We start from the raw sequence: 56,186 nt of genomic DNA on the forward strand, positions 1-56,186 counted from the left end.
GTAGGTTGTTCACCCGGGGCGGAAGGGCCTGGCGATGGCTGATGAGACCCGTCAGCAGGGGCGAGTGAGTCCATTCCCGGTTGCGATTCTTCAGTACCATGAATGGGGGACTGATGTGGTTTATCTTTGTTCGACATTGCACGATTCTCCTTGATTCATTGCTAAAAACCCTATTAAGGATAGAACAATGTCGTGAAATGGCTCGCGAACTAAGAGTTTTCACATGCGGTTGTTAACGAAAGGCGCTTTCGCTGCCATTCGGAGCGCGACGTGAGGTAGCAGAATCGGCTATCATACAATTTTCCTGCTTCAAGAATTTGCTTTAGTGAACCCGTCGCTTATGAAACCTCTTCGTCAACAAAACCGCCAGGTTATTAGCTATGTGCCCCGCGTTGAGCCCGCGCCGCCTGACCATGCCCTGAAAGTGGATGGTTTTCGCGACGTCTGGCAGTTACGGGGTAAATACGTGGCCTTTGTGCTGATCGGCGAACATTTCCGCCGCTCTCCCACGTTTACGGTGCCGGAGTCAGCGCAACGGTGGGCGATGCAGATCCGCCAGGATGAAGAGGTTGAAGAATAACAGCCATAAAAAAACCGCCATCAGGCGGTTTTTTTATTTCAACAGTGATTAACGGTGCGCCAGCTCGGCGTCGTCTTCACTGTCCAGAATCGCTTTGTCGGTCTGCTTCAGCCACTGGCTGGTTAGCGTACCGGCGGTCATGGAGCCACTCACGTTCAGCGCGGTACGTCCCATGTCGATCAGCGGTTCAACGGAGATCAGCAACGCAACCAGCGTCACAGGCAGACCCAGCGCGGGCAGCACAATCAGCGCGGCGAAGGTTGCACCACCACCGACACCCGCAACGCCTGCGGAGCTGATGGTCACAATGCCCACCAGGGTGGCAATCCACACCGGATCCAGCGGGTTGATACCCACAGTCGGCGCGACCATTACGGCCAGCATTGCCGGGTACAGACCCGCACAGCCGTTCTGTCCAATGGTGGCACCAAAGGAAGCAGAGAAGCTGGCGATGGACTCAGGAACGCCCAGGCGACGCGTTTGTGCTTCCACGTTCAGCGGAATAGACGCTGCACTGGAACGGCTGGTAAACGCGAAGGTCAGCACTGGCCACACTTTACGGAAGTATTTCAGCGGGCTGACGCCGTTAACGCCCAGCAGGATGCCGTGCACCACAAACATGATGCCCAGACCCAGGTAAGAGGCGACGACAAAGCTGCCCAGCTTGATGATGTCCTGCAGGTTTGATCCCGCAACCACTTTGGTCATCAGTGCCAGCACGCCGTAAGGCGTCAGCTGCATGACCAGACGGACCAGCTTCATTACCCAGCTCTGCAGGGTATCGATAGCGATCAGCACGCGTTCACCTTTTGGCGCATCGTCTTTCAGCAGCTTCAACGCAGCCACACCCAGGAACGCGGCGAAGATCACCACGCTGATGATGGAGGTTGGGCTTGCGCCGGTCAGGTCAGCAAACGGGTTTTTAGGAATAAAGGAGAGCACCATCTGCGGAACCGTCAGGTCGGCCACTTTGCCAACATAGTTGGTTTGAATCGCCGTCAGACGCGCGGTTTCAGCCGTACCCTGGACCAGGCCTTCAGCGGTCAGGCCAAACAGGTTGGTCACCAGCACGCCCACCAGCGCGGCAATCAGCGTGGTGAACAGCAGCGTACCAATAGTCAGGAAGCTGATTTTCCCCAGCTGAGTCGCATTATGCAGACGAGCAACTGCGCTCAGAATAGACGCGAACACCAGCGGCATCACAATCATCTGCAGCAGCTGCACGTAGCCGTTACCGACAATGTTGAACCATTGAATGGAGTCTTTCAGTACCGGGTTATCGGAGCCGTAAACAGCGTGTAATGCCAGACCAAAGGCCACACCCATGACCAGACCGACCAGCACTTTTTTCGCCAGGCTCCACTGTTTGTGGCGCGCCTGCGCGAGAAGCAATAGCAATACAACGAACACAATAATGTTCGCGATGAGTGGAAAATTCATCCCCGTTCTCCTGATTTATTATACGGCCGGTTTTTACCGATCCTGATGGCGCAAGGTTAGCAGAAGTGTGATGCAGCGCTTATATCCAAATGGAATGGTTTATGACAAACGGGATTATTTTGTTTGTTTACTGTTCAATCTGGTGATGAATGAAACGATTGAACTGAAATTGCAGCGAATTGATCATCTGCGATGACCAGCGAACTGCACCATTTTCGGGCAACGTCTGCGGCATCCAGACGGCGTACGCGAAGAGTGCCATGCACAAAACGCGCTCCAGCTGATTGCCTTTTTGCGGGGCGAGAATGGGAAAACGGAAACGCCACCGGCAGGGCCACAGGAGGGGGACACCGGCAGGCGTCAGCATATCGGCAAGAATATGACTTAAATAGCCGAGCACCATCCCCTGTATGGCATCTGCCGGCACTATCCAGCTTTCAGGCACTTTTAAATAGAACAGGGTAAGCAGGGCAAATACGGCCAGCAGGCTGTGGGTAAACCCACGATGGCCAAACGCTCTGGCAATGGGTTTGGCGATCCACTTCAACCGTTGTCCAAGAAACGACTTGGGGTGATCGATGTCCGGCAGGAGACAGGTTAATACGGCGGAAGGGACGATATGCCACCAGTCACCCTGTGCCAGCACAGGGGTCAGTTCAGCGTTTTTGGCAAACACTGCGCATGCAATTGAAAAAAGCAGGTGGCCTTCCGCCGTCATGATAAAACCCAACAAACTGTCAATTCATACAGTATAGGGTTTTTATACAGTGTGCGGAAGAGGTGACGGTGTAACTCTTTGTCACAAAGCGGCGTCAGCGCGCCAGCCAGCCACCGTCTACGGCCAGGGTGTGACCGTTGACATAATCCGATGCAGCAGAGGCAAGGAAAACAACCGGACCTTGCAAATCCTCCGGCAATCCCCAGCGCCCGGCCGGGATACGCTCCAGGATCGCCTGGCTACGCTGTTCATCATCGCGCAACTGCTGCGTGTTATTGGTCGCCATATAACCCGGCGCAATGGCGTTCACGTTGATGCCATGCGTAGCCCATTCGTTGGCTAGCAGGCGCGTGATACCCAGAACACCGCTTTTAGACGCGGTGTAAGAAGGCACGCGGATCCCCCCCTGGAATGAAAGCATCGAGGCAATATTGATGATTTTCCCACCCTGACCCTGCTGGATAAACTGTTTGGCCACCGCCTGAGAGAGGAAAAAAACCGATTTGAGATTCAGGTTAACAACATCGTCCCAGTCTTTTTCACTGAATGCCAGGGCATCCTCCCGACGTATGGTCCCGGCGTTATTCACCAGAATATCGACGCGTCCCATCTCGGCGACAGCGCTATCCACTACGCGCTGAATGCTCTCTTGTTGACCGAGATCGGCCCGAATCGCCATAAATCGACGCCCGAGAGCGGTGATGCGCGCGGCCGTTTCGTCGGGAACTTTACGGTTCACGCCAACAATATCGCATCCGGCTTGTGCGAGCGCCACGGCCATGCCCTGTCCCAGCCCGGTATCGCATCCCGTGACGATGGCCACTTTTCCTGAAAGAGTGAAGGACTCCAGTATCATACGCGCCTCAGAAGTAAGGTTATTGTCATTCTGAAGGTAAGAATAGGAGGTGAAAGCAGGAAATGCAATTAAATGAAACGATGTTTTATTTTTATTTCAGGCAGCGAAGGGCTGCCTGAAAGAGAAGGTCACTCGCCGCGCAGATGGGCAACCGTAAGGTCTTCCAGCGAGGCCAGTTTCACATCCGCCAGGGCAAAGCGGGGATCGTGGCGGCCTTCTTCGGCAGGCACAACGATAGAGCGCATGCGTGCGGCTTTGGAGGCCACCATGCCGTTAACGGAATCTTCCAGCGCCACGCAGGTGAGCGGATCCAGACCCAGTTTTGCGGCGCAGTCCATATAGACCTGAGGGTGCGGCTTGCTGTAGGGCAGTTTCTCGGCTGAGGCCAGCGCGTCGAAGCTGTCGCGCAGTTCGAACAGGGACAGCACTTTTTCCAGCATATGCAGCGGCGAAGCGGAGGCCAGCCCGACCTTCAATCCTTGCGCCTTGCACAGGGCGATCGCATCACGCACGCCCGGAAGCAGGGGCTTCTGCTCTTCAACCAGCGTAATGGCGCGGTTAATAATACGCGCGGTGACGTCGTCACGACCGGGGCCAACCCATGGCTGGTGGGCATACCAGAGGTCTACAACCATATCAATGCGAAGTCCCAGCGTATCAGGAAGCTCGTTCCGGCGGCTGATATCGACGCCGAGGCTCGCCATCACATCCAGTTCAGCCCGATCCCACAGCGGTTCGGAGTCAATCAGTAATCCGTCCATGTCAAAAATGGCGGCAAGTATTTGGCGCGGTGTCGACATCACAACGTCTCCTTATCTCAGGTGTTCGACAGACGATACGTGCTAAGCACAATCTGCAATTTAGCATAATGCTTTTAAAGAACGGGCGAAAATGATGGGCAGCAGGTAGACTTAGGCAAAAATAACGCGTCTTTTTGAAGGGGAACGAATGACGTATCAACAAGCTGGACGCATCGCTGTCTTAAAACGTATTGCCGGTTGGGCCATTTTTATTCCGGCTGTGATTTCCACGCTGATTTCCGTACTCAAATTTATGTACGATCACAGTGAAAAGCAGCCGGGTATCAATGCGGTAATGCTGGATTTCGCGCATGTGATGATTGAAATGATGCGTTTTAACACCCCGTTCTTAAACTTTTTCTGGTTTAACTCACCGACACCGAATTTTCATCAACAGGCGAATGTTGGCTTTTGGGTGATTTACGCGCTGATTTTTATCGCGATGGCATTGCAGGCATCAGGCGCGCGCATGAGTCGCCAGACGCGTTTTTTACGCGAAGGTGTGGAAGACCAGCTCATTCTTGAGCAGGCGAAAGGGCCGGACGGAATGAGCCGCGAGCAAATCGAATCCCGCATTGTTGTTCCGCGTCACACGATTTTCCTGCAGATTTTCCCGCTCTATGTATTACCGGTAGTCATCATCGTGGCCGGTTATTTCTTTTTCTCTCTGCTCGGTTTTATCTAGAGCCACAGCGGGTGGTGCATGACCGCCCGCTACGCCGCCAGTACCCGCTCCAGTGCGCGCTGCGCATTCACCAGATGTTGACCGCCAAACAGAATTGCCCGATTCAACAGGGTATAAAGTTGATACACCGGCTGGCGGTCGAGGAAGTCAGGCGGCAACGGCGAGACCGACTGGTATCCGTCATAAATCTGCGGCAGCTGTTCAGGATGCAGTGGTAGCATGGCGAGGTCGCACTCTCTGTCACCCCAGTAACAGGCAGGGTCGAAGATATAAGGGCCGTTCGGACCCAGCGCACAGTTATCTGACCACAAATCCCCGTGCAACAGTGAAGCCTGAGGCTGATGCGCGGCAAGACGCTGCTGCACGTGTTCGACAATCGCATCAATGTTGCCAAATTCCAGCCCTTTCTCTGCCGCCAGTTCCAGCTGCCAGCCAATACGTTGCTCTGCAAAGAAGATCGACCAGCGGCGTTGCCAGGCGTTCGGCTGTGGTGTGGTGGAGAGATCGTTGTCGAAATCGAGTCCAAACTGCGGTTGATCGCTCCACTGGTGCAATCGTGCTAGCTGCTGTCCAAGAATAAACGCGTTATGGGCATCCAGTGGGCGAGCGGGGAGATATTCCATGACCAGAAAACTGTAGTCGCGGTCACTGCCCACGGCCCAGACGTGCGGGACGGTGACCGTTTTGCTACGCGACAGCAGATCCAACTGATCGGCTTCGGCAGTGAAGATGGGGAGAAGTTCACGTTCATCGCATTTAACGAAGAGGTCGCGCCCCGCGTAGCGTAAATGCCACGCGGCGTGGATCTCACCGCCAGGCAGTTCATTACGCAGTTCAATTTCACCTTCACCTAATTGCTCGCTTAAAAGATGACTGATAGCCTGCCACATGATATCTCTCCCATGTTGTCTGCCAGATCATAAAGTTAGCGCAAAACGGCTGTTAAAAAATACGAACTAACGCACACCTGAGCGGTTTAAATTCATACAACGCACTTATTGTTCTTTTTTTCGCCAGCTTTCCCAGGTCTCTACCTTAATATCCGCGTCCTTGTCGGTCACACTCTCGGCCAGACTGCTTGCCAGGGCGTGAACTTCCTCTTCGCTGAGGGCGCTTATCAGGCCAAATGTCAGCGTGCCTAAATCATGAATATTGCCCTCGTCGTCCGTGAGGGTGAGCAGAAAATTTGCCCGTGTAAAAGCGTTGTTGAGTTCATTGAGCTCAGTCAGTGACGCTTCATGAATGTTGACGGTAATGACGTAGCGGGTGATGTCGCCACTGCTCATAGTTCACCTCATTGTTATCATGAAAGTTTTCTTAGCATAGTCGATAGTACGTTTTTGGCGACTATAGCTCGTCTTTCCCTCTCTCCGGAAGAGAGAGGGGGCGGTTAATTTTGGGACAGATAATCAACAATTTTTTCGGTGTCAGGCAGCGAACAAAGCCGCGTTCCCTGATTGATGGTTGCAGCGCTACCTGCTGCAACGCCGTAGCGCGTCATCTCCAGCAGCGACGCACCCTGCGCCAGCTTCAGCGTCATCGCCCCCACCATACTGTCACCTGCGCCAACGGTGCTCTGGCTTTTCATGGGGGGTGGCACAACCTGCACATAGCCCGTTCCATCCACGGCCAGCGCACCCTGAGGGCCAAGAGAAACCACCACGCGCAATGCCTTGCCGCTGCGTATTAGCTCTTGCGCAGCGTTACGGACGTCATCCGGCTGGGTGAGTTCACGATTCACCAGCGCGCTGAGCTCTTTCTGATTAGGTTTGACCAGCTCAAGGTTGCCCGGCTCCATTGCGGCTTTTAGCGCCTCGCCGGAACTGTCGACAATGCACCGGATGCCCCGTTGCTGGGCTGCCCGAATTAATGCTGTGAGTTTCTCTGTGCTCACGCCCGGCGGCAGGCTGCCGCTGATCACCAGCAAAGCGCCCCTTTCAATTGTCAGGACCTTCTCCTCAAGCTGACGAAACTCATCATCACTCAATTTTGCCCCCGGCATAACAAAACGGTACTGCTCGCCGCTGGACTCAACGTGAACGTGCAGGTTCTGACGCGTCCAGTCGCTGGCCTCGACGGTCTGCACGGCAACCTGTTCGTCTGCCAGCAGAGACACCAGATGTTCACCAGTGGCACCACCGGCAGGAAAAATCGCCGTCGCTTTGCCTCCAAGGTGGGTAATTGCGCGTGCGACGTTGATACCGCCACCACCGGGCTCAAACACCGGGGCGCTACAGCGTAGTTTACCTTCCGGGTAAATCTGTGCGGTTAAGGTAGCGGAATCGAGAGAAGGGGAGAGTGTCAGCGTGTAGACAGGAACCATCATAACCTCCTTTTTGCATGGGTTCCTTTAAGCCTGGCACCAATCGGCAGGAAGGCAACGTAAATAACAGTATGATTTTAAATATGAATGCTGACAAAAGGACGGGATTGTTTTTATAAAATAAAAGTCGTTTTGGGATCGTTCTTATTCAAAAAATGAAATAAGAAAACATTGCTATGTTATTTGCGGCTTTTTATAATTTGTTACCTTTCTCTGGACGCCTTGTCATTGATCCTCAAGAAAGTTTCCGAGACCGTGATGGTCTCTTTTTTTGTTGTATGGACTCCTTAATAAAATGAAGCTTTTGAAGACAGTACCCGCTGCAATGATGCTGGTGGGTGGCGTGTTTGCGTCAATGAATGCAATCGCCGATGATACCGTTTTTACTGTCATGGACGATCCCTCCACAGCGCAAAAACCTTTTGAAGGTAACCTGAACGCAGGGTATCTGGCGCAATCCGGCAACACGAAAAGCTCTTCCCTGACCGCAGACAGCACCCTGACGTGGTATGGCAACACCACCGCCTGGTCACTGTGGGGCAATGCCAGCAACACCTCAGCGAATGACGAGCGATCGTCAGAGAAATACGCCGTAGGCGGGCGTAGTCGTTACAATATGACCGATTATGATTACCTGTTCGGTCAGGCAAGCTGGCTAACCGACCGCTATAACGGCTACCGGCAGCGTGATGTCTTCACTGCTGGTTATGGTCGCCAGTTCCTGAACGGACCGGTACATAGCCTGCGTTTTGAATTCGGTCCCGGCGTACGTTATGACGAATACACCGACGGTGATACCAAAACCCAACCGCTGGGCTATGCGTCGGGTACTTACGCCTGGCAGATGACCGACAACACCAAATTCACGCAGGGTGTTTCGGTATTCGGTGCTGATGATACGACGCTGAACTCCGAGACGGCGCTGAATGTGGCCATCAATGAACACTTTGGGTTAAAGGTAGCGTACAACGTGACCTGGAACTCAGCACCGCCTGAAACTGCGCCAGATCATACCGACCGCAGGACGACAATTTCTTTGGGTTATAAAATGTAATCTACATGGGCCGACATTATTTCGGCCCTTTTTTAATTTTTAGAAATCGTGCTGATTTATATTAAACGGCGTTTTAAAATAATTGGTCCGAAAATATCTCCATACTTTCTTCATAATTACACCACTCCCCGAATATTCAGATTATTTGACACGAATTGATAAATAAACTGACTATGCAAAAGTGTGATCCAGATCTACACTGTCACTACAGGCAAAACTCAGCCTTAGGTCTTTATGCTCTAATTAAGTATGAGAAGAATCATGATGAAAAAAATCAAAACTGCTGCAGCAGCAATGGTGCTTTCGGCACTCTCATTTGGCGTATTCGCTGCTGATCGCACGGGTATTAGCACCGCCTCTGATGTTGAAGCGGGTTCAAACATCGCCCCGGCGTCACAGTCTACCGATCAGTCAATGAATGATGCGTTTGACGTGCATACGCTGGTAGCCGGTGAGTGGTCCTGATACGTGTTTCGGTTTTAAACCTCACCATAAAAAACCGGATTGTGATGTACCGGTTTTCATCACATCAATGCTGTAAAGATATTCAAAGATTTTTCAGGGTTTGATGTCTTATTACTTTTTCTTGCAATGCGTTAACACTAACCCCATATCATTGCAGCCCAGCGCAATAACAACATTGCACCGCAAATTGCAATTAATACGACCACCATTTTCCAGTGCTTCGCGGCAAAGCGTTTTGTTGGCATAACCTCTTCCTTGTCAGTTTATTGTTCCAGTCTACCAAAAAAATGCGGTAAAAAGCGCATTATTCGGGACAAAGGATTATGCAACGGCATTGATTCATGTCAGAACCAATGGAATCTGTCGGCAAGAATCAGCACTAAACCGGCAGCGGAAAGAATATTCAATATCACAACGGTTCTACTGGACACATTCATGTGATGCCCCTTGGGTGTGTAAGGACCTGTTCAAGAATAGCTCAGCACTTTTGAATTGCGAGCCATGGTTCGCGAAAGTTCGTTCACTCATACCGATGAGTGAAGGTTCAAACTGGTCGCAGAGGGTGCATTCGCCCTTTCATTAGTGTTACCATTAGGGGGCTTGCCGTAAATCCGCATTTGTCTGAAATCGGCGGGAGCATGATGACGAGCCAATTTGACGATTGTTGGTCAGATGGTTTCGCAATCTATTGTTAAATAATGATTATTTTCTTTGTATATGCTCTTATGTGTGGGGCATCACTGCAAATAAGGATATAAAATGCCTGTAATTACTCTTCCTGATGGCAGCCAACGCCATTACGACCACGCTGTTAGCCCAATGGATGTTGCCCTGGATATCGGCCCTGGACTCGCGAAAGCGACCATCGCTGGCCGTGTAAATGGTGAGCTGGTTGATGCGTCCGATCTGATCGAGAGCGATGCGAAGCTGTCTATCATCACCGCGAAAGACGAAGAAGGTCTTGAGATCATTCGTCACTCCTGCGCGCACCTGTTAGGTCATGCGATTAAACAGCTGTGGCCAAACACCAAAATGGCGATCGGCCCGGTTATCGACAACGGCTTCTACTATGACGTTGACCTCGATCATACCCTGACCCAGGAAGATATCGACGCGCTCGAAAAACGTATGCACGAGCTCGCCGAAACCAACTACGACGTCATCAAGAAGAAAGTCAGCTGGCACGAAGCGCGTGAAACCTTCGTGAAGCGCGGCGAGAACTATAAAGTCTCTATTCTTGACGAAAATATTTCGCATGATGACAAGCCTGGCTTGTACCATCACGAAGAATACGTCGACATGTGCCGTGGACCGCACGTGCCGAACATGCGCTTCTGTCATCACTTCAAGCTGATGAAGATCGCAGGCGCCTACTGGCGTGGCGACAGCAACAACAAGATGTTGCAGCGTATTTATGGTACCGCATGGGCAGATAAGAAAGCCCTGAGCGCGTACCTGCAGCGCCTGGAAGAGGCTGCGAAGCGTGACCACCGTAAAATCGGTAAGCAGCTTGACCTGTATCATATGCAGGAAGAAGCGCCGGGTATGGTGTTCTGGCATAACGACGGCTGGACTATCTTCCGTGAACTGGAAACCTTCGTTCGCTCCAAGCTGAAAGAGTACCAGTACCAGGAAGTGAAAGGCCCGTTCATGATGGACCGTGTGCTGTGGGAAAAAACCGGCCACTGGGACAACTACAAAGATGCGATGTTCACCACCTCGTCTGAGAACCGTGAGTACTGCATCAAGCCAATGAACTGTCCGGGTCACGTTCAGATCTTCAACCAGGGTCTGAAATCCTACCGCGACCTGCCGCTGCGTATGGCGGAGTTCGGTAGCTGCCACCGTAACGAGCCATCAGGTGCGCTGCACGGTCTGATGCGCGTTCGTGGTTTTACTCAGGATGATGCGCATATCTTCTGTACTGAAGATCAGGTACGTGACGAAGTTAACGCCTGTATTCGTATGGTCTACGATATGTACAGCACCTTTGGCTTCGAGAAGATCGTGGTCAAACTCTCAACGCGTCCGGAAAAACGTATCGGTAGCGATGAGACCTGGGATCGCGCAGAAGCGGATCTCGCCGTGGCGCTGGAAGAGAACGGCATTCCGTTCGAATACCAGCTGGGCGAGGGCGCATTCTACGGTCCGAAAATTGAATTTACCCTGTATGACTGCCTCGATCGCGCATGGCAGTGCGGTACTGTACAGCTGGACTTCTCCCTGCCGCAGCGTTTAAGCGCCTCTTATGTTGGCGAAGACAACGAGCGTCAGGTGCCGGTAATGATTCACCGTGCAATTCTCGGTTCTCTGGAGCGCTTCATCGGCATCCTGACCGAAGAGTTCGCGGGCTTCTTCCCAACCTGGCTTGCGCCAGTGCAGGTCGTGGTGATGAACATTACCGATTCTCAGGCAGATTACGTTAAAGAATTGACGCAGAAACTACAAAATGCGGGCATTCGCGTAAAAGCAGACTTGAGAAATGAGAAGATTGGCTTTAAAATCCGCGAGCACACTTTACGTCGTGTCCCGTATATGTTGGTCTGTGGTGATAAAGAGGTGGAAGCAGGCAAAGTTGCCGTTCGCACCCGCCGTGGTAAAGACCTGGGGAGCCTGGACGTAAGTGAAGTGATTGAGAAGCTGCAACAAGAGATTCGCAGCCGCAGTCTTCAACAACTGGAGGAATAAGGTATTAAAGGCGGAAAACGAGTTCAAACGGCACGTCCGAATCGTATCAATGGCGAGATTCGCGCCCAGGAAGTTCGCTTAACAGATCTTGAAGGTGAACCACTGGGGATTGTGAGTCTGAGAGAAGCGATCGAAAAAGCTGAAGAAGCTGGAGTAGATTTAGTTGAAATCAGCCCTAACGCCGAACCGCCAGTTTGTCGTATCATGGACTACGGCAAGTTCCTTTATGAAAAGAGTAAGTCTTCTAAGGAACAGAAGAAGAAGCAAAAAGTTATCCAGGTTAAGGAAATCAAATTCCGTCCTGGTACCGACGATGGCGATTATCAGGTAAAACTCCGCAGCCTGATTCGCTTTCTGGAAGATGGCGATAAGGCCAAGATCACACTGCGTTTCCGCGGTCGTGAGATGGCCCACCAACAGATCGGTATGGAAGTGCTTAACCGCGTCCGTGAAGATCTGAGTGAACTGGCAGTAGTCGAATCCTTCCCTACGAAGATCGAAGGCCGCCAGATGATCATGGTGCTCGCTCCTAAGAAGAAACAGTAAGGCCTTCAAGCAGCAAAATCTGTGGAGCCTTCGGGTTTCATAGGTTTTGTTCGCCTATGTTTCGTTTATTTAACAATGCGAAGTGGAAGTTATTAAGATGCCAAAAATTAAGACCGTACGCGGTGCTGCTAAGCGCTTCAAAAAAACCGGTGGTGGTGGATTTAAGCGTAAGCACGCAAACCTGCGTCATATTCTGACCAAAAAATCTACTAAGCGTAAACGTCACCTGCGTCCAAAAGGCCTTGTTTCTAAAGGCGATCTGGGTCTGGTTATCGCGTGCCTGCCGTACGCATAAGCCGTTAACGTTTAATTTTTTTACTAAGAATATAGATACAGGAGAGCACACATGGCTCGCGTAAAACGTGGTGTAATTGCACGTGCACGTCACAAGAAAATTTTGAAACAAGCTAAAGGCTACTACGGTGCGCGTTCACGCGTTTACCGCGTTGCCTTCCAGGCTGTTATCAAAGCAGGTCAGTACGCTTACCGTGACCGTCGTCAGCGTAAGCGTCAGTTCCGTCAACTGTGGATTGCGCGTATCAACGCAGCAGCACGTCAGAACGGTATTTCTTACAGCAAATTCATCAACGGCCTGAAAAAAGCCTCTGTTGAAATCGACCGTAAGATCCTGGCTGACATCGCAGTATTCGACAAAGTAGCGTTCACCGCTCTGGTCGAAAAAGCGAAAGCAGCACTGGCATAAGCCAGTTGAGAGAGGGAGCTTTGCTCCCTCTTTTGTTTTAACATCATCAGAACATTGACTTTTACCCGTCCAGGCTTTTCAATAAGGTCTTCACGGTTTTTACCACACAAGGTAACGCAAGCATGAATGCTGCTATTTTCCGCTTCTTCTTTTACTTTAGCACCTGAATTCAGGAGGCTAGCGCGTGAAAGATGAAACGAAAAACAGCGCCAGATAAGCCTCCCGATGGAGGCTTTTTTTGTGTCTAAATTCGAGAGAATAAGTCCACCAAATCGGTGTCTGCACCGACATAATGAGGAAAACCATGTCACATCTCGCAGAGCTGGTTGCTAGTGCAACGGCCGCCATTAACCAGGCCTCAGATGTTGCCGCGTTAGACAATGTCCGCGTCGAATATCTGGGCAAGAAAGGGCATTTAACCCTTCAAATGACTACCCTGCGTGAGCTGCCGCCGGAAGAACGCCCGGCAGCGGGTGCGGTGATTAACGAAGCCAAGGAGCAGGTACAGCAGGCGCTGAACGCGCGTAAAGCTGAACTCGAAAGCGCGGTGCTGAATGCGCGTCTGGCGGCGGAAACCATCGACGTTTCTCTGCCCGGTCGCCGTATTGAAAACGGTGGTCTGCACCCGGTAACCCGTACCATCGATCGCATTGAAAGTTTCTTCGGTGAGCTCGGCTTTACCGTGGCGACTGGCCCGGAAATCGAAGATGATTATCACAACTTCGATGCCCTGAACATTCCTGGCCATCATCCGGCACGTGCTGACCACGACACTTTCTGGTTCGACGCTACGCGTCTGCTGCGTACTCAGACCTCCGGCGTTCAAATCCGTACCATGAAGGATCAGGAGCCGCCAATCCGTATTATCGCGCCGGGCCGCGTCTATCGTAACGACTACGATCAGACCCACACCCCAATGTTCCACCAGATGGAAGGTCTGATTGTTGATAAAAACATCAGCTTCACCAACCTGAAGGGTACGCTGCACGATTTCCTGAACAACTTCTTTGAGGAAGATCTGCAGGTTCGTTTCCGTCCGTCCTACTTCCCGTTCACCGAACCGTCTGCGGAAGTTGACGTGATGGGTAAAAACGGCAAATGGCTGGAAGTGCTGGGCTGCGGTATGGTGCATCCAAACGTGCTGCGTAACGTGGGTATCGATCCGGAAGTGTACTCCGGCTTTGCCTTCGGTATGGGCATGGAGCGTCTGACCATGCTGCGCTACGGCGTGACCGACTTACGTGCATTCTTCGAAAACGATCTGCGTTTCCTCAAACAGTTTAAATAAGGGCAGGACAGAACAATGAAATTCAGTGAACTGTGGTTACGCGAATGGGTGAACACGACGCTCGACAGCGAAGCACTTTCTAACCAGATCACCATGGCGGGTCTGGAAGTTGATGGCGTCGATCCTGTCTCGGGTGCTTTTACCGGCGTGGTGGTGGGTGAAGTGGTTGAGTGCGGACAGCACCCTAACGCCGATAAACTGCGCGTGACGAAAGTGAACGTGGGCGGTGACCGTCTGCTGGATATAGTCTGCGGCGCGCCAAACTGCCGTCAGGGGCTGAAAGTGGCCGTGGCAACCGTCGGTGCAGTGTTGCCGGGCGATTTCAAAATTAAAGCGGCTAAGCTGCGCGGCGAGCCGTCTGAAGGCATGCTGTGCTCCTTCTCCGAGCTGGGTATTTCCGACGACCACAACGGCATTATTGAGCTGCCGCTGGATGCGCCAATCGGCACCGATATCCGTGAATACCTGAAGCTTGACGACAACACCATTGAAATCAGCGTCACGCCAAACCGTGCCGACTGCTTAGGTATCATCGGCGTGGCGCGTGACGTTGCCGTGCTGAACCAGACCGAACTGAACGCGCCGGAGATTGCTTCGGTTGAAGCGACCATCAGTGACGTGCTGCCAATCCAGGTTGAGGCTGCGGATGCTTGCCCGCGCTATCTGGGCCGCGTGGTGAAAGGCATTAACGTTAAGGCGCCAACGCCGCTGTGGATGAAAGAGAAGCTGCGTCGCTGCGGTATCCGCTCAATCGATGCGGTTGTTGACGTAACCAACTACGTTCTGCTGGAGCTGGGCCAGCCGATGCACGCGTTCGATAAAGATCGTATCGACGGCGGCATCGTTGTGCGCATGGCGAAAGAGGGCGAAACCCTGGTTCTGCTGGACGGCAGCGAAGCCAAACTGAACGCCGATACTTTGGTGATTGCTGACCACAGCAAAGCGCTGGCAATGGGCGGTATCTTCGGGGGTGAACACTCTGGCGTGAACGAGGAAACGCAAAACGTTCTGCTGGAATGCGCGTTCTTCAGCCCGCTCTCCATCACCGGTCGCGCACGCCGCCACGGTCTGCATACCGATGCTTCTCACCGCTACGAGCGCGGCGTTGACCCGGCTCTGCAGTACAAAGCGATGGAACGCGCGACTCGCCTGCTGATCGACATCTGCGGCGGCGAAGCGGGTCCGGTTATCGACGTGACCAACGAAGCGACGCTGCCTAAGCGTGCCACCATTACCCTGCGCCGCAGCAAGCTGGATCGCCTGATTGGCCACCACGTTGCCGATGCACAGGTTACCGACATTCTGACCCGTCTGGGCTGTGAAGTGACCGAAGGCCAGGACGAATGGAAAGCCGTTGCGCCATCATGGCGTTTCGACATGGAAATTGAAGAAGATCTGGTGGAAGAAGTGGCCCGCGTTTACGGCTACAACAACATCCCTGATGAGCCGGTACAGGCGGGTCTGGTGATGGGCACCCACCGTGAAGCCGACCTGTCCCTGAAGCGTGTGAAAACCATGCTCAACGACAAAGGCTATCAGGAAGTGATCACTTACAGCTTTGTTGATCCTAAGCTGCAGCAGCTGATCCACCCGGGCCAGGAGGCGCTGATCCTGCCAAGCCCGATCTCCAGCGAGATGTCCGCGATGCGTCTGTCCCTGTGGACCGGCCTGCTCGGCACTATCGTCTATAACCAGAATCGTCAGCAAAACCGCGTGCGCATTTTCGAAAGCGGTTTGCGCTTTGTACCGGATACTCAGGCGAATTTAGGCATCCGTCAGGATCTCATGCTGGCGGGGGCTATCAGCGGTAACCGCTATGAAGAGCACTGGGATCTGGCAAAAGGTACGGTTGATTTCTACGATATGAAGGGCGATCTGGAAGCCATTCTCGATCTGACCGGTAAATTGTCTGAAATTGAATTCCGCGCAGAAGCGAATCCAGCCCTGCATCCGGGCCAGAGCGCGGCAATTTATTTAGACGGTAAACGCGTTGGTTTCATTGGAGTTGTTCATCCGGAGCTGGAGCGTAAGCTGGACCTCAATGGCCGTACCATCGTGTTCGAGCTGGAGTGGAACCCGGTCGCAGACCGCGTCATTCCTCAGGCGCAGGACGTATCACGCTTCCCGGCGAACCGCCGTGATATCGCGGTTGTCGTCGCTGAAAACGTGCCCGCAGCAGATATTTTGGCCGAATGTAAGAAAGTTGGCGTAAATCAGGTAGTTGGCGTAAACTTATTTGACGTGTACCGCGGCAAGGGCGTAGCAGAAGGTTTCAAGAGCCTCGCTATTAGCCTTATCCTTCAGGATACCAGCCGTACACTCGAAGAAGAGGAGATTGCCGCTACCGTTGCCAGATGTGTAGAGGCATTAAAAGAGCGATTCCAGGCATCATTGAGGGATTGAACCTATGGCGCTTACAAAAGCTGAAATGTCAGAATATCTGTTTGATAAGCTTGGGCTTAGCAAACGGGATGCCAAAGAGCTGGTAGAGCTGTTTTTCGAAGAGATCCGTCGTGCTCTGGAAAATGGTGAGCAGGTAAAACTCTCCGGTTTTGGCAATTTTGATTTGCGAGACAAAAACCAACGTCCGGGTCGCAACCCGAAGACGGGGGAAGATATTCCCATTACAGCCCGCCGCGTGGTGACCTTCAGACCCGGCCAGAAGTTAAAAAGCCGTGTCGAAAACGCAACGCCTAAAGCAGAGTAATATGAACTAACTAAAAAGGCCGCTATTGCGGCCTTTTTTCTTTGCGCTCTTCTGCAAACCCACCGTAAAATCAATTACATCTCACGTGACTAAAACCATACCCATGCTTGATTTTGCCCATCGCCAGCACCGTTCCGATCGACGTCGCCTGTTTCTGCTTGCGCTGCTGCTCATTGTGGCCGCTGTCGTTAGCCTGTGCGCGGGCGACAGGTGGCTGGGGCCGGAAAGCTGGTTGGGTCCGGATGGACAGCTTTTTGTCTGGCAAATACGCCTGCCGCGCACGCTGGCGGTGATCCTGGTGGGGGCCGCGCTGGCGCTGTGCGGCACCATCATGCAGGCGCTGTTTGAAAATCCGCTGGCGGAGCCCGGGCTGCTTGGCGTGTCGAATGGGGCTGGCGTGGGGCTGATTGCGGCTGTCATGCTGGGGGGCGGGGCACTCTCAGCGTGGAGCATTAGCTTTAGCGCTATTCTCGGCGCCTTGCTGATAACCATCATTCTGCTGCGTTTTGCCAGACGGCATCTGTCGACCAGTCGGTTGCTGCTTGCCGGGGTGGCGCTGGGGATCATCTGCAGCGCGTTAATGACCTGGGCGGTCTATTTTTCAACGTCGTTCGATTTACGTCAGCTCATGTACTGGATGATGGGGGGATTCGGTGGCGTCGACTGGCGGCAGGGCTGGCTGATGGCGCTGTTGATCCCGGTCATACTGTGGACCTCTTTTCAGGCACAGCCGCTGAATATTCTCGCGCTCGGCGAAACGTCGGCTCGCCAGCTCGGCATGCCGATTAGCTTCTGGCGCAATGCGCTGGTGATTGCCATTGGCTGGATGGTGGGGGTGAGCGTGGCGCTGGCGGGGGCGATTGGCTTTATCGGACTGGTTATCCCACATATGTTGCGTCTGTGCGGTATTACCGACCATCGGACGTTACTTCCGGCCTCGGCGGTTGCCGGGGCGGCAACGCTGTTGGTGGCTGACATCATCGCCCGACTCGCCCTGAGCGCAGCCGAACTGCCGATTGGTGTAGTGACCGCTACGCTGGGCGCGCCGGTATTTATCTGGCTACTCTTAAAAGCTGGACGTTAAATCACTACCCGTAAGACAACCTGAGGGAATGCTATGCAGACTGATATTCTGAATACCGAAGTGACCACCATTGACGGCGAGAAAACCACGCTGGAAGGCTACAAGGGCAACGTGTTGCTCATCGTCAACGTGGCATCCAAATGTGGCCTGACGCCGCAGTACGAACAGCTGGAGAACATTCAGAAAGCCTGGGAGAAAGACGGTTTCACCGTACTGGGCTTCCCGTGCAACCAATTCCTGGGCCAGGAGCCGGGCAGCGAAGAGGAGATTAAAACCTTCTGCAGCACCACCTATGGCGTGACGTTCCCGCTATTCAGCAAGATCGACGTCAACGGTGAAGACCGCCACCCGCTCTATGCGAAGCTGGTGGCCGCAGCGCCGACCGCCGTGGCGCCAGAGGACAGCGGTTTCTATGAACGTATGGCAAGCAAAGGGCGTGCGCCGCTCTATCCTGACGATATCCTGTGGAATTTTGAAAAATTCCTGATTGGTCGCGACGGCCAGGTTGTCCAGCGTTTCTCACCGGATATGACCCCTGAAGATCCGATCGTCATGGAGTCTATCAAGCTGGCGCTGGCGAAATAATGACGTTGCTGATGCAGCTCACGGACGTCGCCGATAAGGGACGTCTGGAGCCGGTAACCGGTGCTATCAATGCCGGAGAAATCCTGCATCTTGTTGGGCCAAATGGGGCCGGTAAAAGCACGCTGCTGGCACGTATGGCGGCCTTGACCTCTGGTCCGGGCGAGATCGTGCTGCAGGGGCACGCCCTTGCCGACTGGTCACCGGTATCGCTGGCACATCGGCGTAGCTATTTAGTTCAGCAGCAGGTGCCACCGTTTGCGATGCCGGTCTGGCACTATCTGATGCTGCATCTGCATGATAAAAACAGCGCCACGCTGCTCTCGGATGTCGCGACGGCGTTAGGGTTAGACGATAAACTCACCCGTCACGCCAGCCAGCTCTCCGGTGGGGAGTGGCAGCGCGTGCGTCTGGCCGCGGTTATCCTGCAGATCCATCCGGCAGGAAATCCTCACGGACGCTTGCTGCTTCTGGACGAGCCGATGAGCGGTCTGGATGTCGCCCAGCAGGCGGCGCTGGATACCCTGCTAAGCGGGTTGTCCCGTCAGGGGATCGCCGTCGTCATGAGCAGTCACGATCTTAACCACACGCTGCGTCATGCCCACAGGGTCTGGCTGCTGTCGCGAGGCAAAATGATTGCCAGCGGCGCGCGTGACCAGGTTCTTACGCCCCCAAATCTTGCCCGCGCGTACAATATGTCGTTTCGCAGGCTGGACATAGAAGGGCATAAGATGCTGATTTCTACCGCGCAAGAGTAACCGTTTCTTGCCTGGTAGCCTATTTGCACGCTAAATTACAAAAAGAATAAAAAAGCAGAGGATTCGTCTGGACATGCGATTCTGGTTTCTCTTTGTGGCAGCGCTCTTTCTTGCGGGATGCAGTAGCCATCGTGCGCCACCCCCTAATGCCCGGCTCTCGGATTCAATCACCGTGATTGCCAGCCTGAACGACCAGTTAAGCAACTGGCGCGGCACGCCTTATCGCTACGGCGGTATGAGCCGCGGCGGCGTGGACTGTTCTGGCTTTGTTCTGATGACCTTCCGCGATAAGTTTGATTTGCAGCTTCCACGTGAAACGCGCAAGCAAGCTGAAATAGGCACGGAAATCGACAAAGATGAGTTACTGCCGGGCGACCTGGTCTTTTTCAAAACCGGTTCGGGTGAAAGCGGTCTCCATGTTGGCATTTACGATACGGATAACCAGTTTATTCATGCTTCGACCAGCCGTGGGGTGATGCGCTCTTCGCTCGATAATGTCTACTGGCGTAAAAATTTCTGGCAGGCGCGGCGTATTTAGTCGCGCCTTGACGGCTTAACGCTGGCGGCAGGGTAACTAATAATCTATGCCGCTTTTAATCATATAAGATGATTAAAGTTAAATTTAAGAAGAATTAGTTATGTCCAGATGTATCTGTTTTATCTAAAACTGGCTATTACACAGTAACCAGGATAAGATTAATTTAGATTCAGGGATAAATCTGAAAAATATTACGGAACTGATGAAATTAATCTTATTAAAATCAAGACAGTGGAATTGTGTCGTCAATTGCTCCAGGATGTCCTCTCTCATCTTTAATGCGGGGCGAGTGCAATGATTATTACGCTAGATAATGCCTACAAGTCTGAACTTTTGCTGCAGCCTGCGCGTAATAGCGCCGGGGAGCTTAAAGGTTTAGAGCTTGTTGTTAACTTTGCTGGCGTAGACACGGAAGTGAGGATCCCTACTGAACTGGTTATCCCGCGTCTTTCACCCGCCGAAGAGTTAGCGCTGTTTCAAGAGAAACTGCAATTGCTCGACACCTGTAAACTGTTCTTTATTCAGCATCAGTTAATTGCATGGATCAATATTACACCTGTAATAGTTGAGTTTTTATTAACGAATGGAAATGCTGTTTCATTACTTGAGCGCTATCCTTTTCTTGAGTTTACTGTTAATGAGAACTATCCAGGTTTAAATAATGGAAAAGATGATCTGAACCTGGCGAGAATGGCAATCCATTTTCCTTTAGTGCTGACAAACTTTGGCGCAGGTGCAGCATCTCTCAAAGCGGTTTATGACGGTTTGTTTAAGCGCGTAATACTGGACAAGGGTTTTATCCAGCAGCGGGCTGCAGCGCTTTCTTTTGAGCCCTTTATGCGCGCTATTCTCTGGCAAATCACCCCACACTGCCAGTCGGTTATGGTATCCGGGATTGACGATCACAGCCTGTTGCAGCGCGTGCTGACGTTTAATTTTGGCGCGATGCAGGGAAGTCTCTGGCCTGCTGTACCGGCAGAGCAGGTGACAACACTCGTTCAATGATAACCCTTCTCTTCGCCCGTGTTTAAGACCCGCTAAACCCTCTACACTAAAAGCAGGAGGACCTATGACCCTGTCTTTTACTGCACACTGGCATGACGAGTTGCCTGGCTTTTATACCGCACTCAAACCTACACCGTTACACCATTCCCGTCTTATCTGGCATAACGCGCCGCTGGCTGACGAACTGGCGATCCCGCCTGACCTGTTCCAGCCTACAGAAGGGGCTGGCGTCTGGGGCGGCGAAACGCTTTTGCCGGGCATGCAGCCACTGGCTCAGGTCTACAGCGGCCACCAGTTTGGCGTCTGGGCGGGGCAACTGGGTGACGGCCGGGGGATCCTGCTCGGTGAACAACAGCTTCCCAACGGGGAGACGGTTGACTGGCATCTGAAAGGTGCGGGTCTTACCCCCTATTCGCGAATGGGCGACGGGCGCGCGGTGCTGCGCTCAACGATCCGCGAAAGCCTGGCGTCGGAAGCCATGCATGCGCTGGGGATCCCTACCACGCGCGCGCTGTCCATTGTTACCAGCGATACGCCGGTTGCGCGTGAGACGATGGAGCAGGGGGCAATGCTGGTCCGCATCGCTGAAAGCCATCTGCGCTTTGGTCATTTTGAACACTTTTACTATCGCCGCGAGCCGGAAAAAGTCCGACAGCTTGCAGACTATGCCATTCGCCGCCACTGGCCACAGTTGCAGGGCGAAGCGGAAAAGTATGTTCTCTGGTTCCGCGATATCGTCTCCCGTACCGCCTCAATGATTGCCCGCTGGCAGACCGTCGGGTTTGCACACGGGGTGATGAATACCGATAACATGTCCCTTCTGGGACTCACCTTCGATTACGGTCCGTATGGCTTCCTTGATGATTACCAGCCGGGTTACATCTGTAACCATTCGGACTATCAGGGACGCTACAGTTTTGATAATCAGCCTGCTGTAGGGTTGTGGAATCTACAACGCCTTGCGCAAAGCCTGTCGCCTTTTATTGATGTCGATGCCCTGAACGATGCGCTCGACGGTTATCAGGAGGTTCTGCTGCGGGAGTATGGTGCGCTGATGCGCAACAAGCTGGGCCTGCTGACCCAGGAGAAGGGCGATAACGAATTACTGAACACCTTGTTTGCGCTGATGGCGCGGGAAGGGAGTGACTACACCCGCACCTTCCGGATGCTGAGCCAGACGGAGCAGAACAGCGCGGCGTCACCGCTGCGTGACGAGTTTATCGACAGGCAGGCGTTTGACGACTGGTTCACGCTCTACCGCTCGCGGCTTCAGCAGGAGCAGGTGGATGATGCAACCCGCCAGGAGAAGATGAAGGCCGCGAACCCCGCAATGGTGTTGCGCAACTGGCTGGCGCAGCGGGCGATTGAGCAGGCAGAGCAGGGACAGTACGACGAGCTACACCGCCTGCATGTGGCGTTGCGCACGCCGTTTGCCGACCGGGACGATGACTACGTCAGCCGCCCGCCTGAGTGGGGTAAGCGGCTGGAAGTGAGCTGCTCAAGCTAGGGGGCGAGAAATACCTGCGGCGCGGCGTGAGCCGGATGTTGACCCACGTGCAGCTGTGCGCCATACCAGTGGGCCAGCGCATCGGCCTGCAGGACGGCCTCCGGTGTGCCTCCGGCGACCAGCCTGCCGTTATGCAACAGCAGGATCCTGTCTGCCCACAGCGCCGCCAGATTGAGATCGTGCAGCACCACGCAGACGTGCAGATCCTTTTGACGGGTCAGCGATCTTAACAGCCGCAGCAGATACTGCTGATGGTAGAGATCCAGCGCGGAGGTGGGTTCATCCAGGAACAGCCAGCCGCGCGGAGCATCGTCGCACCAGAGCTGGGCCAGCGCGCGCGCAAGCTGGACACGCTGCTGTTCGCCACCGGAAAGCGCCGCAAATTGCCTTCCGGCAAGCGGTAAACATTCGGTGATCCGCATGATTTCCTGAATCACTGCCGCTTCAGGCGTGCGCGTCCACGGGGCGCGGCCCATGCCGATAACGGCCTCCACCGGCCAGTCAAATCCCAGCTGCGTGTTTTGACGCATTACCGCCCGCTGGCGGGAAAGCGCGTCCGGACGCCATGCGCTGAGGGGTTTCCCCGCCAGAAGACAGTGCCCGCTGGCAGGCTTAAGATAACCCGTTAACAGCCGTAATAACGTCGATTTCCCGGCACCGTTCGGGCCAATTAACGCGATCAGTTCACCCTGCGATAACGACAGCGAAATGTCGTTGATTATCGTGCGTCGTCCCGCCTGAAAAACAATATTTTCCGCGCAATAGCGGTCAGCCATGTTGCCCTCCACGACGGAAGATAAGCCAGAGAAACCAGGGGGCGCCAAGAAGGCTGGTCAGCAAACCGACCGGCATTTCTGCTGGCGCGACCAGCGTTCGCGCGGCCGTATCCGCAATCAACAGCAGTGTAGCGCCGGCGAGGACCGAACCGGGGATCGCGGCCCGGTGATCCGCGCCCAGCCACATACGCATCAGATGCGGTACCACCAGCCCCACAAAGCCGATCACGCCGCTGACCGCCACTGCGGCAGCAACCAGCAGGGCGCTGCACAGCAGCAGGATCCGCTGTACGACGGCGACATCCACACCCAGGTAGTGCGCTTCCTCATCACCGAGTTGCAGCACGTTGAGCGCGTGCGCCAGCCGCCAGATAACCAGAACGGTGGGCACCATCAGCGAGGTGACGGCCAGCAGAGTAGACCACTGCGCCTGGCCGAGGCTGCCCATTCCCCAGAGCGAAAGCTGGCGAAGCTGCGCATCGTTACTCACCCAGGAGAGGACGCCGACCGCCGCGCCACACAAGGCGTTTATCGCAATGCCAACCAGTAACAGACGTGACAGGGAGCTGTTACGCTGCTGGCTGAGCAGGAAGATCGCAACGGTCGCTGCCAGCGCGCCGAGAAAGGCTGCCAGCATCGGGGCGTAGAGCATCATCAGGGCAGGTAACGAGAGCGGAAGAACGATCCACAGCGCGACCGCCAGCGCCGCGCCGCTGCTGATACCGAGCAAACCCGGATCCGCCAGGGGGTTGCGAAACAGTCCTTGCATCACACACCCCGCCAGCGCCAGCGACCCGCCGATGACCAGCGCCAGCAGCACGCGAGGCAGGCGGATCGTCAGCCAGATTTGACGCAGCGCCTCGTCGCTGCCGTTCCACAGCAGGCTGACCGGCAGGCGCAACGCACCAAAGCCGGTGGCCGTGAACGTCAAGAGGGAGAGCAGGGCAGCCAGCAGCCACAGTGAAACCGTCACCCGTCGGGACATCAGGGGAGTTGCTCCGCTTTGGCGCGCAGCTGCTGGATCGCTTTCGGCGTTCGCACGCTAAAGCCCAGCAGCGCCATGTCATCAATCGCCAGCACCTGTCTGTTCCGCCCGGCTGGCGTTTGCGCCAGACCCGGCAGCGTCCACAGATTTTCTTCACCGCCCAGCGCCTGCACGCCGTCCTGCGAAATCACCACCAGGTCGGGCTGGCTGGCAATCACGCCCTCCTGCGACAGCGGCTGATAGCGGGAAAATCCCTGCATAGCGTTCTGTAAACCCGCCGCACGGATGGCGGCATCCGCGGCGGTCTGCTGCCCGGCAGCCATGGCGGTCATCCCGCCGTGGTTAAGAATAAACAGCACCCGCTTGTTCAGCGACGACCCAGGCAGTGCAGCCAGCTCCGCACGCAGCGTTTTGCGCAGGATTTCACCCTGCGGCTGCTGGTGCGTTGCTTCGGCGATCGTCCGGACTTTCTCGTCAATCACGCTCAGGGCGTTACTGGCGGGAACGGTGACCACCCTGACACGGCTTTGCTCAACCTGCTTCAGCGCCAGAGAGGGCTGAGCCTGAGCGCTCGCCAGCACCAGCGTGGGACGCATGGACAAAATCCCCTCTGCATTAAGCTGGCGCAGATAACCCACGTCTGGCAGGTCGTTCGCCGCCTGCGGCCACTGGCTGGTGCTGTCGCGCGCGACCAGAGAAGACTGTGCGCCAAGGGCATAAACGATCTCCGTGACGTCGCCGCCGAGGGTGACAATTTTCTCCTGCGTGGCGGCAAACGCCATCAGAGGCAGGGCGCTCAGCAGGGCAAACCAGCTTTTCATGCGGCCATCCCTTTTGGCGTCAGGGCGTCAATCTGGCTGCGCCACTGGGGCTGCTCCGGCTCGCCTTCGGTACGCTGGCCATACAGCTGGGCGATTTGCGTACCGTCGGCGGCAAACAGTTCCAGGCTGGTGACGTGGCCATCTGCGGTCGGCTTGCGCGTTACCCAGCTCTCCGCGACGGCGTCTTCCAGCAGATGCAGCGTAAAGGTGGGGTTAAAGATATTCAGCCAGCCTTTCATCGGTACGACTTTTTCCACCGCGCCGGTGAAGATCTGCACGCAGCCGCGGTTGCCCACGAAAACCATGATTTCGTTACCGTCCTGACGTGCCGTTTCCAGCAGCTGCCCCAGCGCGCTGTTCTCAACTTTGCAGGCGAGATCGTCGCCCACCAGACGAAACGCCTGCTGGCGGCTGAGGTTATGGCGCTTCAACAGGCTGAAGAACTGATGAACGTCGGTCATGGCGCGCCACTCTGTGTCCACACGCGCGGCATCCGCATTCTCAGCGTGAGCCGGGGCATCGGCGGCCTTCAGCTCAAGCGGCGGGTTGTCGGCAAAGATAAAGCGGGTCAACACGTCGCCCCAGGCAGAGACGTCGGTATTGTCCGTGGTATACACCTTCAGCAGGGCATCGCCCTGACGATCGAAGAACTGAATGCTCTGACGCTCACCGCGTGCGGTGGTTTCGCTGATGTGAAACACGCTCGCCCACTGGTTGAGGAACAGGCGCAGATCCAGCGCGCGCGGGTTCAGCACCAGCCCGGCGTGGCCGTTCAGGTGCTGGTTGGTAAAGCTCCCGACCTGCTCGTGCACGGCGTATTCGTTGCGGCAGATACACTTGGTTTCGCCCACGGCTTCCAGCGCGCCTAAAATCTCGCGGATTTCACCGTGCAGTCGCCAGGCGTCGTGACCTACGCGGGCAAAGGCCAGCTCCGCTTCGCTGATGTTCATTAACCCTGCGATGTCACGCGCGTATTTACCCGGATTGTCTTCTTTTAACTCAAGCCAGCGTGTGTAGTGATTCATTGTCTCTTCCTTCTTAATATGCGTTACCACTGATAACTCACGAAAACCTTACCGTTACGACCGTCCTGCGGGATCCCCTGCGGTGACCAGTACGCTTTGTCGAAGGCGTTGCCCAGCACCAGCGTGGTGGTCACGCCTTTGAGCTGTTCCTGACCTTTATAGCTGATGTAGAAATCATTGACCGCATAGCCCGGCTGTTTACTGTAGCTGCTGCTGATATGCGTTGAGCGATCGACAAAAGTACCGATCCAGCCAACGGAGAACCCGCTTTGCGCCACCGGGATATCCAGCTTGCTGGTGACGGTGTCCGGGTTAATGCTGGAGATATACTCGCCGGTGTTGGTGTCTTTGCCGCGCGTGCGGTTGTAGGCCACGTCGAGGTTGAACAGGTCGGCGGAGTATTTCGCCATTACGTCCCATCCCCAGATTTTGGCGTCGGGGACGTTATAGGACATGGTGGTCGCCGCGGCAAAATCGACGGTGGTGGAGATGTAGTCTTTGGCTTTGGTATCGAAATAGCTGGCCTTAAACTCCAGCGCATCGTTGGCAAGCATTAGATCGTCAAAGCGCAGACCAAAACCGAACTCCTGGGTTTTATTGGTTTCCGGGCGCAGGTTCGGGTTGGGTACCCAGTAGTTGGTGTAGAAGCTGCCGATGGAGAAATGTTTCGCATCGTTATACATCTCGCCCATAGTCGGCGCGCGGAAGGCCTGCGCATAAGAGCCGAACAGCATCAGCCAGTCGGTTGGGCTGACGGTTAACCCGGCACGGGATGACCACTTATCGGCATCCACATCGTCGTAACCCTCGCTGCTGCCGCGATAATTGTCGTAGCGCGTACCGCCCAGCAGGGTCACGGGCAGATCGCGCAGGGTGATCTCATCCTGCAGCCAGCCGGAGCTGAAATCGATTTTGGCATTCGGGAAGCCGGTTGTCGCACCGCCCGGGCGTTGCTCCTGACGATAGTATTCGCCGCCGTAGGTCAGGAGATGAGACGCAAAGGAGTCGCTGAACAGACGGGTGCGGTTTTCCACTTTACCGCCTTTGGTAGTCTGCTTGCGGAACTCGCCGGTGCCGTCGACGTTCTGGGCGTTAATGCGCGCTTCGGACCAGTAGACTTTTGCATCGGCGTTCAGCCAGTCATTACCTTCCGGGGCAAGGTGGTAGCCAAGCTGCGCATCACGCTGGATGGTGGAACGGTCGGTCATGGGGTTGCTGCTGTCGGACGCGTCGGTGGTTTGCGGGTTTTTCGGCTCCTGCGCGTCGTTGTTGTAGTAGCGCAGGGAGCCGCTCAGGGTTTGAGCCGGGTCGATTTTCCAGCTCCCTTTTGCCAGCATGTTATTAATGGATTCGTCGTTAGGCGCCGTTGCACCGTCACTCTGGCGAATATCACCGCGATCCCGGCTCGACCAAGCCACCAGACCGTCCAGCGTCTCGGTACGGCCGTAGGCGCTGGCACCCATTCCGATGCTGTGATCGCCCGTCGCGCCCGTACCAAACACGCGGTAGCCGCTGTTTTTGCCCGGCTCGAGCAGATCGTTGGCGTCGGCGGTGTCATAGGAAATCACGCCGCCCAATGCGCCGCTACCGTACAGAAGAGCGGAAGGACCGCGCACCACTTCGATACGTTTGATCAGCGCCGGGTCGAGGAAGGTGCTGTTGAGGTGGCCGGTATCGGTTCCCTGACGCACGCCGTCGACCAGTACCAGCACGCCGCGACGGTCGTAACCGCGCAGGTTGACGTCCTGACCATTCGTGCGGCCGGTGCCGTCCAGCGTCAGACCGGGGACCTTGCGCAGCAGGTCGGCGGCAGAGCTGGCGGTCTGGTTTTCCGGTGCGGTGGCGTCAATGACGCTGACCATCATCGGCGCCTCAAAGGCGCTGCGGGCGTTGCCGGTGGCGGTTACGGTGATGTCGTCTGTGGCGGCAAACGCAGCCCCCGGCAGGGTGCTGACAATCGCCAGTGCCAGAAGTGACGGACGTAAAGACGTGGAATGCAGGTGTGGCATAGCAACTCTCCATAAGAATTGAAAAGCGCTGGCTGCCTGGGGATAACCTGGGTGGCTGGCGAAATTATCGTGTTGTTTATTTAGTCAGGATCAGTTTTCCGGCATAGGTCTGGCGCAGAAGATAGTGCTGGCCGTCATGCTCGATAATGACCCGCCCCTCATCACCGAGCAGGGTTTTGCTGTCGATACGGCGATCGGTGGAGGTGGGGGAAGGCGCTGTGTGTGTTTTTATTGGCGTTGCCGCGCTGTTATCCGTACGTGACATAATGTTTATAAATAACAATCAATGTAACAATGATAATCATTATCAATAAACTGCAAATTCACGGCAAGCGTTTTTGTGAAAATTGTGTGACGGGATCAAATTTGTGGGCGAGGTGAGGTCTGATGCCCTCACCCCGACCCTCTCCCACAGGGAGAGGGAGAAGGGCTGGATTTTAGAAGCGCGTATCGACCGCAGCTGCCAGCTTATCCAGCAGCAGTTCGCTGTCTTCCCAGCTCAGGCACGGGTCGGTGATCGACTGGCCGTAAACCATCTGCTGCCCGGTAACGATTTTCTGCGTGCCTTCTTTGAGGAAGCTTTCCGCCATAATGCCTGCCACGGCGGTGGAACCGCTGCGGATCTGCTGGCAGATCTCATCGCAGACATCCAACTGGCGACGGTGCTGCTTCTGGCAGTTGCCGTGGCTGAAATCCACCACCAGGTGTTCCGGCAGCTCGAACTCGGCCAGCGTTTCGCAGGCTGCTGCGATATCTTGCGCATGATAATTCGGTTTTTTGCCGCCGCGCATAATGATATGCCCGTACGGATTACCGCTGGTCTGGTAGATGGTCATGTGACCGCTCTTATCCGGCGACAGGAACATATGGCTGGCACGCGAGGCGCGGATCGCGTCGACCGCAATGCGCGTGTTGCCATCGGTCCCGTTTTTAAAGCCGACCGGACAGGAGAGAGCGGAGGCCATCTCACGGTGGATCTGACTTTCGGTGGTCCGTGCGCCAATTGCGCCCCAGCTGATCAGATCGGCGATAAACTGCCCGGTCACCATATCGAGAAACTCGGTCGCCGTCGGAACGCCCAGCTCGTTGACCTGTAAAAGCAGCTTCCGCGCCAGCTCAATACCGTGGTTCACGCGATAGCTGCCGTTGAGGTCAGGATCGGAAATCAGTCCCTTCCAGCCCACCACGGTGCGCGGTTTTTCAAAGTAGGTGCGCATGACGATCTCAAGGCGATGCTGATACTTCTCACGCATCCCCTGAAGACGTTTTGCGTAGTCCATCGCGGCATCCAGGTCGTGAATGGAGCAGGGGCCAATCACCACCAGAAGGCGCTTGTCTTCGCCGTTCAGGATTTTTTCAATGCGGCGGCGGGACGCCGTTACATGTTCCGCAACGCCTGCGGAAACGGGGTGCCGCTGGGCCAGTTCAGCCGGAGTCACCAGGCTATCAATGCGCGCAGTGCGGAGTTCGTCGGTTTTGTTCATGGAATGTCTCAGAATTTTTGTGCTTCATCGGCAGACTACCGGGAAGTGATGGGCATCACCTTAAACCAATCCCTGCTGATTTCAAGTTCGGGGCAAATTCGCCCCGATGATGCCCATTATGATAACTGAAACTGGATTAATGTACTAGCATATTAGTACATGCGGCGATTCAGCCCCATGATGTCGAGGATTTTGGTAGCAATTTCTTCTACAGAATAGTTGGTGCTGTTCAGCCACGGGATCTGGTTTTTGCGGTACAGCGCTTCAACCTCGGAAACTTCCATCCGGCACTGGCGCATGGAGGCGTAGCGGCTGTTCTCGCGGCGCTCTTCGCGGATGGCGGCGAGGCGCTCCGGGTTAATGGTCAGGCCGAACAGCTTGTGCTGCAGCGGCTTAAGGGCGGCGGGCAGCACAAGGTTATCCATGTCATCAGCGATGAACGGGTAGTTTGCGGCGCGAATGCCAAACTGCATGGCCAGATAGAGGCTGGTCGGGGTTTTGCCGCAGCGCGACACGCCCAGCAGGATCACCTGCGCCTGGTCAAGATTACGCAGCGAGATCCCGTCGTCGTGGGCGAGGGTGTAGTCAATGGCGGCGATACGCGCATCGTACTTGGTCAGGTTGCCGGGGTTCAGCCCGTGTGTACGGTGGGCGATGGGCGTCGGGTCGAGCTTGAGCTCGCTCTGCAACGGTGCCACCAGCGCCTGCACGATGTCCTGGCAGAAGCCTTCACTTTGCAGAATGATGCTGCGAATTTCCGGGATAACAATCGAATAGAACACCAGCGGGCGCACGCCGGTCTGCTGGAAAATGGCGTCAATCTGGTCTTTCACCGCTTTGGCGCGGCTCTCATTTTCCACAAAGGGCAGCGTGATGCTGTTAATCGAAACGGGAAACTGCGACATCACCGCGTGCCCCAGCACCTCGGCGGTGATCGCCGTACCATCAGAAATATAAAAAACGTGGCGATCGACAGCACTATCCATTTTATCCACCCTGAATATCAGACCTAATTGCCTGAAAGCATAAATTAAAAAAGTAAATTACACAGCAAAGAACTTATCCTAATTATAAATGAAACGGTGTTTTTGATTTTCCTGAAAAGTGGATTTCATTTTTCAAATAGCGACTTAATTTTTGTGGTTTTAGGCTGAATATATAGGAATCATCGGTTTAGCGAGTGATGGGAAAGTATCCGAAAAGTTGAAAATTTAAATTGCTTACACGATTCACCGTTTTTTTAGCGGAAGTAAATATGCCAGTATAAATACGTAGTCAGGTGTTTCTTACTCCGATCAAATATCACAAAAGGATTGTTTCGATGTCCAACAATGGCTCGTCACCGCTGGTGCTTTGGTATAACCAACTCGGCATGAATGATGTAGACAGAGTTGGGGGCAAAAATGCCTCCCTGGGTGAAATGATTACAAATCTGTCCGGTATGGGTGTTTCCGTACCAAACGGGTTTGCCACCACCGCCGATGCCTTTAACCTGTTTTTAGACCAGAGCGGTGTTAACCAGCGCATTTACGACCTGCTGGATAAAACGGATATTGATGACGTCACCGAGCTTGCCAAAGCCGGGTCACAAATCCGCCAGTGGATCATCGACACACCTTTCCAGCCGGAACTGGAAAAAGCCATTCATGACGCGTACAACCAGCTCTCTGCTGACGATGCGCAGGCCTCCTTTGCTGTGCGTTCTTCTGCAACCGCAGAAGATATGCCCGATGCCTCGTTCGCCGGACAGCAGGAAACCTTCCTGAACGTTCAGGGTTACGATGCGGTGCTGGTGGCGGTGAAGCACGTGTTTGCTTCCCTGTTTAATGATCGCGCCATCTCCTATCGCGTGCACCAGGGCTACGACCATCGCGGCGTCGCGCTTTCCGCCGGCGTGCAGCGCATGGTGCGTTCGGACGTAGGTTCTTCCGGCGTGATGTTCTCCATTGATACCGAATCCGGCTTCGACCAGGTGGTGTTTATCACCTCCGCGTGGGGCCTGGGCGAGATGGTGGTGCAGGGCGCGGTAAACCCTGACGAATTCTACGTCCACAAGCCTACGCTGGCGGCTAACCGACCGGCGGTGGTGCGCCGCACCATGGGCTCGAAAAAAATTCGCATGATCTATGCCCCAACCCAGGAGCATGGCAAGCAGGTTAAGATTGAAGATGTGCCGCAGGAGCAGCGCGACCGCTTCTCCCTGACCGACGCCGAAGTGGAAGAGCTGGCGAAGCAGGCGGTGCAGATCGAAAAACACTACGGCCGTCCGATGGATATCGAATGGGCGAAAGACGGTAACACCGGCAAGCTGTTTATCGTGCAGGCGCGTCCGGAAACCGTCCGCTCTCGTGGTCAGGTGATGGAGCGTTATACGCTGCACGCGCAGGGCAAAATCGTGGCGGAAGGCCGCGCCATCGGTCACCGTATCGGTGCTGGTCCGGTGAAAGTGATCCACGACATCAGCGAGATGAACCGCATTGAGCCAGGCGACGTGCTGGTGACCGACATGACCGACCCGGACTGGGAACCGATCATGAAGAAAGCGGCGGCTATCGTCACCAACCGCGGCGGTCGTACCTGTCACGCGGCGATCATTGCCCGCGAGCTGGGTATTCCTGCGGTTGTCGGCTGCGGTGACGCCACCGAGCGCATGCAGGACGGGCAGAACGTGACCGTCTCCTGTGCCGAAGGCGATACCGGCTACGTGTACGCCGACATCCTCGACTTCAGCGTGAAGAGCTCCAGCGTGGATACCATGCCGGACCTGCCGCTGAAGATCATGATGAACGTCGGTAACCCGGACCGCGCGTTTGACTTCGCCTGCCTGCCGAACGAAGGCGTGGGCCTGGCGCGTCTGGAATTCATCATCAACCGTATGATCGGCGTTCACCCGCGCGCGCTGTTGGAGTTTGACGACCAGGAGCCGAAGCTGCAGAACGAAATCCGCGAGATGATGAAAGGCTACGACTCACCAAGAGAGTTCTACGTCGGCCGTCTGACCGAAGGGATCGCGACGCTGGGCGCGGCGTTCTACCCGAAACGCGTGATTGTGCGTCTGTCAGACTTTAAGTCTAACGAATACGCCAACCTGGTGGGCGGCGAGCGCTACGAGCCGGAAGAAGAGAACCCGATGCTGGGCTTCCGCGGGGCCGGACGCTACGTGTCCGACAGCTTCCGCGACTGTTTCGCGCTGGAGTGTGACGCGGTGAAACGCGTGCGCAACGACATGGGGCTGACCAACGTGGAGATTATGATCCCGTTCGTGCGTACCGTGGACCAGGCGAAAGCGGTGGTGGACGAGCTGGCGCGTCAGGGGCTGAAGCGCGGCGAGAACGGGCTGAAGATCATCATGATGTGCGAAATCCCGTCCAACGCCCTGCTGGCCGAGCAGTTCCTGGAGCACTTCGACGGCTTCTCTATCGGCTCGAACGACATGACGCAGCTGGCGCTCGGTCTGGACCGCGACTCTGGCGTGGTCTCTGAGCTGTTCGACGAGCGTAACGAGGCGGTGAAAGCGCTGCTCTCGATGTCCATCCGCGCGGCGAAGAAGCAGGGGAAATACGTCGGGATCTGCGGTCAGGGTCCGTCCGACCATGAAGACTTTGCCGCCTGGCTGATGGAAGAGGGGATTGATAGTCTCTCCCTGAACCCGGACACCGTGGTGCAAACCTGGCTGAGCCTGGCGGAACTGAATAAGTAACCGCGTAATAACGGAAAAAGGCGAGGAGATATCTCCTCGCCTTTTTTTATTTCCGCCCGAATATGCTCCCCATCACAAATAAAACAAAAAACCAAATATCATAATTTGTCTGTTAATTTAGACAATTGTTAGCGCGCAAAGCGTTGCTAATACTTGAGCCTTACTGCGCACTTCCCTTCAGATGATGCGCAACTGGTTGAAATACGTTTTAACCTGATAAAAAGGCAAATAACAATGACAATCTCCTCTGTATTACGTACGAAAGATAAAATAGGTTATGGCTTAGGCGATATGGCCAGCGCGCTGGTCTGGCAAACGGCGACGTTATTTCTCGCCTATTTTTATACGGACGTTTTTGGCTTGCCCGCCGCGATTATGGGCACCATGTTTTTAGTGGTGCGCGTGGTCGATGCATTTATCGATCCCTGCATTGGCGCACTCGTCGACCGCACGCAAACGCGCCACGGTCGTTTTCGCCCCTGGCTGCTGTGGTTTGCTATTCCGTTTGGCGTCAGCTGTCTGATTACCTTCTATGTGCCGGACGTCGGGCCGACCGGGAAAATCGTCTATGCCTGCGTGACTTACGCCATTCTGAGCCTTATCTACTCGGCGATTAACGTGCCTTACTGCGCCATGCCGGGGGCGCTGACGCTGGATCCCCGCGAACGTCACTCTCTGCAATCCTGGCGCTTTGGGTTGTCCTTTATCGGCGGGCTGATCGTGACGGTGATTGCCCTGCCGCTGGTGTCACAGCTGGGGCAAGGTAACGTACAGAAAGGCTATTTCTATGCCATGAGCCTGATGGGGCTGCTGGGTATTGTTTTATTCTTCTGCTGCTTCCTGATGACCCGCGAACGTTATTCACCACGAAATGATACCTCCGGCTCCATGCTGACGGATTTAAAACTGCTGACCAAAAACAGCCAGTGGCGAATTGTGTTCGTGTTTAATATTCTGCTGTTAACGGCTGTCGTGACGCGTGGCTCTGCCACCATGTATTACGTCAATTATGTGCTGCTGCGCCCGGAACTGGTCTTTGCCTTTATTGTTTCAGGCATGGTGGCCTCATTAAGCGGGGCATTATTATCTGAACGCCTGCTCGGAAAATTTGATCGCGTTCGCGCCTATCAGTGGACCATTATGACGTTCGTGATTTTCGGGGCGCTGATTTTCTTCATTCCGCCTTCGCAGGTCTGGCTGATATTCGGCCTCAACATCGTTTTTAGCTTTATTCAAAACCTGACCACGCCGCTCCAGTGGACCATGTTCTCCGACGTGGTGGATTACGAAGAGCATCGCAGCGGTCGTCGTCTGGACGGTCTGGTCTTCTCTACCGCGCTGTTTGCCATCAAGTTTGGGCTGGCGCTGGGCGGGGCCGTGGTCGGTTGGGTGCTTGGCATGGTGGATTACGCACCGGGCCAGGTGACACAGGCGCCGCACGTGCTCTCTACCATCAACGCACTCTTTACGCTCATTCCTTGCGTGCTGTTCCTCTGCATGGTGGCGCTTCTTTCCATTTACAAACTCAACAGTCGGCTGGTGGATTCCATTGCCCGTGAACTTGCGGGCAAGCGTGATGTGCGTCCCGATGCAGGAAAGCTCAGCCCGGCAACCCATTCTGCAATACAGGAGTAAAACATGACGGCTATCTATAAGGACGCAGGACGTCCGGTACACGAGCGCGTCGCCGATTTACTGGCGCGCATGACCCCGGAAGAGAAGTTTGCCCAGATGCACGCGTACTGGCTGATCCTCGATGAAAACGGCAATCACCGCGAACGGAGCGATCTCAGCGATGAGTTCGCAGGCGTGAGCGAGCAGGCCTCGCTCAGCGAACGGCTGAAGCTGGGTGTGGGGCAGATCACGCGTCCGCTCGGCACGCATATTGTTGATGCGAAAACGGGCGTGCGCGCGGCCAACCGACTTCAGCGCATGATGATGGAAGAGACGCGCCTCGGTATTCCGGCGCTGTTCCACGAGGAGTGTCTGGTGGGGCTGCTGTGCAAAGACGCAACACTGTTCCCGTCCTCGCTGAACTATGGGTCGACCTGGGACCCTGAGCTGGTGCAGCGGGCGGCGGAGCAGATTGGCAAAGAGGCGCGCTCCGTCGGCTGTCAGCAGGGGCTGGCGCCGGTGCTGGACGTGTCCCGCGACGTGCGCTGGGGGCGTACCGAAGAGACCTTCGGCGAAGATCCCTGGCTGGTGGGGGTGATGGCGACCGCCTACGTGAAGGGGTTACAGGGCGATAAACGCGACCTGCTGGCGACCCTGAAACATTACGTTGGCCACTCGTTTAGCGAAGGGGCGCGCAACCACGCGCCGGTGCACCTCGGGTTTAGCGAGCTGAATGATACCTTCCTGCTGCCGTTTGAAATGGCGGTGAAGCTGGCCAACGCCGGTTCGGTCATGCCCGCCTACCACGATATTGATAATCAGCCGGGTCACAGCGACAGCTTCCTGCTTACCACCGTCCTGCGTGAACAGTGGGGATTCGATGGGATTATTGTGGCGGACTACGGCGGCGTCAGCCTGTTGCACCAGCACCACGGGATTTCCCACGACGCGGCCGAATCTGCTGCGCTGGCGTTCAACGCCGGGCTGGACGTTGAGCTGCCGAAAGATGACTGCGCGCGCCATCTGGCGGAAGCGGTAGAGCGTGGGCTGATTTCGATGGCGAAGGTGGACGAGATCGTGGCGCGTACGCTGACGGAAAAATTCCGCCTTGGCCTGTTTGAACGTCCCTATGCCGATGAGCAGGGCAGCGATCTGCAAAATGAGACGACCCGGCAGGTGGCGCGTGATGTCGCGACAACGTCGATCACGCTTCTGGAAAACAATGGCATTCTGCCCCTCGGCGGAAAGCCTCGCGTTGCGCTGGTCGGCCCGACGGCAGACGATCCGCTGGCGTTACTCAGCGGTTACAGCTTCCCGGTACACCTGATCATCAGCGACATGGTGGAAGAGACGTCGCAGGTGACGACCCCGCGCGCGGCGCTGGAACACTATCTGGGTGCATCGAACGTGCGCTATGCCAAAGGGTGCCACATCATTGAAAAACGGATGGCGGGCGCGCCGGTCTTCCCCGGCGACAGTGGTGGTAAGCCGATGCAGCAGTCGCCGGTTTCACTGAGCACCGCACTGATCCCCGAGGCGGTAGACGCCGCGCAACAAAGTGACGTGGTGGTGGCCTGCGTTGGCGATCTGGCCGGGCTGTTCCAGAGCGGCACCGTGGGTGAAGGCTCAGATACTGACTCATTGAATCTGCCTGGCGTGCAGCAACAGCTGCTGGAAGCGCTGGTCGCCACTGGTAAACCGGTGATCGTAGTGATGACCGGCGGGCGTCCGTACAACCTTCAGGGCCTCGAAGATAAGGTCGCGGCGCTGATGATGGCCTGGGCGCCCGGGCAGGAAGGGGGCTGGGCGATTGCGGACGTGCTGACGGGGCGGGCGGAGCCGCAGGGGCGTCTGGTGGTGAGCGTGCCGAAAAGCGCCGGAGCAATGCCGTATTACTACAACCACAAGCTCAAAAGCGGCGGCACGCCGTTTGCGTTCCATTTCGGTTCGCGTTACCCGTTTGGCTTCGGCCTCGGCTGGACGCAGTTTAGCTGGGGAGCGGCAAAAGTGGCGGCATCCAGCGTGCCGGTCGACGGCGAGGTGACGCTGAATGTGGATATCACCAATACCGGTGAGCGCAGCGGCAGCGAGGTGGTACAGGTTTACGTCAGGGATAAGGTCGCCACGCAGGTGCGGCCGCTTCAGGAGCTGAAGGCCTTCCAGCGCGTCACGCTCTCGCCGGGCGAAACCGCCACGCTCACCTTTACGCTACCGGTTGAGATGTTCAACTTTACCCGTCGCGACGGGAAACGCATCGTTGAGCCGGGTGAGTTTGAGCTACAGGTTGGCGCTTCATCGGCGGATATTCGCGAGACGGTGACGGTCAATGTCACCGGAGAGACGCGGGTGCTGCCTGCTGAGTGGCGGATGCTCAGCACCTGTCAGGTCAAACGCGCGTAGTCAGGATAAAAAAAAGCCCATCGTGGGAGATGGGCAAAGACTACACACAGCAATTCGTTGTTTCACTCAGGGGATTTCCATGCTTATAAATCAAGGTGTTGATTTATAACCGTGTCCTAATAGTAGGCATGTCGGCTTTTAGCGTCGATCAGATTCGTCTCAATAGTTAAAGAGACGTAAAGATTTCTTGAGGTTAGCAGTGGACTTGCTGCTGAAATGGCGGGTCTGACCAGTGAGTAATGAATAAATACTTTAGCAGCATTTAAGTATTATACGAAAGCATGAAGGCCGGGTAAGCGTTAGCGCCACCCGGCCAAAAGGCTTAATGCGTGTTCTTCTCTTCCAGCTCTTCCAGTTCGCTCAGGATCACATCCGGGTCCGTACCCGGAGGGGGTACTTCATGCACCCAGGCCGAGAAGAGACGCCACGTCACTGCGAGCAGCACCGGGCCAATAAAGAGGCCGATCATCCCAAACGCGATTAACCCGCCGATAACGCCTGACAGGATCAGAATCAACGGTAAATCAGCCCCCATGCGGATCAGTATCGGGCGAATGACGTTATCCATGGTGCCGACCACGCAGCTCCAGACCAGAAGCACGGTGCCCCAGGTGGTATCGCCCGTCCAGTAGAGCCAAATGATGGAAGGCACCAGCACCAGCAACGGTCCCAGTTGCGCAAGACAGGTCATCAGCATGACAACGGTGAATACGGTAGCGTACGGCACGCCGGAAATGGCCAGGCCGATACCGCCCAGCACCGCCTGCACCAGCGCGGTCACCACCACGCCCAGCGCAACGGCACGGACGGCTTGCGCAGCCAGCAGCACGGCGGCATCGCCGCGTTTACCCGCCAGTCGGGTGGCAAAATGACGCACCCCAAGGGCAACCTGCTCACCGCGCCAGTACAGGAGCGCGCTAAAGACCAGCATCAGCGCGCAGTGCATCATAAAGCGCCCAATGTGCGCCGCCTGACCGACAAACCAGGTGGTGGTGGTGCCAATATACGGCCGCACTTTCGCGATCAGCGCGCTGCCGCCCATCTCCAGCAGGCTGTGCCAGCCGCTGTAGAGTTTCGCGCCGACCAGTGGAATGCTGTTAAGCCACGCGAGATCCGGCAACGTCAGATCCCCGCTGGTGGCGGCACGGATAACCGGGCCACTGGAGTCGACAAGACTATTTACCAGCAGGGCAATCGGAATAATAAATAGCATGAACAGCAGCAGCGTCATGACCAGCACCGCCAGGCCACGGCGGCCAAACAGCAGTTTCTGCAGCCGTAATAGCAGAGGCCAGGTGGCGACGACAACGGTAGCGGCCCACGCAAAGCCAAGCACGAAGGGTTGAACAATCCACAGACACGCAATAATCATCAGGGCTAAAAACAGCACCGACAGCAAAATTTGCGCAACATCCCTGGGCTGACGAAGATTGACCATAAATGTAACTTTCCTTAAATGAACACCAGCATGGCTGGCGAGAACGTGAACCACCTTTCTCTAATCATTAGTGATATCAGCGATTTTTGACAGGCGGATTTTGCCCGTAATTCTGCTGAGCGCATAAGAAAAAAATGTGATAAAAAGTTGTGATACAACGCAAACGATTTCCACAACAACTCTAATTAGGGTCGACAGTGATGATCCCACAGATTTCTCAGGCACCTGGCGTCGTTCAGCTGGTGCTTAATTTTTTGCAAGCACTGGAGCAACAGGGTTTTACAGGTGATACCGCCACGAATTATGCCGACAGGCTGACAATGGCGACCGATAACAGTATCTACCAGCTTCTCCCCGATGCCGTCGTTTTTCCACGCTCTACAGCGGATGTGGCGCTGATTGCCCGTCTGGCCTCGCAGGAGCGCTTCACCTCCCTGGTTTTCACACCCCGTGGCGGCGGTACCGGCACCAACGGGCAGGCGCTGAACCAGGGCATCATCATCGATATGTCCCGCTATATGAACCGCATCATTGAAATCAACCCTGAAGAGGGATGGGTGCGCGTGGAAGCGGGGGTTATCAAAGATCAGCTTAATCAATTCTTAAAACCGTACGGCTACTTTTTTGCGCCGGAACTGTCGACCAGCAACCGGGCGACCATTGGCGGGATGATCAATACCGACGCATCCGGCCAGGGCTCTCTGGTCTACGGTAAAACTTCCGATCACGTGCTGGGCGTGCGCGCGGTGCTTCTGGGGGGCGACATCCTCGATACCCAGCCAATGCCGGTCGAGCTGGCCGAGACGCTGGGTAAAGAGAGCACGGCGAGCGGGCGGATTTATCGCACCGTGCTGGAGCGCTGTCGCGATAACCGTCAGCTGATCCTCGACAAATTCCCGAAACTGAACCGCTTCCTGACGGGTTACGATCTGCGTCACGTCTTTAACGACGACCTGACCCAGTTCGATTTAACCCGCGTGCTGACCGGTTCGGAAGGTACGCTGGCGTTTATTACCGAAGCGCGTCTGGATATTACCCGGCTGCCGAAGGTGCGTCGCCTGGTGAACGTTAAATACAACTCCTTCGATTCTGCCCTGCGCAATGCGCCGTTTATGGTGGATGCGCGGGCGTTGTCGGTGGAAACCGTTGACTCAAAAGTGTTGAACCTGGCAAGGGAAGATATCGTCTGGCATTCGGTCAGTGAGCTGATTACCGATGTACCCGACAAAGAGATGCTCGGTCTGAACATCGTTGAGTTCGCTGGCGATGACGCCGAACTGATCGAACGTCAGGTTAGCACGCTGTGCCAGCGGCTGGACGAACTGATTGCACGTGGTGAAGGCGGCGTGATCGGCTGGCAGCTGTGCAACGATCTCTCCGGCATTGAGCGTATCTACGCGATGCGTAAAAAAGCGGTGGGGCTGCTCGGGAACGCGAAAGGGGCCGCGAAGCCGATTCCGTTTGCCGAGGATACCTGCGTGCCGCCGGAACATCTGGCGGATTACATCGTTGAATTCCGCGCGCTGCTGGACAGCCACGGCCTGAGCTACGGCATGTTTGGCCACGTGGACGCGGGCGTGCTGCACGTGCGTCCGGCGCTGGATATGTGCGACCCGCAGCAGGAGATCCTGATGAAGGAGATCTCCGACGACGTGGTGGCCTTAACCGCCAAATATGGCGGCCTGCTGTGGGGTGAGCACGGCAAAGGGTTCCGCGCGGAGTACAGCCCGGCGTTCTTCGGGGAGCAGCTCTTCGGTGAACTGCGTAAGGTCAAAGCGGCATTCGACCCGGATAATCGCCTCAACCCTGGCAAGATTTGCCCGCCGGAGGGCGTTGACGCGCCAATGCTGCAGGTGGATGCGGTCAAGCGCGGCACCTATGACCGACAAATCCCGATTGCGGTGCGCTCTTCCTGGCGTGGCGCGATGGAGTGCAACGGCAACGGCCTGTGCTTTAACTTCGATGTGAAGAGCCCGATGTGCCCGTCGATGAAAATCACCAGCAACCGTATCCACTCGCCAAAAGGGCGTGCGACGCTGGTGCGCGAGTGGCTGCGACTGCTGGCGGACCGCGGCGTCGATCCGCTCAAGCTTGAGCAGGAACTGCCGGAAAAACGCGCCAGCCTGCGTTCCCTTATCGAACGCACCCGCAACAGCTGGCATGCGAATAAAGGCGAATACGACTTCTCGCATGAAGTGAAAGAGGCCATGTCCGGCTGCCTGGCCTGCAAGGCCTGTTCGACGCAGTGTCCGATCAAAATCGACGTGCCGGAGTTCCGCTCGCGCTTCCTGCAACTGTATCACACGCGCTATCTGCGACCGATGCGCGACCATCTGGTGGCGACGGTGGAAAGCTACGCCCCGCTGATGGCGCGTGCGCCGAAGACCTTTAACTTCTTTATCAATCAGCCGCTGGTGCGCAAGCTTTCCGAAAAACATATCGGCATGGTGGATCTGCCGCTGCTCTCGACACCGTCGCTGCAGCGCCAGCTGGTGGGACACCGCTCGGCAAACATGACGCTGGAGCAGCTTGAAGCCCTGAGTGATGCGCAAAAAACCAACGTGGTGCTGGTGGTGCAGGATCCGTTTACCAGTTATTACGATGCGCAGGTGGTGGCCGATTTTATCCGTCTGGCGGAAAAAGTGGGCTACCAGCCGGTTGTGCTGCCGTTCTCCCCGAATGGCAAGGCGCAGCACATTAAGGGCTTCCTGACCCGTTTTGCGAAGACGGCGCAGAAAACGTCTGACTTCCTGAATCGCGTGGCGCAGCTTGGGATACCCATGGTCGGCGTCGATCCGGCGCTGGTACTGTGCTACCGCGATGAGTACAAGCAGACGCTGGGCGAAAAACGCGGTGATTTCCACGTCATGCTGGTACACGAGTGGCTGCCTTTAGCGCTACAGCAAACTGCCGCACGAGAGGCCAGCGGTGAGCCCTGGTATCTCTTTGGCCACTGTACTGAAGTTACGGCACTGCCGGGTGCGCCTGCCCAGTGGGCCGCTATTTTTGCCCGTTTTGGCGCGAAGCTGGAAAACGTCAGCGTGGGCTGCTGCGGTATGGCAGGTACCTACGGGCACGAAGTGAAAAACCACGCCAATTCGCTTGGGATCTATGAATTATCGTGGCAACAGGCGATGCAGCGTCTACCGCGTAACCGCTGTCTGGCCACGGGGTATTCGTGTCGCAGCCAGGTAAAACGCGTTGAGGGTAACGGCGTTCGCCATCCATTACAGGCTTTGCTGGAGATTATCGGATGATCTGGAAACGTGCGGTGACGCTGCAGGCGTTAAACGCCATGGGCGAGGGAAACATGGTGGGGCTGCTGGACATCCAGTTTACCCGCATTGGCGAGAATGAGCTGGAAGCGACGATGCCCGTCGATAGCCGCACGCATCAGCCGTTCGGTTTGCTGCACGGCGGCGCGTCCGTTGTGCTGGCCGAAACGCTGGGTTCGGTTGCGGGCTATCTCTGTACCGAAGGGGAGCAGAAGGTTGTCGGGCTGGAGGTGAACGCTAACCATATCCGCTCTGTTCGCAGTGGGCGCGTGCGCGGTATTTGCCGCGCGCTTCATGCCGGGAGCCGTCATCAGGTATGGCAGATCGATATTCTCGATGAGCAGGAACGCCTGTGCTGCTCCTCAAGACTGACGACGGCAGTTGTGTAAAGTTTCCTGATGTTTTTGCCCATGGTCAAAAACTAGCCAGTGCGTTGTGATATACTGGTCAGGATTTGTACATAAGCGAGGACATCATGGATACTGAAATAACCCCAACCCAACTGGCAATTGAATATTTACGTCGCGATAAGAGCAACCTGTCTCCGGCGCAGTACCTGAAAAAACTGAAACAACTTGAGCTGGAATTTGCAGATTTGCTGGCGCTCTCTTCAAACGAGCTGAAAGAAGAGATCTATTTTGCCTGGCGGTTGGGCGTTCACGTCCATTGAGTGCGAATGAAAAGGCCGCGTATGCGGCCTTTTTTGTGTCTGGAATTCAGTATTTGGCGGGAAGCTTATTGATTTTTATCAGCCTGCCTTCATCGATTTCAATAAATCCGCCTGTTTTGAGATCGGCCAGAATGCGCATAACGCCACTGCGCGAGAGCTGCGTTTTTTCCCTGATATACCTTTCTGCCGTCACGCCGAGCCGATAAGCCTCATCTTCCTCCATCAGCTTAACAAGCTGCTGGCGAATCATCTCATACGCCGTCGGTGCGCCTTGTGGCATTACGTTGTTATACAGTCGGCTATAGACAAACATCAGCTGGTTAGAAAGCAGCCCCCATAACGCTTTCTCTTTAATAATTTCACTGACCTTCTCGGTAGGGAGAATGCCAATCAGGCATGGGCTCACGGTTTTGATGTAATCATTGAAATAAATGTCCGTCAGATTCGCGAGACCAAACAGAGCAGGGCTGCGGGCGGTGGAGAGCATCATGTCATCGCTTCTGCGGTAGACGGCAATTGTCCCCTCCAGAATTAAATAACAGATCCCCTTGCCGTTGACCTGAAGATCGAATTGCTCACCACGGCCTGTTCTGCGCGCGGTGCAGTACGGCTCTAAATAGGAGATCAGTTCCCGGGCGTAGGGAGAGCCGCGATGTTGTTGTGCTGAAGACATTGTCTGAAACCTGAAAAAGACCGGACTGATTATAGTGTCGCTCTTATCCTCTACCTTCTCCAGATATAAATGTGAGGTCAGTACTTTCGGGGTAAGTGATGGATATCCATCAGCACTCCGCGCGCCATAGTGATGTATTTACCCGTTCGTAACTCCGCCAGAATACGCATAATACCGCTACGGGAAAGATAGGTTCGGCTTTTGATATAAGCCGCGGCGGTCGTGTTGAGCCTTATCGCCTCAGGCTCCTGCATCAGTTCAACAAGCTGAAAGCGGATGATGTCGTAAGCCGACATTTGCGATATCTGGGCACAGTGTTCATAGACGCGTGAGGCGGTATAGATCAGCAGGTTAGAAAAATGCTCCCACAGATTTTGCTGCGCAACGATGCAATTAAAACGCTCCAGCGACACAGCCGCGACTTCGGAGGTTTCCAGCGCCCTGACATAAAGATGCTCAGAGGAGAACTGGCTGCTTACACCCAGAATAAAGGGCGCTGATTCAGAATTTAAGACAATACCATCTCCACGGCGGTGTAATGCCACGCTCCCCTGGATCAGTAAAAAACACTGGCGAATATCGCTCTTGTAATAGTGAACCACTTCCCCTCTGGACAGTATTTTCCTTTCTGCTGAAGGAAGTAGGGTATCGATAATTTTTTCAATGTGCTTATAGGGTTTTAGGTGGAGCACGGTGAAATTGTCTTTACTATATTCTTTATCCATTCGGGTGTTCATCAGCTGCCTCATTCACTCATGCGATCATTTTTTGATCGGCATAGAGAATTATCTTAAAAAACAGCATCTCAGGGAATGATCGAAGCAGGTCTAATAATAGACTGATGGATGTTTAAAATCTAATCTTATGAATTTAAAGGATTTGCATTAAGAGTCTAAAAGTAGACCCTGAATAATCTGTCTAAGGTTTATCTAAAAAGAGATGTTTCGTGATTGTTAAATGTCAGTCTACAGCTAGACCTCAAAAGAATTGTGTACGGAATAAGAGTTGGTTAAATTTTGACTCGTCGACAGGAATGCTCAGACTTCTATTCGTGAGTCATTTATCGGGTTCCTGACAAAAATAAAAGGCAATGCTCAGGTTAATTGAAACTTGTGGGGAACGTTTGCCCGGATTTCAGTAATAAATAAAGTGATACAGGGTAGGGTATGATGAAAAAGAAAATGATGATGGCAATGCTGGCAGTGAGTTCTGCACTGCCGATGACGCAGGCTTTTGCTGCAGCGGGTACCGTTAATTTTAACGGTAATATTCTGGATTCCGCCTGCGACGTTGATGTGGCTTCTCAGAATCAGGTCGTCGTATTAGGCGATTATTATAAAACTGAATTCCCGACAACGGGAGCCAGAACCGCTGCCACACAATTCAGTATTGTATTGAAAAACTGTCCGGTCACGGTGACTAACGCGAAAGTGCGCTTTGACGGTACGCCTGATTTAAGCAACGCCAGCCTGCTGGCGATTGACTCCTCGGTGGCAGGGGCGGCAACAGGGGTGGCAATCAACCTGATGAGCGCCGATAAGGCCGATCTGCCTCTGCATGGCAGCAACAGCTATTCCTATGCACTGAGCAGCACCGCAGATAATACGCTGAACTTCTATGCGCAGTATATTTCGACCGCCGCGTCAGTCACTGCCGGTCCGGCAAACTCGGTCGCGAACTTCTCCGTGGTTTACAACTGAGTTTTTGCAGCAATCAGTAGGGGGCCCAACCCGGCCCCTTTGTTTTAAGAGGTTTTTTCCCATGCATTTTATCAGAACAACAGGGCTGGCGGTGGCGCTGTTACCGTTGGCATTAATGACGGCCAATGCCGGGGTTATTATTGGTGGTACGCGCGTTATTTTCGAGGGTGCGAAGAAAGAAACCACAATCAATATTACTAACCCTGACAATACTCCTTATTTAATCCAGTCCTGGATAGATATGCAGGATGGGGTGGCGGGTAAAGCGCCGTTTATTATTACGCCGCCGCTGTATCGCCTGGACGGTGGACAAAAAAACCTTGAGCGTATTGTAATGACGGGTTCCCTGCCTCAGGAGCAGGAAAGTTTATTTTGGTTGAATATTAAAGCGATTCCCTCAGCCTCAAAACAGATGAACGCCCTGCAAATTGCGGTAAAGACGCGGATTAAATTAATTTATAGGCCTGAAGGTCTGCGTGCGTCAACTCCGGAAGAACAAGCGAATAAATTAACGTGGCAACAATCAGGGAATGCGATTCAGGTGAATAATCCCACGCCCTACGTGATCAATTTCAATGAGATTACCCTGGGCGGGCGAAAACTTGATGATGTGACCTATGTTTTACCCGGCGCATCAGCCCGGTTTTTATTACCTGAAGGGGTGAGTGGTCATTCTCTCACATTTAAAGTCATTAATGACTATGGCAGTCCTGGCACCGCACATCAAGCCAGTTTCTGATGCTCGTGCATTCATTAGGTTTCCTGCAATGACAACCTCAACGCATAGGATACGGCCTGCTCGTCTGGCGATATTTATCGCCTGCGCACTTGCCGGTTCATCACCGGCACTTTATGCCAGTGAAACGTTTAATACGGAACTGGTTGAGCTGGATAATCCTGGAATGGGCAAAGCAGACCTGTCGGCTTTTGAAACTGGCTCCCAGGCACCGGGAACGTACCATGTTGACATCATTCTTGACGACCAGTTAATGGAGACCCGCGATATCGCCTTTGCCGCAGTGAAAAGCGACAACGGTAATGAAATATTACAGCCTTGCCTGAGCATCGACCAGTTAAAACAGTGGGAAGTGAAAACCGCGCTATTTCCTCAGATTGCTTCGGGAAAAAGTGACTGCGCGGATCTTCAGGCCATTCCGCAAGCCAGTACCGATTTTCAGTTTGGCGCTCAGCGCCTTCTGATCAGCATTCCACAGGCGGCGATCGATCTGCCCGCGCGAGGCTATGTGTCGCCAGAGATGTGGGATGAGGGGATCGCGGCGGCCATGCTCAATTACAGCCTGAGCGGCGCGAACACCCGGGCGAGCCACGGTGAAGTCAACAGCAGCGACAGCCAGTATGCCAACCTGCGTCCGGGGATCAATATCGGTCCGTGGCGTCTGCGCAATTACTCCACGTGGTCACGGGACGGTTCCGGTCAGGGCAGGTGGGACGCCGTCTATACCTACGCGCAGCGTGCCGTGATCCCCCTGAAAGCACAGCTGACGCTTGGAGACAGTTCTGCACCTGCTGACGTGTTTGACAGTATGCCGTTTCGCGGCGCTCAGCTGGCATCTGATGACGACATGCTGCCAGATTCCCTGAAGGGGTATGCCCCTGTCGTGCGGGGTATCGCGCGCACCAATGCACAGGTTGTGGTGCGTCAGAATGGTTATCAGATCTACCAAAGCTACGTAGCACCCGGTGCATTCGAGATTACGGATATGTATCCGACCGGAGGGGCAGGCGATCTGGACGTGACGATCAAAGAAGCCGATGGCAGCGAGCAACATTCCATACTGCCGTATGCGTCGTTGCCGGTACTGCAGCGTGAAGGCCGTCTGAAATATGCCCTCACCGGGGGGCAATATCGATCCTATAACCACAGCGTGGACAACACGCCTTTCGGGCAACTTACCGGCATTTATGGCCTGAAGTACGGGATCACCCTCTATGGCGGAGTGCAGGGCTCAAGCAGATATCGTTCGTTGGCTATGGGGGTGGGTAAGAACATGGGCGATTTCGGCGCGCTCTCAGCAGACGTCACGCAGGGTTGGTCAACGCCGGATAACACAGCCAAAACCAACGGTCAGTCCTTTCGCGCGAGGTATAGCAAGAATTTCGTGAATACCGGGACGAACGTTTCCATCGCGGGATACCGCTATTCAACCCGCGGTTATTACGGGATGCAGGAGGTGCTGGATTCTTACGGAGACAGCAGCGCGCTTCAGGAGAGGCGGCGTAACCGCGCAGAGCTGACGATGAGCCAGACGCTGGGCGGCGACCTTGGGTCTCTAACCCTTAGCGCGGCGCGGGAAGATTACTGGAACACCGGTAAGTCGATGGCTTCCTGGAGTGTCGGATACAACAACGACTGGCATAACATCAGCTACGGGGTGACCTGGACATACAGTAAAAATGCCAGCGCTGCGTCATACGGCAGCGGGAAAACCTATGACCATGACCAGCAGCTGGCATTCAACGTCAGCGTGCCGCTGGATAAATTCCTGCCGCGGACGTGGGCCAACTATGCCATGAGCGCCAGCAAGAATAACGGCACCACGCACAATATCGGCATGAACGGCGTTGCGCTGGAAAACAGCGCGCTCAACTGGAACGTGCAGCAGGGTTACGGCACGAACGGCGTGGGTTACACCGGCAACATGAACGGTGATTACAAAGGCACCTACGGCGAACTGACGGCGGGCTATGGCTACGACAAAAACAGCGAGCGTCTGAATTACGGGCTGCAGGGGGGCATACTCGCACATGGCGATGGCGTCACGTTTTCTCAGCCGCTGGGTGAGACGAATGCCCTGATAAAAGCGCCCGGTGCGCGGGGTGTCGATATCCGAAATCAGTCCGGAGTACGAACGGATTATCGCGGTTATACGGTGGTCAGTAATTTGTCCGTCTACCGAAAAAACGATCTCATCCTCGATCCGGAAAATATGCCTGACGATGTTGAGCTGGAGATCAATACCCGTACGGTCACCCCGACACGCGGGGCGGTGGTGAGAGCGGACTACCTTTCCAGAGTCGGACGTCGGGTGCTGATGACCCTGACAGACAACAACCGTCCCGTCCCGTTTGGAGCCGTGGTCACCCTCGCGGGTGAGCGTAACAACAGTTTCATCGTGGGCGATGGCGGCCAGGTGTATTTGACCGGCATGAGCGAGCAGGGGACGTTAGTTGCGACCTGGGGAAACCAGGGCAGCCAACAGTGCCGTGCTGATTTCAGCCTGCCGAAACAATCAACCTACAGTGGAATAACGGACGTGAGTGCCACGTGTCGCCAGGAGCATTAACATGAAATTCATTCAGGCTATTTTACTGCTCTATTTACTCACGGGCTGGAATAACAGCGTGCGTGCAGGGACCTGCACGACAATAACACCGCAAATTTCCACGCTGTCGGTGGGCACGATTAATGTCCAGCGCGATGCGCCTGTCGGGACGGTGGTATTTTCCGGCGCGGCCACCTATACGGGATCCTATCTTACCGGGTGCAGTAATCCATTAATGCTCGGATTTAGCATGCGCTATAACAACGCTACGTTGAGCAGCTATGGCAACCATGTTTACAACACCAATATCAGCGGAATTGGGATTCGTTTTTCTTCGAATAACAACTTTGAAAATCCGGCCAATACGTTTTCTTATAATGCGCAGACCTCTTATGTTGACTGGTACGGCGGAAAAATTGAACTTGTGGTCACCGGTCCGGTTTCGTCTGGAGCCTTAACGCCGGGGGTCATAGGCGTAGTGACGCTTCAGGGGAGCGACGGCGTCTACCGTGACGGCCTGACGACCCAGCTCACCAGCGGGACAATCAATGCGCTTGCATGCAGTATTACCACGCCTCATCTGACGTTCCCTATTGGCGATATCTCCGCCTCAGCGTTTGGCACGGCGATCGGAACCACGCCCACGGGCGCGCAGAATACGCAAAACCTGGGGGTAAACTGCAGTCCCGGAACCAATATTAGCGTTTCGCTTGGCGGAATTCAGAACCCGGACAGCAGCAATACCAGCGTAATGGCGCTAACGGGACAGGGGATGACCGGTACGGCAAAAGGCGTGGGCGTGCAACTTTTATATAACGGCACGCCGCTGGTGTTGAATAGCCGCCTGCTCTTAAAACAATCTTCGGGCGGACAAGAGACGCTGCCGTTAACGGCGCGATATTACCAGACGTTAACGTCTGTCGAATCCGGCGCGGCCAATGCCTCTGCCACGCTTAATTTGACCTACCAGTAGCAGGTAAATGATGAAAATATCGCACAAGAAACTGCTCTTTCTCGCCTTGCTGAGCTGGACGGCCTTTTCCGCCGATAACGTGAATCTTGACGTGACGGGAAATATCGTGGCCTCGCCCTGCATATTTAATGGCGGGAATACGCAGTTGGATATTAATCTCGGCAATATTCAGGCGACAAACATGGTGACGCCGGGTTCATCCTCCGACCCGGTGACGTTTAATCTGCAGTTTACGCAGTGTCCCGCGGGGACGCGCAGCGTGACGGTCTCCTTCACCGGAAACCCCGATCCGGTTGCCGGGGCGGACTACTACATGAACAGCGGCTCGGCAACGAACGTGGCGGTTGCCATGCGTGAGGCGGGGACCGGCATGCTCAAAGGAACGGGCTCCAGCATGACGCAAAATATTGCAGCAGACCGAACGGCCAGCATGCCCATGCAGGCATCGGTGATATCCCAGGCCGGTGGCGCGACGCCGGGAAGCATCAGTGCGGTTGTTGTGATGACGATGCAATACAACTGAATGCCGGAAAGCGTATTTATCATGAGACGTGGGGGAGCTATGTTGAATATCCTGATTCAGGAAACGGATTTATTCTTTCAGGCTGGGCTGCAGTATTTTTTCGAGGATTTTTTTGCGCATAATTTTCATCGACCCATCCATTTTAACGCAGGCCTGACCGAGGACAACGTCATTCAGGCCGATATTATTGTCCTTTCGCTCTGTCAGGGTGAAACGCTGACCTGTTTTCCTGAATTGCAGGTCCGGGAAAAAGGGATTGTGATAGGTCTGGTGGATGACGAGCACCGTTTTTCCGCGTTGCCCTCCTGTTTTCAGGACATCATTTTCCTCTCTCGCCGTGCTTCGCTGGATCGTATAAGCGGCGCATTGTTTATCGCCTTGTTCAGGACGCAATTACCGGGACACACCTGGAATAAAAAATCCTGTTTCGAATGCCAGCATAAAGTCCTGTCACCGCAACAGATTCGAATTATGGTGAATTTCTATCAGGGGCACTCGGTTGTGCAGACCGCCAACATATTAAAGATGAGTGATAAAACGGTCTTTACCCATAAATATATGATGATGCAGAAGTTTAACCTGCGAAGTGATTACGAGTTGATCGTTCTGCTCAGAAGGTTAATGGAGAAAAAAAGTCGGCCAAACCTGCTTCGCGATTACCTGGAAAATAATTATGCGTAACGGCTAATGGTCTGAATAACCCGCTGTTCTGTTGAGTTATGGCGCTATCGATTTCGCCTGAGGCAATGTTATTTTCATTGGTTTTAAATAATGACCCATTCGTATGCAAATTCATAAGACCATCAAGCCGATTTTTGTGAGTAAATTCCAGTGCGTCGGGCCTGAGTGCCTGATGTCCTGTTGCCGTGGTTGGACAATTTCCATTGATAAGAAAACACATGGAAAATACATTTCCTCAACGCATGCGGACATTTCTCGTCTTGCGAAAGCGAACCTCATTCCACTGCGCAAAGGGAAAAATAGCTATTCGAGAGTGAAGCTGGACGAGAAGGGCGACTGTCCCTTTATCGACGAAAATAAACTCTGTCTGATACACCGTGAATTAGGGGAAAGCGCGCTGTCCCACACCTGTAGCACCTATCCGCGAGGTTCTACCCGCTACGAAGATGAAACCCGGCACACCATGACGCTCTCCTGTCCTGAAGTGGTTCGGTTAGTGCTCTTCGACGCGGATGCCATGCTGCTTCAGGAGCAGGAAACTCTGCGGGCAGTCTACAAAACTAACCTCATCGGACGTCGTCAGTCTATGACTGACGTGACTCAGGTTATCCATTTTTTTGCCTGGAACTTAATCCAGTCTCCATCTCTTAACGTTGAAGAGAACCTGATGGCGCTGGCGCAGTTTATTTTATGCCTGCAGCACGTAAATTTCGATTTGCATCATAAATTTGAGCAGGTTGAAGATTATTATGAAATGCTGATGGCTGAACTGAAAAATGGCCATTCTCTCTTACAGGCCAATAATATTGGTCAATCAAATGCGATGAAATATCTTGCCTTGTCCGTTATGGGGACGAATGTTGCACGTTTTTCTGCGAGAGAAGAGACCATCCTGAAGGGGCATAAAGCCATTGCTGACTATCTGGATTTTGCTAATCATCAAGACACGGTGGAGCTGGATAAAAAATTTGCTGACCTCAATCTGCAGTGGCGCAAATTATGCGAGAGCAGCTGCCTGTCCGAACCGCATGTCTTACGTAATTACTTGTTATATAAACTGTATAGCAGCTATTTTCCGGGCAACAGCATCGACACAATTTTGCGTCAGTTTTATCGCATGGTTCTGGATTTCTACTATCTGAAAGTCTTCCTCAGTGTGAAATCGATGCAGGAAACGATCGACCAGCAGGTCGTCATGAAAACCATCGCAGGCTTTTCGGAAAAGACGATGCATAACCAGAGCATGGATGCACGGCTCGATTTTGCGATTGATAAAATTAACGGCGGGGATGATTTATCCTGTCTGCTGCTGATTGGTTAAACGATCCGTAATAAGAGGCTCGCGGTGCGAGCCTCATTTCTTCAAACATTTACCGCACTGATTAACCGCGACTTCATGGACTGGTAGGCCGACGCCGCAAAGTCCTCGGCCCAGCGCTGATCTTCAATCGCCTCCAACTGCACCGCACAATACTTCGTTTCCGGCGTTTTGGAGACGGGGTCGAGGTTATCCTGGGTCAGCTCGTTGCAGGCGCCAATCCACCACTGATAGGTCATGTAGACGGCTCCGGCGTTGATGCGTTCGCTGATACTGGCGCGGGTGATCACTTTACCCCGGCGTGAACGTACCCAGACCAGTTGGCCGTCAGCAATTCCCAGTCTATGGGCATCGGCAGGGTTCATCTGGACGCGTCCAGGCTCGTCTGCCAGGCTTTGCAGCGCCGCGCAGTTTCCGGTCATGGAGCGACAGGAGTAGTGCCCCACCTCCCGTACCGTGCACAGCACCAGCGGGTAATCCTCATCCGGGGTTTCCGCTGGCGCGCGCCACTGCGCGGCGAAGAGCTGCCCTTTGCCCGTTGGGGTGTCGAACTGATTGTCCTTGTACAGGTAGGGCGTACCGGGGTGATCGAGCGTCGGACACGGCCACTGAACATGGCCCATCTCGCCCATTTTTGCGTAGGTCACGCCGTAGAACAGCGGGCACAGCTCGCGCATTTCGTCCCAGATCTGCTGGTTGTCGTCGTAATGCATCGGGTAGCCCATCTCCGTCGCCAGCAGGCTGATGATCTCCCAGTCGCGCTTCACGTTGCCGCTGGCCTCAATGGCTTTCCCGAAACGCTGGAAGCCACGATCGGCGCAGGTAAAGACACCGCCGTGTTCACCCCATGAGGTGGCCGGTAACAGCACGTCCGCCACTTCCGCCGTTTTGGTCATAAAGATGTCCTGAACCACCACAAAATCGAGCGCGTCGAAACCGCGACGGACCAGGCCGAGATCGGCTTCTGTCTGAAGCGGATCTTCCCCCATGATGTAATACGCTTTGACCTTACCTTCCAGCGCAAGATGCGGCACTTCGGTGATGCGCGTCCCGACGCGATCGTCCATTCTGTTGACGTCTATCTTCCACGCATCGGCAAATTTCTGTCTGACCGCCGGGTCCATTACCTCCTGATAGCCGGGGAACATATTGGGTAGAACGCCCATGTCACACGCGCCCTGAACGTTGTTTTGCCCGCGCACCGGGCCAACGCCGACCGCCGGACGGCCCAGATTGCCCGTCAGCAGCGCCAGGCTGGAAAGGCCTTTCACCACATCGACCGCCTGACCAAACTGGGTAACACCCATCCCCCACATTACCGTCGCTGACGGTGCCGCCGCGAACGTGCGCATTGCCTGACGCACATCGCGCGCGGGGATGCCCGTCAGATGCTCCACGCGCTCTGGCGCGTAATCTTTGACGATCTGTCGGTACGCCTCCAGCCCTTCCGTAAAACGCGCGACGTAGTTTTTGTCGTACAGTTCCTCTTCCAGCAGCACATAGCCAAAGGCATTCACCAGCGCCATGTTGCTGCCGTTTTTCAGCTGAAGATGCTGATCGGCAATGCGTGCCGTTTCAATGCGACGCGGATCGCAGACGATGATTTTTGCGCCATTCTCACGCGCTTTCAGCACGCGCCGGGCGACGATAGGGTGAGAGTCTGCGCAGTTATAGCCGAACACCAGCAGGCATTTTGAGTTTTCAATGTCGTTGATCGCGTTACTCATGGCGCCGTTACCGAGCGTCTCCTGCAAACCGGCAACCGAAGGGCCATGGCAGACGCGTGCACAGCAATCGACGTTGTTGGTATTAAGCACGGCACGGGCGAATTTCTGCATGACATAGTTGGTCTCATTACCCGTTCCTCGCGAGGAGCCGGTGGTCATGATTGACCGTGGACCAAACTGTTCTTTGATGCTCTTGAGCCTGTGGGCGGTATAGCGAATGGCCTCTTCCCAGGTGACGGGGGTGAACGCCTCTCCTTTGTTGTAGCGGATCATGGGCTGCGTCAGGCGGGGGGTGAGCAGGCGGGTGTCGTTAAGGAAATCCCAGCCGTAGAATCCTTTCAGGCAAAGCGTGCCCTGATTGGTGACGCCGTCTGCTGCTTCGGCTCGGATAATACGGTTATTTTCAACGACGAGGTTAAGTTTGCAGCCTGCACCGCAGTATGGGCAGACGCTGGCGATTTTTTTCATCAATAACAGACCTGTTAAGAAATGAAGCAATGTTTAACTGGAAAGCCCAGTCCCTTATTGGGCTTAAGCAGGAACCATGCCACATTGCTTGTGCTTGATTTACAGGGTGTTATGGAAGGATGGGGGTGTCATCGTCAGGCTGTTCGTCAGAATTGACGATGACATGTTCGCTTTTTTGTGAGGAAGGGGGTCAAAGATCGTCCATGGTGTAGCCGACGACGATCTCCAGCGTCTTGCGGATCACATCCGCCTGAACGACATCGTCAGTGGCTTCCAGCGTCTGGATCAGCCAGAGGATAATGGCCTTATTGGTCAGATGCCCTTCAGACGCAAGGACACAGCGTACTGCAGTAGAAAAAACAGCGGACTCTTCAGCAAAACGTTCGCCTGCATGACGGAAGTATTCCGATAACGCACTGTCTAGAAAAGCAGAGTGAAATTCGGGTTGAAGCTGAATATTTTGTCTCATTTGTTCTCACCGTAGCTGTATGGTTGCAGTCAATGTATCTTCTTTGGATCGGACGGTTTTCCATTACCCAATAACGGCACTACATTGTCTCGACTCTCTCTGAGAGATCCCTCTCTTTTTGGTCGTCCGTGTGCGGTTCTGCGACGTTTAAAGGCGAGGTCATTTGAACCGATTTCGGCAATCACCCTCGCAAGTGTCTCCCGCCGCTGGGGATCCTTTTCATGTGCTTTCATATTGCGCAGACGCTGGATGAGACCTTCGGTTGTCACGGGGCCACGCTCTCTCAGAAGAGAAAGAACGGCTTCACCGATTAGCTGGTCGATCAGGCGATCTGCGTCACTACTGTTCATCACGTTACCGTTCGAAAAGCAGTCCAAGCAGCATGTGATAATGCTGTTCCTCTTCCGGGCCTTCAGCCCTTTCGAGGCGACTTAAAAGTTTGGTACAGAGCGATTTGCGATTGAGATGTCGCCCGTCGCTAAGAATTTCAACAACCACCTGACCCAGCGTCTCCTGCTGAGTAGGTAGCGCGGCTTTCTCGAAGTACTGCGCGATTGCTGCTGCTGAATCTGCGACATAACCGTTCTGGTTCATGTTTCGCTCCTGTAAATATCCGTAATCAGTAACGTTACAATTAAGGTATACACATTTTCCAAATCTGTACATTTAAAATGTACAGATTTTTAAATTTTTCTTGATATATTTTATAATTTTTATAAATATCAGTTGGTTGTGGTGGCGTTGTTTAACGTTATCGTTGCAGAATATATTGTACAATCTCGATTGTGATCGGAGAGTTGTACAACGGCAAAACCAGGCTTTGTAAATGCGCTAAATCATTGACGTGTAAATTATTTGTTAAGTAATGAATGTGCTATAACAACACTCTATCCACGATCTTTTCGTGGCCGTACCTATAACCCCCCCCAGGAATAGCATGCTAACAACCATCATTTACCGCAGTCATATCTGCGAGGACGTTCCGGTGAAAGCGCTGGAAGAAATGGTAGCTGCTGCAAATCGTAAAAATCGGCACTCCGATGTCACGGGGATCTTGCTGTTTAACGGCACACATTTTTTCCAGTTACTTGAAGGGCCTGTTGATAATGTGACGGCCATCTATCAGCATATCTGCCGTGACCCGCGACATCATAATGTGGTGGAACTCATGTGCGATCACGGTCCCTTCCGACGCTTTGGCAACGTGGGCATGGAGCTTTTCGATTTGCGTCAATTTGATACAGACGAAGTGCTCCAGCAGGTGCTTGATAAAGGGACAACGAAGTACCGGTTGACTTATAACGACCGTGCCTTGCAGTTTTTCCGCACCTTCGTTGAGGCCACAGAAAAAGCCAACTATTTTGAACTGCCTCCGGCGAACAGCTGGGATTTTATTCCTGAAGAGACACCCTTATCCGTGCAGTCAGAGGTTGTGGCAAAAGGTGCAGATTGCAGCTTTGCGTTTCAACCTATCGTCGATCCCTTTATGCAACAGATTGTCTCCTGGGAAGCACTGATTCGTACCCCCGAAGGGGATTCTCCTGCGGCCTATTTTCAGACTCTGCCGCAAGACGCGCTTTATGAGGCCGATCTGAAGAGCAAGCAGGTGGCACTGTCGATGGCCAGCGCGCTGGGGCTACACACCCAAACGCTGTCCCTCAATCTGCTGCCAATGACGCTGGTTAACGTGCCTGACGCGGTTGATTTCCTGCTCACGGTCATTGAGGCGAATGGTTTTGTGCCGGAACAGATCGTTGTCGAGTTCACGGAGAGTGAAGCGATCTCCCGCTTTGACGAATTTACACACTCAGTCAGGCAGTTAAAGAGCGCGGGAATCAGCGTGACG

The 56,186-nt window shown here is 54.5% G+C and carries 57 protein-coding genes, 1 other RNA gene and 1 other annotated feature (2 of these 59 only partly in view); of the genes, 32 read left to right on the plus strand and 26 right to left on the minus strand.

All coding sequences use genetic code 11. From position 1 onward, the window contains the following. Positions 1-137 carry the beginning of a catalase HPII gene (gene katE / locus ACOQH0_RS09170; RefSeq protein WP_421512064.1) on the minus strand. It extends 2,113 nt beyond the left edge of the window, so only the first 137 of its 2,250 coding nucleotides appear in the window; its start codon is at positions 135-137; its stop codon lies off the left edge, out of view. A 203-nt stretch (positions 138-340) separates the two neighbouring features. Between katE and cedA the strand changes: the two genes are divergently transcribed. Continuing rightward, on the plus strand, positions 341-580 hold the full coding sequence (gene cedA, locus ACOQH0_RS09175; protein WP_010426120.1) for a cell division activator CedA: 240 nt from the start codon (positions 341-343) through the stop codon (positions 578-580). Positions 581-628: 48 nt separating this feature from the next. Here the strand turns inward: cedA and tcyP are convergent, their stop codons facing one another. The 4 genes from tcyP to hxpB form a co-directional block, all read right to left on the minus strand. Further along, on the minus strand, positions 629-2,020 hold the full coding sequence (tcyP, locus tag ACOQH0_RS09180) for a cystine/sulfocysteine:cation symporter (protein ID WP_420985546.1): 1,392 nt from the start codon (positions 2,018-2,020) through the stop codon (positions 629-631). A 127-nt stretch (positions 2,021-2,147) separates the two neighbouring features. After that, positions 2,148-2,738, minus strand: coding sequence for a metal-dependent hydrolase (locus ACOQH0_RS09185; RefSeq protein ID WP_010426116.1), 591 nt, complete (start codon positions 2,736-2,738; stop codon positions 2,148-2,150). A 94-nt stretch (positions 2,739-2,832) separates the two neighbouring features. Continuing rightward, entirely contained in the window at positions 2,833-3,594 is a 762-nt protein-coding gene (kduD, locus tag ACOQH0_RS09190; protein ID WP_010426114.1) for a 2-dehydro-3-deoxy-D-gluconate 5-dehydrogenase KduD, read from the minus strand. A gap of 128 nt (positions 3,595-3,722) precedes the next feature. Continuing rightward, positions 3,723-4,394 carry a hexitol phosphatase HxpB gene (hxpB, locus tag ACOQH0_RS09195; protein WP_042714491.1) on the minus strand — a complete coding sequence of 224 codons (672 nt, stop codon included), beginning with the start codon at positions 4,392-4,394 and terminating at the stop codon, positions 3,723-3,725. A 148-nt stretch (positions 4,395-4,542) separates the two neighbouring features. On the opposite strand from hxpB, the gene ACOQH0_RS09200 reads away from it, so the two are divergent. Continuing rightward, a complete protein-coding gene (locus tag ACOQH0_RS09200; protein WP_010426111.1) occupies positions 4,543-5,079 on the plus strand; it encodes a YniB family protein in 537 nt (178 codons plus the stop codon). Positions 5,080-5,108: 29 nt separating this feature from the next. On the opposite strand, the gene ACOQH0_RS09205 is transcribed toward ACOQH0_RS09200, so the two are convergent. From ACOQH0_RS09205 to pfkB, 3 genes are all read right to left on the minus strand, one after another. Next, positions 5,109-5,969 carry a fructosamine kinase family protein gene (locus ACOQH0_RS09205; protein WP_010430160.1) on the minus strand — a complete coding sequence of 287 codons (861 nt, stop codon included), beginning with the start codon at positions 5,967-5,969 and terminating at the stop codon, positions 5,109-5,111. A gap of 105 nt (positions 5,970-6,074) precedes the next feature. Beyond that, positions 6,075-6,365 carry a type V toxin-antitoxin system endoribonuclease antitoxin GhoS gene (ghoS, locus tag ACOQH0_RS09210; protein WP_421512067.1) on the minus strand — a complete coding sequence of 97 codons (291 nt, stop codon included), beginning with the start codon at positions 6,363-6,365 and terminating at the stop codon, positions 6,075-6,077. A 104-nt stretch (positions 6,366-6,469) separates the two neighbouring features. After that, positions 6,470-7,402, minus strand: coding sequence for a 6-phosphofructokinase II (gene pfkB, locus ACOQH0_RS09215; RefSeq protein WP_421512337.1), 933 nt, complete (start codon positions 7,400-7,402; stop codon positions 6,470-6,472). Between the two features lie 295 nt (positions 7,403-7,697). Here pfkB and ACOQH0_RS09220 point away from each other — a divergent pair, with 295 nt between their 5' ends. Beyond that, positions 7,698-8,456, plus strand: a complete 759-nt coding sequence (locus tag ACOQH0_RS09220; protein ID WP_010430164.1) for a DUF481 domain-containing protein — start codon at positions 7,698-7,700, stop codon at positions 8,454-8,456. Between the two features lie 264 nt (positions 8,457-8,720). Next, positions 8,721-8,921, plus strand: a complete 201-nt coding sequence (locus ACOQH0_RS09225; RefSeq protein WP_421512338.1) for a hypothetical protein — start codon at positions 8,721-8,723, stop codon at positions 8,919-8,921. Positions 8,922-9,058: 137 nt separating this feature from the next. Here ACOQH0_RS09225 and yniD read toward each other — a convergent pair whose 3' ends face one another. Both yniD and yncL read right to left on the minus strand, forming a co-directional pair. Then, a complete protein-coding gene (gene yniD / locus ACOQH0_RS09230) occupies positions 9,059-9,166 on the minus strand; it encodes a small membrane protein YniD (protein WP_010426102.1) in 108 nt (35 codons plus the stop codon). A 99-nt stretch (positions 9,167-9,265) separates the two neighbouring features. Beyond that, positions 9,266-9,358 carry a stress response membrane protein YncL gene (gene yncL, locus ACOQH0_RS09235; protein WP_071985389.1) on the minus strand — a complete coding sequence of 31 codons (93 nt, stop codon included), beginning with the start codon at positions 9,356-9,358 and terminating at the stop codon, positions 9,266-9,268. 322 nt (positions 9,359-9,680) lie between these two features. Here yncL and thrS point away from each other — a divergent pair, with 322 nt between their 5' ends. From thrS to selO, 14 genes are all read left to right on the plus strand, one after another. After that, positions 9,681-11,609 carry a threonine--tRNA ligase gene (gene thrS / locus ACOQH0_RS09240; RefSeq protein ID WP_010430168.1) on the plus strand — a complete coding sequence of 643 codons (1,929 nt, stop codon included), beginning with the start codon at positions 9,681-9,683 and terminating at the stop codon, positions 11,607-11,609. Between the two features lie 3 nt (positions 11,610-11,612). After that, positions 11,613-12,155 carry a translation initiation factor IF-3 gene (infC, locus tag ACOQH0_RS09245; RefSeq protein ID WP_059443439.1) on the plus strand — a complete coding sequence of 181 codons (543 nt, stop codon included), beginning with the start codon at positions 11,613-11,615 and terminating at the stop codon, positions 12,153-12,155. A 97-nt stretch (positions 12,156-12,252) separates the two neighbouring features. After that, positions 12,253-12,450, plus strand: coding sequence for a 50S ribosomal protein L35 (rpmI, locus tag ACOQH0_RS09250; RefSeq protein WP_003030583.1), 198 nt, complete (start codon positions 12,253-12,255; stop codon positions 12,448-12,450). A gap of 51 nt (positions 12,451-12,501) precedes the next feature. Further along, entirely contained in the window at positions 12,502-12,858 is a 357-nt protein-coding gene (rplT, locus tag ACOQH0_RS09255; protein WP_000124850.1) for a 50S ribosomal protein L20, read from the plus strand. A gap of 117 nt (positions 12,859-12,975) precedes the next feature. Further along, positions 12,976-13,100: a sequence feature (Phe leader region), on the plus strand. Next, positions 12,981-13,025, plus strand: coding sequence for a pheST operon leader peptide PheM (gene pheM / locus ACOQH0_RS09260; RefSeq protein WP_001386830.1), 45 nt, complete (start codon positions 12,981-12,983; stop codon positions 13,023-13,025). (Overlaps the previous feature by 45 nt.) A gap of 62 nt (positions 13,101-13,162) precedes the next feature. Continuing rightward, positions 13,163-14,146 carry a phenylalanine--tRNA ligase subunit alpha gene (gene pheS, locus ACOQH0_RS09265; protein ID WP_010426091.1) on the plus strand — a complete coding sequence of 328 codons (984 nt, stop codon included), beginning with the start codon at positions 13,163-13,165 and terminating at the stop codon, positions 14,144-14,146. A 15-nt stretch (positions 14,147-14,161) separates the two neighbouring features. Then, positions 14,162-16,549, plus strand: a complete 2,388-nt coding sequence (gene pheT, locus ACOQH0_RS09270; RefSeq protein ID WP_421512069.1) for a phenylalanine--tRNA ligase subunit beta — start codon at positions 14,162-14,164, stop codon at positions 16,547-16,549. Positions 16,550-16,553: 4 nt separating this feature from the next. After that, a complete protein-coding gene (ihfA, locus tag ACOQH0_RS09275) occupies positions 16,554-16,853 on the plus strand; it encodes an integration host factor subunit alpha (RefSeq protein ID WP_003857805.1) in 300 nt (99 codons plus the stop codon). Between the two features lie 103 nt (positions 16,854-16,956). Next, positions 16,957-17,937, plus strand: a complete 981-nt coding sequence (gene btuC, locus ACOQH0_RS09280; protein WP_182946723.1) for a vitamin B12 ABC transporter permease BtuC — start codon at positions 16,957-16,959, stop codon at positions 17,935-17,937. Between the two features lie 33 nt (positions 17,938-17,970). Further along, positions 17,971-18,522: a glutathione peroxidase gene (locus ACOQH0_RS09285; protein ID WP_421512072.1), complete on the plus strand. Its 552-nt coding sequence runs from the start codon at positions 17,971-17,973 to the stop codon at positions 18,520-18,522. Then, positions 18,522-19,277, plus strand: coding sequence for a vitamin B12 ABC transporter ATP-binding protein BtuD (btuD, locus tag ACOQH0_RS09290; RefSeq protein WP_421512074.1), 756 nt, complete (start codon positions 18,522-18,524; stop codon positions 19,275-19,277). The genes ACOQH0_RS09285 and btuD overlap by 1 nt, the downstream gene beginning before the upstream one ends. 73 nt (positions 19,278-19,350) lie before the next feature. Continuing rightward, positions 19,351-19,815 (plus strand): C40 family peptidase, encoded by a 465-nt coding sequence (locus ACOQH0_RS09295; RefSeq protein WP_108416813.1) that lies wholly within the window; start codon positions 19,351-19,353, stop codon positions 19,813-19,815. Positions 19,816-20,109: 294 nt separating this feature from the next. Beyond that, positions 20,110-20,820 carry an EAL domain-containing protein gene (locus tag ACOQH0_RS09300; RefSeq protein ID WP_042714871.1) on the plus strand — a complete coding sequence of 237 codons (711 nt, stop codon included), beginning with the start codon at positions 20,110-20,112 and terminating at the stop codon, positions 20,818-20,820. 64 nt (positions 20,821-20,884) lie between these two features. Further along, positions 20,885-22,327 (plus strand): protein adenylyltransferase SelO, encoded by a 1,443-nt coding sequence (selO, locus tag ACOQH0_RS09305; protein WP_421512075.1) that lies wholly within the window; start codon positions 20,885-20,887, stop codon positions 22,325-22,327. Here the strand turns inward: selO and ACOQH0_RS09310 are convergent. From ACOQH0_RS09310 to ppsR, 8 genes are all read right to left on the minus strand, one after another. Next, on the minus strand, positions 22,324-23,103 hold the full coding sequence (locus ACOQH0_RS09310; protein WP_421512077.1) for a heme ABC transporter ATP-binding protein: 780 nt from the start codon (positions 23,101-23,103) through the stop codon (positions 22,324-22,326). The genes selO and ACOQH0_RS09310 overlap by 4 nt on opposite strands. Continuing rightward, on the minus strand, positions 23,096-24,088 hold the full coding sequence (locus tag ACOQH0_RS09315; protein ID WP_421512079.1) for a FecCD family ABC transporter permease: 993 nt from the start codon (positions 24,086-24,088) through the stop codon (positions 23,096-23,098). The genes ACOQH0_RS09310 and ACOQH0_RS09315 overlap by 8 nt, the downstream gene beginning before the upstream one ends. Beyond that, complete coding sequence (locus ACOQH0_RS09320; RefSeq protein WP_421512080.1) at positions 24,088-24,909, minus strand: heme/hemin ABC transporter substrate-binding protein; 822 nt, start codon at positions 24,907-24,909, stop codon at positions 24,088-24,090. Before ACOQH0_RS09320 ends, ACOQH0_RS09315 begins: the two co-directional genes overlap by 1 nt. After that, complete coding sequence (gene chuS / locus ACOQH0_RS09325) at positions 24,906-25,934, minus strand: hematinate-forming heme oxygenase ChuS (RefSeq protein WP_421512081.1); 1,029 nt, start codon at positions 25,932-25,934, stop codon at positions 24,906-24,908. The genes ACOQH0_RS09320 and chuS overlap by 4 nt, the downstream gene beginning before the upstream one ends. Positions 25,935-25,957: 23 nt before the next feature. Beyond that, the gene (locus ACOQH0_RS09330) at positions 25,958-27,943 is read right to left on the minus strand and encodes a TonB-dependent hemoglobin/transferrin/lactoferrin family receptor (protein WP_421512083.1); all 1,986 of its coding nucleotides are present in this window, start codon (positions 27,941-27,943) and stop codon (positions 25,958-25,960) included. 76 nt (positions 27,944-28,019) lie between these two features. Beyond that, positions 28,020-28,208, minus strand: coding sequence for a hemin uptake protein HemP (hemP, locus tag ACOQH0_RS09335; RefSeq protein ID WP_421512085.1), 189 nt, complete (start codon positions 28,206-28,208; stop codon positions 28,020-28,022). Positions 28,209-28,380: 172 nt separating this feature from the next. Then, positions 28,381-29,427: a 3-deoxy-7-phosphoheptulonate synthase AroH gene (aroH, locus tag ACOQH0_RS09340; protein ID WP_421512086.1), complete on the minus strand. Its 1,047-nt coding sequence runs from the start codon at positions 29,425-29,427 to the stop codon at positions 28,381-28,383. Positions 29,428-29,579: 152 nt separating this feature from the next. Then, positions 29,580-30,413: a posphoenolpyruvate synthetase regulatory kinase/phosphorylase PpsR gene (gene ppsR, locus ACOQH0_RS09345; RefSeq protein WP_042719439.1), complete on the minus strand. Its 834-nt coding sequence runs from the start codon at positions 30,411-30,413 to the stop codon at positions 29,580-29,582. Between the two features lie 335 nt (positions 30,414-30,748). On the opposite strand from ppsR, the gene ppsA reads away from it, so the two are divergent. From ppsA to ACOQH0_RS09360, 3 genes are all read left to right on the plus strand, one after another. Further along, on the plus strand, positions 30,749-33,127 hold the full coding sequence (gene ppsA, locus ACOQH0_RS09350) for a phosphoenolpyruvate synthase (RefSeq protein WP_421512088.1): 2,379 nt from the start codon (positions 30,749-30,751) through the stop codon (positions 33,125-33,127). Positions 33,128-33,361: 234 nt separating this feature from the next. Next, entirely contained in the window at positions 33,362-34,762 is a 1,401-nt protein-coding gene (locus ACOQH0_RS09355) for an MFS transporter (protein WP_256459737.1), read from the plus strand. A gap of 3 nt (positions 34,763-34,765) precedes the next feature. Then, positions 34,766-37,141 (plus strand): glycoside hydrolase family 3 N-terminal domain-containing protein, encoded by a 2,376-nt coding sequence (locus ACOQH0_RS09360; protein WP_421512090.1) that lies wholly within the window; start codon positions 34,766-34,768, stop codon positions 37,139-37,141. Between the two features lie 5 nt (positions 37,142-37,146). On the opposite strand, the gene rprA is transcribed toward ACOQH0_RS09360, so the two are convergent. Then, an RNA gene (rprA, locus tag ACOQH0_RS09365) (antisense sRNA RprA) lies at positions 37,147-37,254 on the minus strand. 209 nt (positions 37,255-37,463) lie between these two features. Beyond that, positions 37,464-38,579, minus strand: a complete 1,116-nt coding sequence (gene ydiK, locus ACOQH0_RS09370) for an AI-2E family transporter YdiK (protein ID WP_010430184.1) — start codon at positions 38,577-38,579, stop codon at positions 37,464-37,466. A 200-nt stretch (positions 38,580-38,779) separates the two neighbouring features. On the opposite strand from ydiK, the gene ydiJ reads away from it, so the two are divergent. The 3 genes from ydiJ (at position 38,780) to ACOQH0_RS09385 (ending at position 42,524) form a co-directional block, all read left to right on the plus strand. After that, a complete protein-coding gene (ydiJ, locus tag ACOQH0_RS09375; RefSeq protein WP_421512091.1) occupies positions 38,780-41,836 on the plus strand; it encodes a D-2-hydroxyglutarate dehydrogenase YdiJ in 3,057 nt (1,018 codons plus the stop codon). Then, positions 41,833-42,243 carry a 1,4-dihydroxy-2-naphthoyl-CoA hydrolase gene (gene menI, locus ACOQH0_RS09380; protein ID WP_042715638.1) on the plus strand — a complete coding sequence of 137 codons (411 nt, stop codon included), beginning with the start codon at positions 41,833-41,835 and terminating at the stop codon, positions 42,241-42,243. Before ydiJ ends, menI begins: the two co-directional genes overlap by 4 nt. 86 nt (positions 42,244-42,329) lie before the next feature. Next, the gene (locus tag ACOQH0_RS09385; RefSeq protein ID WP_010430192.1) at positions 42,330-42,524 is read left to right on the plus strand and encodes a YdiH family protein; all 195 of its coding nucleotides are present in this window, start codon (positions 42,330-42,332) and stop codon (positions 42,522-42,524) included. 46 nt (positions 42,525-42,570) lie between these two features. Here the strand turns inward: ACOQH0_RS09385 and ACOQH0_RS09390 are convergent, their stop codons facing one another. Beyond that, positions 42,571-43,197 (minus strand): helix-turn-helix domain-containing protein, encoded by a 627-nt coding sequence (locus ACOQH0_RS09390; protein ID WP_108416825.1) that lies wholly within the window; start codon positions 43,195-43,197, stop codon positions 42,571-42,573. A gap of 77 nt (positions 43,198-43,274) precedes the next feature. Further along, a complete protein-coding gene (locus ACOQH0_RS09395) occupies positions 43,275-43,934 on the minus strand; it encodes a helix-turn-helix domain-containing protein (protein WP_421512094.1) in 660 nt (219 codons plus the stop codon). A gap of 432 nt (positions 43,935-44,366) precedes the next feature. Between ACOQH0_RS09395 and ACOQH0_RS09400 the strand changes: the two genes are divergently transcribed. The 7 genes from ACOQH0_RS09400 to fliB all read left to right on the plus strand — a co-directional run bounded on the left by ACOQH0_RS09400 (position 44,367) and on the right by fliB (position 51,679). Next, positions 44,367-44,897, plus strand: coding sequence for a fimbrial protein (locus ACOQH0_RS09400; protein ID WP_029485046.1), 531 nt, complete (start codon positions 44,367-44,369; stop codon positions 44,895-44,897). 61 nt (positions 44,898-44,958) lie between these two features. Next, the gene (locus ACOQH0_RS09405) at positions 44,959-45,636 is read left to right on the plus strand and encodes a molecular chaperone (protein WP_348556591.1); all 678 of its coding nucleotides are present in this window, start codon (positions 44,959-44,961) and stop codon (positions 45,634-45,636) included. A gap of 28 nt (positions 45,637-45,664) precedes the next feature. After that, positions 45,665-48,202, plus strand: a complete 2,538-nt coding sequence (locus tag ACOQH0_RS09410) for a fimbria/pilus outer membrane usher protein (protein WP_421512096.1) — start codon at positions 45,665-45,667, stop codon at positions 48,200-48,202. A 1-nt stretch (position 48,203) separates the two neighbouring features. After that, positions 48,204-49,154 carry a fimbrial protein gene (locus tag ACOQH0_RS09415; protein ID WP_421512097.1) on the plus strand — a complete coding sequence of 317 codons (951 nt, stop codon included), beginning with the start codon at positions 48,204-48,206 and terminating at the stop codon, positions 49,152-49,154. Positions 49,155-49,164: 10 nt separating this feature from the next. After that, positions 49,165-49,677 carry a fimbrial protein gene (locus tag ACOQH0_RS09420; RefSeq protein WP_420985564.1) on the plus strand — a complete coding sequence of 171 codons (513 nt, stop codon included), beginning with the start codon at positions 49,165-49,167 and terminating at the stop codon, positions 49,675-49,677. 39 nt (positions 49,678-49,716) lie between these two features. Further along, complete coding sequence (locus ACOQH0_RS09425) at positions 49,717-50,358, plus strand: helix-turn-helix transcriptional regulator (RefSeq protein ID WP_420985565.1); 642 nt, start codon at positions 49,717-49,719, stop codon at positions 50,356-50,358. Positions 50,359-50,461: 103 nt separating this feature from the next. Next, a complete protein-coding gene (gene fliB / locus ACOQH0_RS09430) occupies positions 50,462-51,679 on the plus strand; it encodes a flagellin lysine-N-methylase (protein ID WP_421512099.1) in 1,218 nt (405 codons plus the stop codon). Between the two features lie 41 nt (positions 51,680-51,720). Here fliB and fdhF read toward each other — a convergent pair whose 3' ends face one another. The 4 genes from fdhF to ycgZ all read right to left on the minus strand — a co-directional run bounded on the left by fdhF (position 51,721) and on the right by ycgZ (position 54,934). After that, positions 51,721-53,871, minus strand: a complete 2,151-nt coding sequence (gene fdhF / locus ACOQH0_RS09435) for a formate dehydrogenase subunit alpha (RefSeq protein ID WP_421512101.1) — start codon at positions 53,869-53,871, stop codon at positions 51,721-51,723. Positions 53,872-54,061: 190 nt separating this feature from the next. Then, a complete protein-coding gene (locus ACOQH0_RS09440; protein ID WP_010430215.1) occupies positions 54,062-54,340 on the minus strand; it encodes a biofilm development regulator YmgB/AriR family protein in 279 nt (92 codons plus the stop codon). Positions 54,341-54,369: 29 nt separating this feature from the next. Further along, positions 54,370-54,690 (minus strand): hypothetical protein, encoded by a 321-nt coding sequence (locus tag ACOQH0_RS09445; protein WP_256459723.1) that lies wholly within the window; start codon positions 54,688-54,690, stop codon positions 54,370-54,372. Between the two features lie 4 nt (positions 54,691-54,694). Further along, the gene (ycgZ, locus tag ACOQH0_RS09450; RefSeq protein WP_010430219.1) at positions 54,695-54,934 is read right to left on the minus strand and encodes a regulatory protein YcgZ; all 240 of its coding nucleotides are present in this window, start codon (positions 54,932-54,934) and stop codon (positions 54,695-54,697) included. A 343-nt stretch (positions 54,935-55,277) separates the two neighbouring features. On the opposite strand from ycgZ, the gene ACOQH0_RS09455 reads away from it, so the two are divergent. Beyond that, a protein-coding gene (locus tag ACOQH0_RS09455; RefSeq protein ID WP_420986624.1) for a diguanylate phosphodiesterase crosses the window boundary here: on the plus strand, positions 55,278-56,186 show its 5' portion. It continues 312 nt past the right edge of the window; the window shows 909 of its 1,221 coding nt (coding positions 1-909); its start codon is at positions 55,278-55,280; its stop codon lies off the right edge, out of view.

The organism is Enterobacter sp. JS8-1, assembly GCF_049187015.1.
Classification (GTDB): domain Bacteria; phylum Pseudomonadota; class Gammaproteobacteria; order Enterobacterales; family Enterobacteriaceae; genus Enterobacter; species Enterobacter mori.

Excerpts from the sequence above, each read along its gene's own strand:
- ghoS (WP_421512067.1), bottom strand. The coding sequence starts at position 6,365 with ATGAGCAGTGGCGACATCACCCGCTACGTCATTACCGTCAACATTCAT.
- thrS (WP_010430168.1), top strand. The coding sequence starts at position 9,681 with ATGCCTGTAATTACTCTTCCTGATGGCAGCCAACGCCATTACGACCAC.
- btuC (WP_182946723.1), top strand. The coding sequence starts at position 16,957 with ATGCTTGATTTTGCCCATCGCCAGCACCGTTCCGATCGACGTCGCCTG.
- pheS (WP_010426091.1), top strand. The coding sequence starts at position 13,163 with ATGTCACATCTCGCAGAGCTGGTTGCTAGTGCAACGGCCGCCATTAAC.
- chuS (WP_421512081.1), bottom strand. The coding sequence starts at position 25,934 with ATGAATCACTACACACGCTGGCTTGAGTTAAAAGAAGACAATCCGGGT.
- ihfA (WP_003857805.1), top strand. The coding sequence starts at position 16,554 with ATGGCGCTTACAAAAGCTGAAATGTCAGAATATCTGTTTGATAAGCTT.
- ydiK (WP_010430184.1), bottom strand. The coding sequence starts at position 38,579 with ATGGTCAATCTTCGTCAGCCCAGGGATGTTGCGCAAATTTTGCTGTCG.
- ACOQH0_RS09425 (WP_420985565.1), top strand. The coding sequence starts at position 49,717 with ATGTTGAATATCCTGATTCAGGAAACGGATTTATTCTTTCAGGCTGGG.
- ACOQH0_RS09440 (WP_010430215.1), bottom strand. The coding sequence starts at position 54,340 with ATGAGACAAAATATTCAGCTTCAACCCGAATTTCACTCTGCTTTTCTA.
- fdhF (WP_421512101.1), bottom strand. The coding sequence starts at position 53,871 with ATGAAAAAAATCGCCAGCGTCTGCCCATACTGCGGTGCAGGCTGCAAA.
- yniD (WP_010426102.1), bottom strand. The coding sequence starts at position 9,166 with ATGCCAACAAAACGCTTTGCCGCGAAGCACTGGAAAATGGTGGTCGTA.
- yncL (WP_071985389.1), bottom strand. The coding sequence starts at position 9,358 with ATGAATGTGTCCAGTAGAACCGTTGTGATATTGAATATTCTTTCCGCT.
- ACOQH0_RS09200 (WP_010426111.1), top strand. The coding sequence starts at position 4,543 with ATGACGTATCAACAAGCTGGACGCATCGCTGTCTTAAAACGTATTGCC.
- ACOQH0_RS09315 (WP_421512079.1), bottom strand. The coding sequence starts at position 24,088 with ATGTCCCGACGGGTGACGGTTTCACTGTGGCTGCTGGCTGCCCTGCTC.
- selO (WP_421512075.1), top strand. The coding sequence starts at position 20,885 with ATGACCCTGTCTTTTACTGCACACTGGCATGACGAGTTGCCTGGCTTT.
- kduD (WP_010426114.1), bottom strand. The coding sequence starts at position 3,594 with ATGATACTGGAGTCCTTCACTCTTTCAGGAAAAGTGGCCATCGTCACG.
- pheT (WP_421512069.1), top strand. The coding sequence starts at position 14,162 with ATGAAATTCAGTGAACTGTGGTTACGCGAATGGGTGAACACGACGCTC.
- ACOQH0_RS09310 (WP_421512077.1), bottom strand. The coding sequence starts at position 23,103 with ATGGCTGACCGCTATTGCGCGGAAAATATTGTTTTTCAGGCGGGACGA.
- ACOQH0_RS09385 (WP_010430192.1), top strand. The coding sequence starts at position 42,330 with ATGGATACTGAAATAACCCCAACCCAACTGGCAATTGAATATTTACGT.
- btuD (WP_421512074.1), top strand. The coding sequence starts at position 18,522 with ATGACGTTGCTGATGCAGCTCACGGACGTCGCCGATAAGGGACGTCTG.
- ydiJ (WP_421512091.1), top strand. The coding sequence starts at position 38,780 with ATGATCCCACAGATTTCTCAGGCACCTGGCGTCGTTCAGCTGGTGCTT.
- ppsA (WP_421512088.1), top strand. The coding sequence starts at position 30,749 with ATGTCCAACAATGGCTCGTCACCGCTGGTGCTTTGGTATAACCAACTC.
- ACOQH0_RS09445 (WP_256459723.1), bottom strand. The coding sequence starts at position 54,690 with ATGAACAGTAGTGACGCAGATCGCCTGATCGACCAGCTAATCGGTGAA.
- ppsR (WP_042719439.1), bottom strand. The coding sequence starts at position 30,413 with ATGGATAGTGCTGTCGATCGCCACGTTTTTTATATTTCTGATGGTACG.
- ACOQH0_RS09185 (WP_010426116.1), bottom strand. The coding sequence starts at position 2,738 with ATGACGGCGGAAGGCCACCTGCTTTTTTCAATTGCATGCGCAGTGTTT.
- ACOQH0_RS09225 (WP_421512338.1), top strand. The coding sequence starts at position 8,721 with ATGAAAAAAATCAAAACTGCTGCAGCAGCAATGGTGCTTTCGGCACTC.
- ACOQH0_RS09205 (WP_010430160.1), bottom strand. The coding sequence starts at position 5,969 with ATGTGGCAGGCTATCAGTCATCTTTTAAGCGAGCAATTAGGTGAAGGT.
- aroH (WP_421512086.1), bottom strand. The coding sequence starts at position 29,427 with ATGAACAAAACCGACGAACTCCGCACTGCGCGCATTGATAGCCTGGTG.
- ACOQH0_RS09395 (WP_421512094.1), bottom strand. The coding sequence starts at position 43,934 with ATGAACACCCGAATGGATAAAGAATATAGTAAAGACAATTTCACCGTG.
- hxpB (WP_042714491.1), bottom strand. The coding sequence starts at position 4,394 with ATGTCGACACCGCGCCAAATACTTGCCGCCATTTTTGACATGGACGGA.
- ACOQH0_RS09320 (WP_421512080.1), bottom strand. The coding sequence starts at position 24,909 with ATGAAAAGCTGGTTTGCCCTGCTGAGCGCCCTGCCTCTGATGGCGTTT.
- ACOQH0_RS09330 (WP_421512083.1), bottom strand. The coding sequence starts at position 27,943 with ATGCCACACCTGCATTCCACGTCTTTACGTCCGTCACTTCTGGCACTG.
- ACOQH0_RS09420 (WP_420985564.1), top strand. The coding sequence starts at position 49,165 with ATGAAAATATCGCACAAGAAACTGCTCTTTCTCGCCTTGCTGAGCTGG.
- ACOQH0_RS09285 (WP_421512072.1), top strand. The coding sequence starts at position 17,971 with ATGCAGACTGATATTCTGAATACCGAAGTGACCACCATTGACGGCGAG.
- menI (WP_042715638.1), top strand. The coding sequence starts at position 41,833 with ATGATCTGGAAACGTGCGGTGACGCTGCAGGCGTTAAACGCCATGGGC.
- ACOQH0_RS09295 (WP_108416813.1), top strand. The coding sequence starts at position 19,351 with ATGCGATTCTGGTTTCTCTTTGTGGCAGCGCTCTTTCTTGCGGGATGC.
- rplT (WP_000124850.1), top strand. The coding sequence starts at position 12,502 with ATGGCTCGCGTAAAACGTGGTGTAATTGCACGTGCACGTCACAAGAAA.
- ACOQH0_RS09390 (WP_108416825.1), bottom strand. The coding sequence starts at position 43,197 with ATGTCTTCAGCACAACAACATCGCGGCTCTCCCTACGCCCGGGAACTG.
- ACOQH0_RS09360 (WP_421512090.1), top strand. The coding sequence starts at position 34,766 with ATGACGGCTATCTATAAGGACGCAGGACGTCCGGTACACGAGCGCGTC.
- rpmI (WP_003030583.1), top strand. The coding sequence starts at position 12,253 with ATGCCAAAAATTAAGACCGTACGCGGTGCTGCTAAGCGCTTCAAAAAA.
- ACOQH0_RS09410 (WP_421512096.1), top strand. The coding sequence starts at position 45,665 with ATGACAACCTCAACGCATAGGATACGGCCTGCTCGTCTGGCGATATTT.
- ACOQH0_RS09355 (WP_256459737.1), top strand. The coding sequence starts at position 33,362 with ATGACAATCTCCTCTGTATTACGTACGAAAGATAAAATAGGTTATGGC.
- ACOQH0_RS09415 (WP_421512097.1), top strand. The coding sequence starts at position 48,204 with ATGAAATTCATTCAGGCTATTTTACTGCTCTATTTACTCACGGGCTGG.
- hemP (WP_421512085.1), bottom strand. The coding sequence starts at position 28,208 with ATGTCACGTACGGATAACAGCGCGGCAACGCCAATAAAAACACACACA.
- cedA (WP_010426120.1), top strand. The coding sequence starts at position 341 with ATGAAACCTCTTCGTCAACAAAACCGCCAGGTTATTAGCTATGTGCCC.
- ACOQH0_RS09300 (WP_042714871.1), top strand. The coding sequence starts at position 20,110 with ATGATTATTACGCTAGATAATGCCTACAAGTCTGAACTTTTGCTGCAG.
- tcyP (WP_420985546.1), bottom strand. The coding sequence starts at position 2,020 with ATGAATTTTCCACTCATCGCGAACATTATTGTGTTCGTTGTATTGCTA.
- ycgZ (WP_010430219.1), bottom strand. The coding sequence starts at position 54,934 with ATGAACCAGAACGGTTATGTCGCAGATTCAGCAGCAGCAATCGCGCAG.
- ACOQH0_RS09220 (WP_010430164.1), top strand. The coding sequence starts at position 7,698 with ATGAAGCTTTTGAAGACAGTACCCGCTGCAATGATGCTGGTGGGTGGC.
- pfkB (WP_421512337.1), bottom strand. The coding sequence starts at position 7,402 with ATGGTTCCTGTCTACACGCTGACACTCTCCCCTTCTCTCGATTCCGCT.
- ACOQH0_RS09405 (WP_348556591.1), top strand. The coding sequence starts at position 44,959 with ATGCATTTTATCAGAACAACAGGGCTGGCGGTGGCGCTGTTACCGTTG.
- ACOQH0_RS09400 (WP_029485046.1), top strand. The coding sequence starts at position 44,367 with ATGAAAAAGAAAATGATGATGGCAATGCTGGCAGTGAGTTCTGCACTG.
- fliB (WP_421512099.1), top strand. The coding sequence starts at position 50,462 with ATGCAAATTCATAAGACCATCAAGCCGATTTTTGTGAGTAAATTCCAG.